Annotated in this window: 51 protein-coding genes, 1 tRNA gene and 1 rRNA gene (1 of these 53 running past the window's edge); 27 read left to right on the forward strand and 26 right to left on the reverse strand. The window is 43.6% G+C overall.

The window, feature by feature from the left end:
- Positions 1 to 499 precede the first annotated feature (499 nt).
- Together QXD64_04400 and QXD64_04405 are read left to right on the forward strand one after the other, a co-directional pair.
- Positions 500 to 1,564 carry an NAD(P)-dependent glycerol-1-phosphate dehydrogenase gene (locus tag QXD64_04400; GenBank protein ID MEM3396556.1) on the forward strand — a complete coding sequence of 355 codons (1,065 nt, stop codon included), beginning with the start codon at positions 500 to 502 and terminating at the stop codon, positions 1,562 to 1,564.
- 9 nt (positions 1,565 to 1,573) lie between these two features.
- Positions 1,574 to 2,002: a UPF0179 family protein gene (locus QXD64_04405; protein MEM3396557.1), complete on the forward strand. Its 429-nt coding sequence runs from the start codon at positions 1,574 to 1,576 to the stop codon at positions 2,000 to 2,002.
- Here the strand turns inward: QXD64_04405 and QXD64_04410 are convergent.
- Positions 1,986 to 2,711, reverse strand: a complete 726-nt coding sequence (locus tag QXD64_04410) for a hypothetical protein (GenBank protein MEM3396558.1) — start codon at positions 2,709 to 2,711, stop codon at positions 1,986 to 1,988. The two genes, QXD64_04405 and QXD64_04410, sit on opposite strands and share 17 nt — an antisense overlap.
- 7 nt (positions 2,712 to 2,718) lie before the next feature.
- Positions 2,719 to 3,588 (reverse strand): ATPase domain-containing protein, encoded by an 870-nt coding sequence (locus QXD64_04415; protein ID MEM3396559.1) that lies wholly within the window; start codon positions 3,586 to 3,588, stop codon positions 2,719 to 2,721.
- An 86-nt stretch (positions 3,589 to 3,674) separates the two neighbouring features.
- On the opposite strand from QXD64_04415, the gene QXD64_04420 reads away from it, so the two are divergent.
- Together QXD64_04420 and QXD64_04425 are read left to right on the forward strand one after the other, a co-directional pair.
- Complete coding sequence (locus QXD64_04420; protein MEM3396560.1) at positions 3,675 to 4,634, forward strand: hypothetical protein; 960 nt, start codon at positions 3,675 to 3,677, stop codon at positions 4,632 to 4,634.
- A gap of 51 nt (positions 4,635 to 4,685) precedes the next feature.
- Entirely contained in the window at positions 4,686 to 5,462 is a 777-nt protein-coding gene (locus tag QXD64_04425) for a sulfite exporter TauE/SafE family protein (GenBank protein MEM3396561.1), read from the forward strand.
- A 55-nt stretch (positions 5,463 to 5,517) separates the two neighbouring features.
- Here the strand turns inward: QXD64_04425 and QXD64_04430 are convergent, their stop codons facing one another.
- The 11 genes from QXD64_04430 to QXD64_04480 all read right to left on the reverse strand — a co-directional run bounded on the left by QXD64_04430 (position 5,518) and on the right by QXD64_04480 (position 14,654).
- Positions 5,518 to 6,372 (reverse strand): tetratricopeptide repeat protein, encoded by an 855-nt coding sequence (locus tag QXD64_04430; protein MEM3396562.1) that lies wholly within the window; start codon positions 6,370 to 6,372, stop codon positions 5,518 to 5,520.
- Between the two features lie 4 nt (positions 6,373 to 6,376).
- Entirely contained in the window at positions 6,377 to 7,225 is an 849-nt protein-coding gene (locus QXD64_04435) for an enoyl-CoA hydratase-related protein (GenBank protein MEM3396563.1), read from the reverse strand.
- Positions 7,158 to 8,279, reverse strand: a complete 1,122-nt coding sequence (locus tag QXD64_04440) for a CPBP family intramembrane glutamic endopeptidase (protein ID MEM3396564.1) — start codon at positions 8,277 to 8,279, stop codon at positions 7,158 to 7,160. Before QXD64_04440 ends, QXD64_04435 begins: the two co-directional genes overlap by 68 nt.
- Positions 8,276 to 9,166 (reverse strand): type II methionyl aminopeptidase, encoded by an 891-nt coding sequence (gene map, locus QXD64_04445; protein ID MEM3396565.1) that lies wholly within the window; start codon positions 9,164 to 9,166, stop codon positions 8,276 to 8,278. The genes QXD64_04440 and map overlap by 4 nt, the downstream gene beginning before the upstream one ends.
- Positions 9,163 to 9,798: an MBL fold metallo-hydrolase gene (locus tag QXD64_04450; GenBank protein MEM3396566.1), complete on the reverse strand. Its 636-nt coding sequence runs from the start codon at positions 9,796 to 9,798 to the stop codon at positions 9,163 to 9,165. The genes map and QXD64_04450 overlap by 4 nt, the downstream gene beginning before the upstream one ends.
- Complete coding sequence (locus QXD64_04455; GenBank protein MEM3396567.1) at positions 9,798 to 10,337, reverse strand: nitroreductase family protein; 540 nt, start codon at positions 10,335 to 10,337, stop codon at positions 9,798 to 9,800. Before QXD64_04455 ends, QXD64_04450 begins: the two co-directional genes overlap by 1 nt.
- Before the next feature lie 188 nt (positions 10,338 to 10,525).
- Positions 10,526 to 11,170: a phosphate signaling complex protein PhoU gene (phoU, locus tag QXD64_04460; GenBank protein ID MEM3396568.1), complete on the reverse strand. Its 645-nt coding sequence runs from the start codon at positions 11,168 to 11,170 to the stop codon at positions 10,526 to 10,528.
- A gap of 9 nt (positions 11,171 to 11,179) precedes the next feature.
- Positions 11,180 to 11,932, reverse strand: coding sequence for a phosphate ABC transporter ATP-binding protein PstB (gene pstB / locus QXD64_04465; protein MEM3396569.1), 753 nt, complete (start codon positions 11,930 to 11,932; stop codon positions 11,180 to 11,182).
- Positions 11,920 to 12,762, reverse strand: coding sequence for a phosphate ABC transporter permease PstA (pstA, locus tag QXD64_04470; GenBank protein ID MEM3396570.1), 843 nt, complete (start codon positions 12,760 to 12,762; stop codon positions 11,920 to 11,922). The genes pstB and pstA overlap by 13 nt, the downstream gene beginning before the upstream one ends.
- Positions 12,759 to 13,670, reverse strand: a complete 912-nt coding sequence (gene pstC / locus QXD64_04475; protein ID MEM3396571.1) for a phosphate ABC transporter permease subunit PstC — start codon at positions 13,668 to 13,670, stop codon at positions 12,759 to 12,761. Before pstC ends, pstA begins: the two co-directional genes overlap by 4 nt.
- A 15-nt stretch (positions 13,671 to 13,685) precedes the next feature.
- Positions 13,686 to 14,654 (reverse strand): phosphate ABC transporter substrate-binding protein, encoded by a 969-nt coding sequence (locus QXD64_04480; protein ID MEM3396572.1) that lies wholly within the window; start codon positions 14,652 to 14,654, stop codon positions 13,686 to 13,688.
- Positions 14,655 to 14,723: 69 nt separating this feature from the next.
- On the opposite strand from QXD64_04480, the gene QXD64_04485 reads away from it, so the two are divergent.
- On the forward strand, positions 14,724 to 15,839 hold the full coding sequence (locus QXD64_04485) for a PhoU domain-containing protein (GenBank protein MEM3396573.1): 1,116 nt from the start codon (positions 14,724 to 14,726) through the stop codon (positions 15,837 to 15,839).
- Positions 15,840 to 15,973: 134 nt separating this feature from the next.
- Positions 15,974 to 17,779 carry a PQQ-binding-like beta-propeller repeat protein gene (locus QXD64_04490; GenBank protein MEM3396574.1) on the forward strand — a complete coding sequence of 602 codons (1,806 nt, stop codon included), beginning with the start codon at positions 15,974 to 15,976 and terminating at the stop codon, positions 17,777 to 17,779.
- On the opposite strand, the gene QXD64_04495 is transcribed toward QXD64_04490, so the two are convergent.
- Genes QXD64_04495 through QXD64_04505 form a run of 3 tightly spaced genes read right to left on the reverse strand, consistent with a single transcriptional unit; the run spans position 17,780 to position 19,764 of the window.
- The gene (locus QXD64_04495; protein ID MEM3396575.1) at positions 17,780 to 18,427 is read right to left on the reverse strand and encodes a histidinol phosphate phosphatase domain-containing protein; all 648 of its coding nucleotides are present in this window, start codon (positions 18,425 to 18,427) and stop codon (positions 17,780 to 17,782) included. It abuts the gene before it with no gap.
- Between the two features lie 9 nt (positions 18,428 to 18,436).
- Positions 18,437 to 18,988 (reverse strand): KH domain-containing protein, encoded by a 552-nt coding sequence (locus QXD64_04500; protein MEM3396576.1) that lies wholly within the window; start codon positions 18,986 to 18,988, stop codon positions 18,437 to 18,439.
- On the reverse strand, positions 18,985 to 19,764 hold the full coding sequence (locus tag QXD64_04505) for a serine protein kinase RIO (GenBank protein MEM3396577.1): 780 nt from the start codon (positions 19,762 to 19,764) through the stop codon (positions 18,985 to 18,987). Before QXD64_04505 ends, QXD64_04500 begins: the two co-directional genes overlap by 4 nt.
- 131 nt (positions 19,765 to 19,895) lie before the next feature.
- On the opposite strand from QXD64_04505, the gene QXD64_04510 reads away from it, so the two are divergent.
- Positions 19,896 to 21,647 (forward strand): DUF835 domain-containing protein, encoded by a 1,752-nt coding sequence (locus QXD64_04510; GenBank protein MEM3396578.1) that lies wholly within the window; start codon positions 19,896 to 19,898, stop codon positions 21,645 to 21,647.
- Positions 21,648 to 21,657: 10 nt separating this feature from the next.
- Here QXD64_04510 and QXD64_04515 read toward each other — a convergent pair whose 3' ends face one another.
- Genes QXD64_04515 through QXD64_04525 form a run of 3 tightly spaced genes read right to left on the reverse strand, consistent with a single transcriptional unit; the run spans position 21,658 to position 24,780 of the window.
- Positions 21,658 to 22,857, reverse strand: coding sequence for a hypothetical protein (locus QXD64_04515; GenBank protein ID MEM3396579.1), 1,200 nt, complete (start codon positions 22,855 to 22,857; stop codon positions 21,658 to 21,660).
- Complete coding sequence (locus QXD64_04520; protein MEM3396580.1) at positions 22,850 to 23,503, reverse strand: hypothetical protein; 654 nt, start codon at positions 23,501 to 23,503, stop codon at positions 22,850 to 22,852. Before QXD64_04520 ends, QXD64_04515 begins: the two co-directional genes overlap by 8 nt.
- The gene (locus QXD64_04525) at positions 23,500 to 24,780 is read right to left on the reverse strand and encodes a hypothetical protein (GenBank protein MEM3396581.1); all 1,281 of its coding nucleotides are present in this window, start codon (positions 24,778 to 24,780) and stop codon (positions 23,500 to 23,502) included. Before QXD64_04525 ends, QXD64_04520 begins: the two co-directional genes overlap by 4 nt.
- Before the next feature lie 124 nt (positions 24,781 to 24,904).
- Here QXD64_04525 and QXD64_04530 point away from each other — a divergent pair, with 124 nt between their 5' ends.
- The 3 genes from QXD64_04530 (at position 24,905) to QXD64_04540 (ending at position 31,091) form a co-directional block, all read left to right on the forward strand.
- Positions 24,905 to 26,092: a sugar phosphate nucleotidyltransferase gene (locus QXD64_04530; protein MEM3396582.1), complete on the forward strand. Its 1,188-nt coding sequence runs from the start codon at positions 24,905 to 24,907 to the stop codon at positions 26,090 to 26,092.
- A 1-nt stretch (position 26,093) separates the two neighbouring features.
- Positions 26,094 to 27,884 carry a glutamine--fructose-6-phosphate transaminase (isomerizing) gene (glmS, locus tag QXD64_04535; protein ID MEM3396583.1) on the forward strand — a complete coding sequence of 597 codons (1,791 nt, stop codon included), beginning with the start codon at positions 26,094 to 26,096 and terminating at the stop codon, positions 27,882 to 27,884.
- 184 nt (positions 27,885 to 28,068) lie between these two features.
- Positions 28,069 to 31,091 (forward strand): 23S ribosomal RNA (locus tag QXD64_04540).
- Positions 31,092 to 31,175: 84 nt separating this feature from the next.
- Here QXD64_04540 and tgt read toward each other — a convergent pair.
- Positions 31,176 to 32,282 carry a tRNA guanosine(34) transglycosylase Tgt gene (gene tgt / locus QXD64_04545; GenBank protein MEM3396584.1) on the reverse strand — a complete coding sequence of 369 codons (1,107 nt, stop codon included), beginning with the start codon at positions 32,280 to 32,282 and terminating at the stop codon, positions 31,176 to 31,178.
- A gap of 75 nt (positions 32,283 to 32,357) precedes the next feature.
- Positions 32,358 to 37,199 carry a NosD domain-containing protein gene (locus QXD64_04550; protein ID MEM3396585.1) on the reverse strand — a complete coding sequence of 1,614 codons (4,842 nt, stop codon included), beginning with the start codon at positions 37,197 to 37,199 and terminating at the stop codon, positions 32,358 to 32,360.
- 351 nt (positions 37,200 to 37,550) lie between these two features.
- On the opposite strand from QXD64_04550, the gene QXD64_04555 reads away from it, so the two are divergent.
- Entirely contained in the window at positions 37,551 to 38,099 is a 549-nt protein-coding gene (locus tag QXD64_04555; protein MEM3396586.1) for a zinc-ribbon domain-containing protein, read from the forward strand.
- Positions 38,100 to 38,112: 13 nt separating this feature from the next.
- Here the strand turns inward: QXD64_04555 and proS are convergent, their stop codons facing one another.
- Positions 38,113 to 39,519 (reverse strand): proline--tRNA ligase, encoded by a 1,407-nt coding sequence (proS, locus tag QXD64_04560; protein MEM3396587.1) that lies wholly within the window; start codon positions 39,517 to 39,519, stop codon positions 38,113 to 38,115.
- Positions 39,520 to 39,760: 241 nt separating this feature from the next.
- On the opposite strand from proS, the gene QXD64_04565 reads away from it, so the two are divergent.
- From QXD64_04565 to QXD64_04610, 10 genes are all read left to right on the forward strand, one after another.
- Positions 39,761 to 40,882: a tryptophan--tRNA ligase gene (locus QXD64_04565; protein ID MEM3396588.1), complete on the forward strand. Its 1,122-nt coding sequence runs from the start codon at positions 39,761 to 39,763 to the stop codon at positions 40,880 to 40,882.
- A gap of 97 nt (positions 40,883 to 40,979) precedes the next feature.
- Positions 40,980 to 41,669, forward strand: a complete 690-nt coding sequence (locus QXD64_04570) for a hypothetical protein (GenBank protein MEM3396589.1) — start codon at positions 40,980 to 40,982, stop codon at positions 41,667 to 41,669.
- A gap of 12 nt (positions 41,670 to 41,681) precedes the next feature.
- Positions 41,682 to 42,404: a hypothetical protein gene (locus QXD64_04575; protein ID MEM3396590.1), complete on the forward strand. Its 723-nt coding sequence runs from the start codon at positions 41,682 to 41,684 to the stop codon at positions 42,402 to 42,404.
- 8 nt (positions 42,405 to 42,412) lie between these two features.
- On the forward strand, positions 42,413 to 43,786 hold the full coding sequence (locus QXD64_04580) for a FlaD/FlaE family flagellar protein (protein ID MEM3396591.1): 1,374 nt from the start codon (positions 42,413 to 42,415) through the stop codon (positions 43,784 to 43,786).
- Positions 43,776 to 44,195 (forward strand): hypothetical protein, encoded by a 420-nt coding sequence (locus QXD64_04585; protein MEM3396592.1) that lies wholly within the window; start codon positions 43,776 to 43,778, stop codon positions 44,193 to 44,195. Before QXD64_04580 ends, QXD64_04585 begins: the two co-directional genes overlap by 11 nt.
- Positions 44,196 to 44,209: 14 nt before the next feature.
- Positions 44,210 to 44,707 carry a hypothetical protein gene (locus tag QXD64_04590; GenBank protein ID MEM3396593.1) on the forward strand — a complete coding sequence of 166 codons (498 nt, stop codon included), beginning with the start codon at positions 44,210 to 44,212 and terminating at the stop codon, positions 44,705 to 44,707.
- Complete coding sequence (locus QXD64_04595; protein ID MEM3396594.1) at positions 44,704 to 45,402, forward strand: ATPase domain-containing protein; 699 nt, start codon at positions 44,704 to 44,706, stop codon at positions 45,400 to 45,402. Before QXD64_04590 ends, QXD64_04595 begins: the two co-directional genes overlap by 4 nt.
- A gap of 1 nt (position 45,403) precedes the next feature.
- Positions 45,404 to 47,065 carry a type II/IV secretion system ATPase subunit gene (locus tag QXD64_04600; protein MEM3396595.1) on the forward strand — a complete coding sequence of 554 codons (1,662 nt, stop codon included), beginning with the start codon at positions 45,404 to 45,406 and terminating at the stop codon, positions 47,063 to 47,065.
- A complete protein-coding gene (locus QXD64_04605; protein MEM3396596.1) occupies positions 47,062 to 48,729 on the forward strand; it encodes a type II secretion system F family protein in 1,668 nt (555 codons plus the stop codon). Before QXD64_04600 ends, QXD64_04605 begins: the two co-directional genes overlap by 4 nt.
- Before the next feature lie 52 nt (positions 48,730 to 48,781).
- The gene (locus tag QXD64_04610; protein MEM3396597.1) at positions 48,782 to 49,633 is read left to right on the forward strand and encodes a 3-hydroxybutyryl-CoA dehydrogenase; all 852 of its coding nucleotides are present in this window, start codon (positions 48,782 to 48,784) and stop codon (positions 49,631 to 49,633) included.
- On the opposite strand, the gene QXD64_04615 is transcribed toward QXD64_04610, so the two are convergent.
- Genes QXD64_04615 through QXD64_04630 form a run of 4 tightly spaced genes read right to left on the reverse strand, consistent with a single transcriptional unit; the run spans position 49,630 to position 52,196 of the window.
- Entirely contained in the window at positions 49,630 to 50,640 is a 1,011-nt protein-coding gene (locus QXD64_04615) for a hypothetical protein (GenBank protein MEM3396598.1), read from the reverse strand. The genes QXD64_04610 and QXD64_04615 overlap by 4 nt on opposite strands.
- Position 50,641: 1 nt before the next feature.
- Positions 50,642 to 51,469, reverse strand: a complete 828-nt coding sequence (locus QXD64_04620; protein MEM3396599.1) for a HesA/MoeB/ThiF family protein — start codon at positions 51,467 to 51,469, stop codon at positions 50,642 to 50,644.
- Complete coding sequence (locus QXD64_04625) at positions 51,466 to 51,954, reverse strand: hypothetical protein (GenBank protein ID MEM3396600.1); 489 nt, start codon at positions 51,952 to 51,954, stop codon at positions 51,466 to 51,468. The genes QXD64_04620 and QXD64_04625 overlap by 4 nt, the downstream gene beginning before the upstream one ends.
- Positions 51,951 to 52,196, reverse strand: a complete 246-nt coding sequence (locus QXD64_04630) for a hypothetical protein (protein MEM3396601.1) — start codon at positions 52,194 to 52,196, stop codon at positions 51,951 to 51,953. Before QXD64_04630 ends, QXD64_04625 begins: the two co-directional genes overlap by 4 nt.
- A 140-nt stretch (positions 52,197 to 52,336) precedes the next feature.
- On the opposite strand from QXD64_04630, the gene QXD64_04635 reads away from it, so the two are divergent.
- From QXD64_04635 to QXD64_04660, 6 genes are all read left to right on the forward strand, one after another.
- Positions 52,337 to 52,582, forward strand: a complete 246-nt coding sequence (locus tag QXD64_04635) for a PRC-barrel domain-containing protein (protein MEM3396602.1) — start codon at positions 52,337 to 52,339, stop codon at positions 52,580 to 52,582.
- A 23-nt stretch (positions 52,583 to 52,605) separates the two neighbouring features.
- Complete coding sequence (locus QXD64_04640; protein ID MEM3396603.1) at positions 52,606 to 53,328, forward strand: ATPase domain-containing protein; 723 nt, start codon at positions 52,606 to 52,608, stop codon at positions 53,326 to 53,328.
- A 24-nt stretch (positions 53,329 to 53,352) separates the two neighbouring features.
- A tRNA-Pro gene (locus QXD64_04645) sits at positions 53,353 to 53,427 on the forward strand.
- Positions 53,428 to 53,576: 149 nt separating this feature from the next.
- Positions 53,577 to 53,831, forward strand: a complete 255-nt coding sequence (purS, locus tag QXD64_04650) for a phosphoribosylformylglycinamidine synthase subunit PurS (GenBank protein MEM3396604.1) — start codon at positions 53,577 to 53,579, stop codon at positions 53,829 to 53,831.
- A 5-nt stretch (positions 53,832 to 53,836) separates the two neighbouring features.
- A complete protein-coding gene (gene purL / locus QXD64_04655) occupies positions 53,837 to 56,161 on the forward strand; it encodes a phosphoribosylformylglycinamidine synthase subunit PurL (protein MEM3396605.1) in 2,325 nt (774 codons plus the stop codon).
- 43 nt (positions 56,162 to 56,204) lie between these two features.
- Positions 56,205 to 57,671, forward strand: partial view of an ATPase domain-containing protein gene (locus tag QXD64_04660; GenBank protein MEM3396606.1) — the 5' portion only. It continues 51 nt past the right edge of the window; only the first 1,467 of its 1,518 coding nucleotides appear in the window; it begins with the start codon at positions 56,205 to 56,207; its stop codon lies beyond the right edge, outside the window.

A 57,671-nucleotide genomic window follows, 5' to 3' on the forward strand; every position in this document is an offset into this window, starting at 1 on the left:
TCATGAGATATCTATAAGATATCTTAAATATTTAACACTTTCTATGCCTCGGTGGAATTTTGAAAGACCCGTTTGAAAATTTATAAGAAAGATGTATCAGGAGCTTTGCATACTGGCATCAATTTTTAAATTTTAGCCAGCATCTTTCGGAGATACTGCTTTGTACCTTCTTATTTGTAGTTCCTGCACACAAAGCAGTACCATCTTTGATATTGAGGATACCACACAAGAGAGGGCTGTCCACAGTGTGGACAGTAATATGTATTTGAGGATGTGATATTCTCAAATGCGGCCGAGAGCTCATCCTTTTTCTGGATAAAAGGGTAAATCCTGCATTTTGGACAATACCACTGGTTTGTCTCACCCAACCATAAGAGAGGCGTTTTGCAATACTGACACAACGGAATCGGTGTACTCATGGTTGCTAATTACCGAAAGACCTAATATACTTTTCCATCTCATGAAAGCGAAAAGAATTTAACCTCTGAAGGGTTAAGAGATGATAATGGAGTTCACAAAGAATAAAGCGATGATATTTCCCAGAGCAGTGCTTGCAGGGCATGGGGTGCTCTCTGAAATCGGAAAATTGGCTAGAAATTTTGAGCTGGGACAGATAGGTCTAATAATTACTGGAAAGAAGTCAGAGAGCCTTGCAGGTAAGCCAGTCCTGGATTATCTCTCCGCAGAAAAATTTGATGTGCATCTAGCAATCGCAGGTGAAGCAACACGGGATAATGTTGACGAAATGAAGAAAGTGGCACTGGAAACTCGAGCAGCATTTCTTGTCGGTGTTGGCGGTGGAAGCAAGATAGATATTGCCAAGGTATGTTCTGCAGAACTTGGAGTACCATTTATTTCTGTCCCGACAATAGCATCCCATGATGGAATTGCTTCACCAAGAGCATCACTCAAAACCAATGGAATCTCAATTTCAGTAGATGCAAATGTGCCATTGGGGGTCGTAGCTGACAGTGCAGTGATTGTAAAATCTCCGTTTCGTTTTCTTGCATCGGGTTGCGCTGATGTAATTGCAAATCTCACTGCGATTCTTGACTGGAAACTTGCCTCTCGTCTCAGGAACGAGGAATTTAGCAGCACAGCAGCTACACTTGCGGAATTTACTGCCGAAACTATAATAGAAAATGCTAACCTGATCAAGCCCAACATAGAGGAGAGTGTTTGGCTTGCTATTAAACCAATGATCATCTCAGGCATTTCAATGAGTGTAGCTGGCAGTTCAAGACCTACAAGTGGGTCAGAGCACATGTTTTCCCATGCACTTGATGCAGTAACGCATGGGAAGGGTTTACATGGGGAGCAATGTGGTGTGGGTGCAATCATGATGATGTATCTCCATGGCGGAGATTGGCGTCGGATAAGGGATGCACTAAAAACCATTGGTGCACCTACAACTGCAGTAGAACTGGGTGTGAGCAAAGAGGAAATAATCACAGCTCTTGTGAATGCAAACAAGGTAAGACCAGACAGATACACAATTCTGGGTGATAAAGGTTTAGCCCCAGATGCTGCTGAAAAAGTTGCGAGGGTGACAGGAGTGATATGAGGTGAGAACATGAGCATAATTACGGCTGTCGGAAGCAACCAGGCAAAAGAGGGTTATGTTTTCGTTTATGCTGGGCCAGTGAACGAGTGCAGGGACTGCAGGTATAAGAACGCATGCATAAATCTTGAAAAGGGGAAGGCATACACTATTACCGCGGTGCGGAAAGATAAAACCCATGAGTGTAAAGTCCACGAACGCACAATTACAATTGTAGAGGTTGAGAAAGTGCCAATTGAGCGCTGCATTCCTAGTTCAAAGGCAATTGAAGGTAGTTTAGTGACACTTGAACAAAATCCATGCAAGGAATTGGACTGCGAACATTACAGAAAATGCAATCCTCTCCTCAATGAGCCAAATGAAAAATACAGAATTGTGAGCATTGTAGGGGACGCAGGATGCAGATTGAATAAAAACCTTAAAATCATTCAGGTTGAATAATCTCCTGGTAGGACCACAGTGGGTTAAGGCGAAGTTTGTAATCTATTTGAACTCGTTGGTTAATGGGCGAAGTTATAATAATTAACATACCTCCTTCCTTGAAATTCATTTCTTTGAGGGTTGCAGTGGCTCCTGGTTGCACTTCTGGCAAAATTGTATTTAGCTTCCGCACTATTGGCCTGCAAACCTTTCCCTCCCTTTCTGCATATTTCTTGTAAAGTTGGAAGAGCTTGTCAGTAAGATAATAATAATTCATCTTTTTGTCCTTGAGCACACGAACAAAGCCCTTATCCGTAAGGTTCTCAAGATGCTGGATATATACATACGCTTTGGATGGTTGTTCCATTGGTATGCTCTCAAGAATTCCCCTTTTGGAGATTCCATGAGCATTTGCGACCCTAGCCAGAATGGTGTGCATATCTGGATTTTGGAGCAGCGCAAGATCCTCTACATCTTCAGGGATTACAAAATCACTTCCGTAATACAAAATTTTTCCACCAATTCTTACACTTACTATCAATTTTTTTCCTTCTAGTTTTCTCAGGTACCAGCGTACTGTACTTTGTTTTGCTTCCAGTTTCTCTGCAATTTTAGTTGGATTCAAGCAGGGATAGTTAACCACAGTTTCCAAGACCGCGAGGGTCTCGATGTGTTTCTCACTTGTTATTTCATCGTATTTTTTTTGCAAACTCTTTCCAATACCACGCATGTTAACCCTACTCAAAATATTCTTTCAACCTTTCAATAAATACTCCAAGTTCTATTCCTTCAATATCCTTCATCGTGAGAGCGTCCAACAACTTTGCCAACTTCGCCTGTTTCTCCTTTGGAAGAACACCGAGTTCACGGATTATTTCCATTCTCGTAGATTCCGGGAGTTTTCCACTGAGAATGTTTTCTCCAGTATTGCGGAGAACCACCAGACCTATGTTTTTTATGAATCTGTAGTGGTGAGCGTTCTCGCTGTGTCTGGAAGAACGGTACTTGATCACCTTTAGTGTTCTGTAGGGTTTTACCTCTAGAGGTCTGTATCTTAGATGAATCACACAATCCGCCAAATACATGGGAAGTACTGTCTCAGCACCGGTAAGATTTCCAGCTGGTCCATGTTCCTCAAGCGTGCAAAGAACCGTGCCAATCTTTCTGGTTTCCTTCATCAGAAAGCTAAGAAGTTCTCGTTGTTCATAGAGGTCTTTGGTTGCCCAGATTACAGGGGTAAGTGGGTCAATTGCAATTCTTGCACCTGCACCACGCCATGTAGCTACAAAGTCGGGCAGTTCCTTTTTTATGAAATTTGTAAATTCTTTGCCTGTTGCATCAATAAATACAAGTTTTTCCTCATCAAGATAGTCAAGGATTTCGCCCCATCCCATCGCCACTGCTTCCTTAATTATCTGTTCTTTGTTTTCATCAAGGGTGATAAAAATTCCTTCAGTTCCCGTCTCCAATCCTTTTTTGATAAATTGCAGAGCAAATGTAGTTTTACCCGCACCCGCACACCCTATGACTGTAGTGGTAGAAAATTCGTTCAAGCCCCCGTCCAGAATCTCGTCGAGCCCTGGCACTCCGCTCTTTATTTTCCGCATGCGATGAGGTGATAACCTTTAGAATATATACCATTTTTGTTTGATTAACGCAAACCATATTATCCTCTTTTGCTTTTCCCATTTTCATGTTACAAAACCGAGTTTTATTCGGAATGGTGTTGCTGGCACTCGCTTTTGCATCCTTAGCTGGTGTTACTAATGGCGAAATAGAGTCGAAATCAATTGCTCCTACAGCAGTCAACGGAAACATAGAAGTGGGCATTTACCAGCTTTCAATTGGAAATTTTGATCTAGCAAAGGGAACTTTTGTGGCTGACTTCTATCTGGTTTTCAAATGGGAAAATGCCAGTATATCCCCTCTTTCATTTGAGTTCATCAATGGCAGGGCCGCATCCAAAGAGAAAATTTTTGAAAGCATTTCTAATGACTCCTGTGAGGTATGGTACAGAATCCAGGCGAACCTGTATATGTCCCCAGAATTTACAAATTATCCGTTTGATGCTCAGTATCTACCTATCATAATTGAAGATGCAAAAAACAACAACTCGATAATTTCCTACAGAGTAAGTGGTGATTTATCTGGATTTGATAACACTCTGAGTGTACCTGGCTGGAGGATAGAGGGTGCGGAAATCCATGTTGAAGACCACCAATATCCCTGGGGTGAGACCTACTCCAGAGTTGTTTTTGAGGTGAAGCTTGTGCGAGATGCTGGGGCAACCGCTGCTAAGCTCATGCTTCCCCCGATAATTTTCTGCATTGTCTCTGGGCTTTCGTTTTTCTTCAAAGCAGATAAGATTACTCACAGATTAGGACTTGGCACCAGCACACTGATTTCTGCAGTAATGTTCCACCTGAGCCAAACCACATCGCTGCCGCCGCTGCCCTCCCTTATCTTGATAGACAAAATTATGATTTCTGTATATGGCTTCCTAGCTTCTTCGCTTGTAGCCACAACTCTCATTTACATTGACGAAGAATTCTGGAAGCATGTGGACTACACCAAACAGGTGAACCGTTACGGAGCTGTCTTTACGATTGTGTTTCCGTTCGTGGTCTTTGCAGTACTCTACTATTTCGTTTAATCCTTTTAACTTTCCAGTATCTATATATACTTCTCTGCCTTCACACAAAACATGGAACTCCATCTCCTCGCGCTCTTGGTTCTCCTTCTCTTCCTGATTGCCTTCATTTATTCCAACATCGGGCTAGGTGGGGGCATGCTTTTTACACCCTTGCTCGTGGCTTTCGCATTCGCAGATAAGGACACAATTGTTTGCATCTCACTTTTTCTCGTATTCGCAACTTCAATTGCAGCTGCCTACAACCATTGGCGTGGCAAATTCGTGCAGTATCGCTATGCTTTCCTGATAGCCGCCTTTTCAATTCCTGGCTCAATCACAGGTGTTTTCATCGGTCTCCAGATTCACTATTCAATATTTTACCTTCTCTTTGCTATTCTCGCTTTTGCTGTGGGCGTTAAAATGCTGTATGATACAATGAAGAACAATACTTGCGTAGAAAAAAAAATTGAGAAAAAGGACTACATAATTGTCGCCTTGATTTCTTACTTTTCTGGCGTTGTTTCAGCGATTTTTGGTGTCGGAGGAGGTGTCTTCAATGTGCCAGTGCTTCTCTACCTCCTTTCCTGCAAAACCAAGGAGGCGAGCGGCACCTCCTCCTTCACAATCTGTCTCACGACCCTTGGAGGCATACTCACAAATGCTTTCCTGCTTCCTACATTTTCGACAGCAAGCTTTTCTGGCTTCTTACTAGCACCAATTGCCTTTCTAGGTGCATTTATTGGCTCTAGAATTGGAATAAAGAAATTTAAGGAAAAACCACTGAAAATAATTTTTATCAGCATGCTGTTCATTGCGGGAATCCAGATGGTGTGGGAGTTTTTAGGATGATTTTCCCTTCCCCTCTCCAAACCCCCTACTTTTTTTGCTTTTCCCCTGCCTTTTTCTATTTTTCCTTTCCACCCAATTTCTCCTCTTCGTCCTCGAGCCAGGAACCGCACTCTGCTGCGGTTTTGTAATCTTTAAGTGCACTTGCAAGTTCCATTGCACGCTTGTAATGCTTCGCAGCTCTGCTGTGTTCCCCAATGTGCGAATACGCATGGCCCAAATTGATGTGAGTAGGCAGAGTGCCAGCTACATCTCCAATCTTTTTCTGCAATTCAAATGCCCTGTTCAGATGCTCCAATGCCTTCTCATACTTCCTCTGCATCCCATAAATGATGCCCAGATTTCCATGACATACGATTTCGCTCTCAATCTCTGGAATCATTTTTCTGAGTTCGAGCGTTTTCTGGAATTCCTCAGCCGCCTTCTCCAGTTTCCTCTTTTCCAGGTATGCATTTCCCAGTTCCTCTCTCAGTTCCGCCTCGCATCGTTTATTCCCTTCAGCCACAAACATTGAAATGGCTTTGCAAAGATACTCAATCGCCCTGTCATACTTCCTCAGCTTTACATATCTTATTCCGAGCTCCCCGAGGTCGAAGGCAATCAGGTGCTCATCATCGAGCTTCCGGTGAATTTTCATTGCATACTCTACCAAATTCACGACCTTTTTGTGCTCGTCAGTTTTGGTAGCCACGCCAATATCAAGCATCAGTAGAAAACCCAGAAATCTCTCCTTTTCCTCCTGTTTCAAAAAACCCAGGGCAAGCTCAAATTCCCTGTCTGCCTCTTCCCACTTCCCCATTTCAACGAACCGCATCCCTCTCCCCAGATGTTTTGATTTCTCCTTATCTTTTTCTAATTCCCTCTCTATCTCTTTCACCGTTTTTCTAAACCCACGAACCTTTTTACCACGCAATTTCTCACTTCCTGAACTCCGGCTTCCTTTTTGCCAGAAATGCTTCAATTCCCTCCTTTGCTTCCCTGCCACTGAAAAGCAACGCAAAAGCCCTTGCCTCCATGTTCAACCCCTCTTGCAGGGGCAAATCCAGCGAGGCATTCATCAGATACTTTGCTGTTTTCAAAGCCACTCTGCCCAATCCCAGAAGTTTTCCAGCCAGTGCATCCACCTCTTTCTCAAGTTCCTCTGGTTTCACAACTCTATGCACAAGGCCCAGTTGTAATGCCTCAGCTGCATTTATCCGCTCGCCCAGCATTATCATCTGCTTCGCTTTAGCAATGCCAACAATCCTTGTCAGTTTCTGAGTTCCTCCGAAGCCAGGCACAAGTCCGAGCGTGATTTCAGGCAAACCAAGCAACGCATTTTCACTTGCAATTCTGAAATCGCAGCTCAATGCCAGCTCGAGCCCACCACCCAGTGCATACCCATTTATTGCTGCAATAACTGGAATTTCCATTTTCTCCAGCATCCCAAAGACCTTTTGGCCCTGCAGGGAATACTGCTCCGCCTCCACGGAACCAAACTCCTTCATCTCACTTATGTCCGCTCCAGCAACAAATGCCTTCCCTATTCCAGTTATCACAAGTACACCAACGCCCTCATCACAGCATGCCTCATAGAAGGCGCACTCAAGTTCTTTCAGCAGCTCACTGCTCAGTGCATTCAACTTCTCTGGCCTGTTTATCGCAACCAGACATTTTCCGTCTTTTTTCTCAACTTTCAGATACTTGTAATCCATTTTTTCACCCCATCTTCCGCTTTTCTCCACATCTAAGACATTCAAGAGTGTTACCGTCAATATACTTTGCATCAGTGGCACCACATCTCGGGCAGGTACCAACTGAAAACTGAAGCGAAACCAAGCCGCCTTCAACCTGTCTCCTGGTATCTTCTGATGCCCGAGGCGAAGAAACCAAGTTCATTTTCTCAAAGAACTTTTTAAGATACGCAAACAGGATAATTGGAGCCACAGCAATTGCAAACATCAGGATAACTACCTCTACGAATATGCCTGGCATGGCAAGGAGTTCTGCTGCGGGTGTAAGAATTTCCTTTACTGCGAGCATGTAGGTGATGTCCATGTAATCAAACGCAAAGTGCATCAGAATCGGTGCAAAAATTCCGCCTTTGAGATAAACATACCCGAATCCAAGGCCAGCGACGAAGGCGGGTAACACCTTGTAGATGTCCCAACCATAGAGAGCATGGGCAAGACCGAAAATCAGAGAGGAAATAAAAACAAGGATTCCAGAAATCCAGTCAAGCTTCTGTCCGCCAGTAAAAAATGCCTTGAAATTCACCTTCCTACTGACAATAAACTGGGCTGCAAACAGGGGTAGAGCGAGAAGCACAACCCTGACTGCGAATTCTTCGTAGATGGAGGCATTGGCAAGCAGCAGCATGTTTTCCCAGATTGGCTCAGTTTCAAATTCTGGTGTTTCAGGCGTTACATTTCCAGCAGAGAGCAGGAGATTGTAAACAATTGTGATGAACACAATTACGCAGAAAACTTCGCTGATTATGAGTAAGGGATTGTGCGAAGCAGTAAGCACATGTCTGCGTTCTCTTATCTCCTTCAAGCATCCGTTCCAGTTCAGCCATACGAGGAAAATTAAACCAAAGAAAAGAAGGAAAACCATGAAAAAGTAGTATGCAAGCACGAAATCGCCAGAGAGAGTGAAGAGGTGGATGTAATAGGGAACAAATAGACCAAAATCAAGTGAGGGATTGAGGAGAAGAATGTTTCTGGGCACAATGTAGAGTGAGTAGAGGAGTCCGAGATAGTTTGCGGAAATGAGCATCAGATAAAATCCAGCTACAAAAAGGAGCACTACGAATTTCATTGCTCTTGTGAGCATGCTCATTTGGTAATCACCTCACAACCAGTTTTACCGATAATCACAGTGTGCTCTGCTTGAGAGACTATGCCTTGCCTTGTATCTGACAAAATAGCGTATTCATAGAGAACTCCATACTTTATCAACTTGCTGAGCTTTTCCTGGGCATGCGCGTCCAGCTTCAAGCACCACCTGGGTGAGAAAGGCAGCGTAGCAAAATTCTGCTTGAGCATTGAATAAAATTCCTGAAGCTCTGGCTCCAGCTTTCGCTCCCTCACAATTCTCAGAATGTTACTTTTGCCATCAGAATCAACATAACCACTGCCTGTGCTTGCAAACGGCTCTATCGCCAGAACATCGTCTGCGACAATCACATCTGTATTGTTATCCAGAATGTTTGGAACGCTTTTACCTCCATGGAGCAGATACCTCTTGATTTCATGGCCTGTGAGATTTGAAACTGGCACAAAGCCAAGGGCCCTGATTGTTTCTTCTACTTTCCCGCCGATTTTTCTCACAGGCATAGCATGATTACATAGCCCGACTGCGTTCTCAAGGGCAATGTTTGCCGCATCCACAAGCATCCTGTAGCTCTCGCTTCCGCCTGCCTCAACAGTTATTGCAGTATCTGCAATGTAGCCATCCACATGCACACCCACATCCACCTTTACCAGGTTTCCGGAAACAATTTTTTTCTTATCATTGATTGCTGGCGAATAATGGGCTGCCTGATGGTCTGTGGCTAAATTTACAGGGAATGCTGGCTTCGCTCCTTTTTCCAGAATGTAATTCTCGATTTCCTCTGCAACCTCCAGATAGGTTTTTCCTTCCTTGATTAAATTCATACCTAGATTTCTCGCCTCACTTGCAATTTTTCCTGCCTTTCTGTATTTTGCCAGCTCTTCCTCATTCAAGAAAAAGCACCTCTCAGAAATTCGAGGGCGGAAGTTATGTGCTCATGCCCATCTGTCTCAGCATAGCCCTCATGTCCGGGGAAAAGCCCAGCCACATCAAGTTTTTCCAGGATTTCAATCGAGTGGAGGAGCGCCTGATAATCACCTGTGGGCAAATCCCATCTACCAGTTGAGCCATAGAGGAAAACTGTGTCACCGGAAAAAAGCCATTTTTGTGTTGGAAAGTAAATGGAAATGCTACCTTCCGTATGTCCGGGTGTAGAAATAACCTGCATCTCCTCCCAGTTAAATTCTTTCACATCTAGCACTGTAATTTCAGGCAGTGCCATTCCGAACGCGTACGCGCATGTGCTTCTCCCATCCCTGGAGTTTATTGCCTCTGCCTCAATTTTGCAGGAATAAACTTTTGTGTTGAAATGCCTTGCAATCGTTTCAGCCCCGCCAATGTGGTCCATGTGCCTGTGTGTCAGAATCAGTGCGTCAAGTTTTTTATTTCCAAGTAATGCTGCAATCCTCTCTATGATTGCCTCCAATTCTACTCCTAGCCCAGCATCAATTAAGACATTCCTATTTCCTTTCACCAAGTAGATGTTTGAACTATAGCCCTCTCCAAGGATTGGATAAACCTGCATCACCATCGCTCCTGATGGAGGTATTCTTCAATAGGTGCACGCTTTCGCATTTCTGGCTGTTCGGCAGGATAGCCAACAGGAATAATTATTACAGGTCTTGCATACTCTGGTATTTGCAGGATTTTTCTCACCGCTTCCTCGTCAAAAGCCCCTACCCAGCAAGTTCCAAGCCCATGCTCAAGGGCTGCAAGCATAATCAGCATTGCAGATGCGGCTGTGTCCTGATATGTGTAGAGCGTTGTCCCTCTGCTTCCATACCTTTTTATTTTCTTTTCATTCGTGCAAATGACAATATCCACTGGTGCTTCAGCTACAAAATCCTGATTAAGTGCTGCCTTTGCCAGTGCCTCTCTTGTTTTTTTATCTCTCACCACTATGAAGTCCCTTGCCTGCAGGTTGCCAGCAGAAGGTGCCATATTTCCAACTTCAAGAAGTTTCTTCACAACCTCATCAGCCACATCCTTCTCCTGATATTTTCTCACAGACCTTCGGTTTGCAATCGCATCCATCAATTCCATGGGTTCCTGCATTCTATCCATAAAAATAAACCTTTCTCAGAACCCTTTTCAGGGTGCTTCGCACCCCGAAAAGGTTTCATCCAAAATGGGGGTAGGTTCGGAGATGCTGAAAGCATCCCCTTAATGCGGGTTAGCGTAAGGGTGCCAACCCTCGGGGGTTACCGTAAGGGGCGTAGCCCCTCGTGGTACCGTAGGGTGCAACCCCGTAATCATACAATCATAATCTTTTCTCCTGTCTCCATGTACACAATTGATTTGCAGAGGTATGTGGTGTGGTCTCCAATTCTCTCAAGATAGCGGACGATCAGTACACTTGAGATTATACATTGTGTGGTTGCTGGCGTGTGAGCAGATAATCTGTCAAAGAAGTCAAAGTACATTTTATCCAATTCGTGTTCCCGAGTAGAAATGTTTTCTGCAAGGGTCGGTGAATAGTTCTTAAGTGCATCTATGCTCATTTTTACCATCGCTAGAGTTTTTTCTCCCATTTCTGTAATGTAATCAACAATCCATGGCTCGCAATGGCATAAGCCACCAGTACGCCTGTTCGTGAAGGAAATGTCTAATGCATATCTTCCAAATCTGGCAAAATCATATGCAATTTTCATCGAGGACTTGATTTTTCTCAGGTCTGATGCCACAGGTTGATACCTAGCAATTATCTCTACCACTTTCTCCTCTACAGCATCTTCCATGCTCATCAGCTTGTTTGAAATTTCTCTTACCTCACTATAGTTTTCTGTACAGGTTATGCATTCAGAAATTGCGAGCGATACCACTTTGTAGGCCAGTTCGCCCATCTCATACATCATGTTGGATAGTTCGTCCAAGCTTGCTTCAATCATTCTTGTCATTTCATCACCTCATCCAAATTCTCCTGTGATGTACCTTTCTGTCAGCTCGTGCTGGGGATTTTCGAAGACCTCTGTGGTTTTCCCATACTCCACAAGCTTACCCATGTAGAGAAAAGCCACATTATCCGAAACCCTTGCCGCCTGCTGTACATTGTGAGTGACAATGATCACCGTGTATTTTTTTGCGAGCTCCTGCATTAACTCCTCGATCTTTGCAGTTGCAATAGGGTCCAGCGCACTGCAGGGTTCATCCATCAGGATTACATCTGGCTTTACAGCAAGTGCCCTTGCAATGCAGAGTCGCTGCTGCTGTCCACCGGACAAACTGAATGCACTCTCGTGCAACCTATCCTTCACCTCATCATACAGGGCGGCTCCTTTTAAGCTCTCTTCCACAATTTTTGTCATGGTCTTTCCATCAGCCATCTTGTGAATCCGTAATCCAAAAGCCACATTCTCAAATATAGATTTCGGCAGTGGGTTCGGTCTCTGGAAAACCATGCCAATGCGTCTTCTCAACTCATATACATCTGTTTTTTCGTCATAGATATTTTTGCCATCAAGGTAAACTGCACCTTTTGTCTTGCAGCCCTCTATGATTTCGTTCATTCTGTTGAGACAGCGAAGTAATGTGCTTTTTCCGCATCCGGAAGGGCCCATTATCGCAGTTACTGCATTTTCCTGAATTTCCAAACTTATGTCCTTGAGGACATGATTGTTCTTGAACCAGAGATTCAGCCCTTCTATTTTCACCTGAGCCATGGTTGTTTCCTCCTGTAGTGAATTCTGAGAATGATTGCAGCTACTGCAAATACAATCACAATAATGAAAAGGACTAAAGCTACACCAAAAACCTTGTCGGGTGTTTCACCGAGCGCCACAATTTTGACATAGAGATTAAATGCTAGAGCCATAATAGGGTCGAGGGGTGTTTTTGGAAGTCCGCGTGTCACCATCACGCATGAAGTGAAAAGAATTGCAGCGGTTTCACCAGCCACTCTTGCAATACCTAGCAGGATACTTGTAATTATCCCTGGTGCAGCTGCAGGGAGGGTTATAGTATGGGATACCTGCCACTCAGAAGACCCAAGTGCAAGGGCCCCCTCCTTGAAACTGCTGGGAACCATTTTTATCGCTTCTTCAGACCCTCTTATCACTATGGGCAGCATCATCAGGGAAAGGGTGAGCCACCCGGCAGCAAGGGAGATTCCAAAACCAAGCTGTCTGCAGAAAAAGGCATACCCAAAAAGTCCAATGACAATCGAGGGAAGCCCAGCCAGGTTGTTGATGGCCTGGTCTATCAATCTAGTTATTCTATTCTTTGGAGCATACTCAACGAGATAAAGGGCAGCCAACACACCTATTGGGCCTGCAACGGCAGCAGAACCTAGAAGAAGATAGATTGTCCCTATGACCATTTCAAACATTCCGCCGTTCAGCACAGGGGTTGTGAGGGACGAGGATGAAAGTGTGCCTGCACCAGAAAGCAAAATTGCAGTTATCCAGAGAAAGGCAAGCAGGCAGATTGCAGTGCAAAGTCCGAAGATTGAAAATATTGTCAACTCCTTTGTCCGTTTCCCTCTGTGTCTCATTTTTTCGCTCCCTTTTTGCTTCCTTTATTTATGATAATATCCGCTAGTGTATTCACAATGAATGTGATGATGAAGAGGATTAAACCCAACCCGAACAATGCACTGTATTCCAAACTTCCAACAGAAGCCTCACCCATCTGCATTGCAATGGCACCAGTTAGAGTGTAAACTGGAGATAGAAAGTTCCATGGAGGCGAAGGAATAACCGCGGTGTTCCCAGCCACCATCAAAACAGCCACGGTCTCACCGATGGCTCTTCCAAACCCCAAAAGAATTCCAGCAATTACGCCTGACTTTGCGGTGGGCAACACCACATGTCTAATTGTTTGCCATTTAGTGGCTCCCAAAGCCAGTGCGGCTTCTTTGTAGTCCTTTGGGACTGCAGAAATTATCTCACTGGAAACTCCAACGATTGTGGGTATGGTCATTATTGCAAGAATGATTGCTGCAGTCAGCGCTACAGTGCCGCTCGGAATGGAAAATAATGACGCAATGAACGGTGCAACAACCAGAATTCCTATAAATCCGTAGATGATTGAGGGAATGGAGGCGAGAAGTTCTATCATTGATTTTAGAATGTCTTTGATTGAAAATGGCACAATCTCTGATATGAAAACAGATGTGCCAAGGGCAAGGGGAACTGCAATAGCCAGTGCACCGACAACAATCATCAAGGAACCGTAGATTAACGGCAATGCTCCATACAAATCAGAATTTGTCTCCCAGACGGGACCAACAACAAAACCCACACCGAACATCAAGAGTGCCTGGGCACCTTCTTTCAGGATAAACACAAGCATCAAAAATAAGAAAATTATTGAAATAAAACTGGAGAAAAAAAGAAGCCCTCTCACTGGCTCCCTTCGGATGGATTTAAAAAATTTCATCAGTTTAAATTTTAGTGCCATGGTATCACGACACGCTTAGTTTCCGTGGAGGTAGGGCAGCTTCAGATACCCATTTTTTTCCACGATTTGCTGTCCATCCTTTGAAAGGACAAAGTCAATGAAACGGTCTGCTAACGACCCGCTCTTTGGCTGCCCGTTTGTCACCAAGTAGAGGTACCTGGAAATTGGGAAGTCGCCCTTTGCAATTGATTCTTTTGTCGGAGTAACGTATGGCATTCCATCCGCCTTTGCTAAGGAAACTGCATGCATGTTGCTGGAGAGGAAACCGAAGCCAACATACCCGATTGAATACGGTGTTGTCTCCACCTTGGTTCTGACTGCAGGATTACTGGGCTGTACACTGGCACTGGATACTACAGTATAGTTCCAGGGATGCATTGTAAACTCTTCAAATGTGGCTCTTGTACCAGAACCGGGCTCTCTGACCACAACAATAATCTCCTTATGGGGAAGATAGGGCTTCACCTCATCCCAGTATTTATAGACCCCTCCAAAGATTTTACCGACTTCTTGCAATGTCAGGTTAAGGGGTGCACTTGAATTTCCAACTGCTGGATGTACTACCACACAAACTGCATCTAAGGCAATCTGGTGTAGCCAGAGATCCACACTCTTGTTTTTCGCCTTCTGGATTTCGTTACTCTTCGGGTCTCTGGAAGCCATGCCAATGTCAACAACTCCATCAATAATGTTGCTGTAGCCAACTCCAGTGCCACCACCCTGAACTGTTATTGTTACACCCGAGTATTTGTTCATCATGACCACTGCACTCTCGTTTGCAATCGGGAGAACCGTGGTAGAGCCAGAAATTTTTATGCTCTCAGTTCTCCATGCACTGTCCTCATTATTCCCTCCGCTTTGCTGTGGTGTCACACTGGCCATTCCGACAAAGTAGCCACCGAAAAACCCTATTGCCAACAACACAACAATCGTTGCTACCAGAGCGCCTGTTCCAATTCCTGCGTTTTCCTTCCGCTTTATCATGGTTTCACCTGTTTATGTATATGGTGGAAAAACCTATATACTTTGTCCGAATAGGGTATAGTGATAAATATGAACTATATAGATAATACGGAAAATATAGAGAAATCTAAGACAGGGGAGCAAACTCACGAAGAAGTGAGAAAAATTCAGTTTACTGGTAAGTCCACCTATGTGGTTTCCTTACCGAAAAAGTGGGTCAGTTTCTGGGGACTGAAAGCTGGGAGCCAGGTAACGATTTATCAGAAAGGAGACTCTCTGGTTCTGACACCTCGTGGCTCTGGACGCCCTCAAGAACGCTCAAATATCGCATTGATTAAAGTTTCCAGTGACGACGAAGCCGATGCTATTGGAAGAAAGATAATTGCCCTCTATCTGCTAGGATACAAATATATCTATATAAAAACGGATGAGAAAAGTATAGATACGCTCCAAAGAACGAGAATAAAAGACCTGATAAGAAAAAAACTGGTTGGTACAGAGATAATATCAGAAACAGAAGAAGAAATCAAAATACAGGTGTTGGTGAGATACCCAGACCTCTCAATCGAAAATGCATTGAAAAGAATGTGCCTCATCGCTAGTTTCATGCACGAAAAATCTATTCAAGCATTGAAGAACCAAGATAAGAAACTTGCAAGCGAGATAATAAATCTAGATGATGAAGTGGACAGATTTGGATTATATGTTGTTCGCCAGTTGAAAGCGGCTGTGGTAGATGAGCAGGTACTCCAGGAGATAGGGCTATCGAGCCGTCAGGATTGCCTTGGCTACAGAGTGATTGTGAAATTTGTAGAAAGAATTGCAGACCATGCGACTACAATTGCTAAATCTATAATAGAAACTGATATTAAGATTACCGATAAGGAATATACACACATTCTCGAGATGAGCAATCTTGCAAGAAAATCATTTGAGGATGCAATTAAAGCCCTTTTCACTAAGGATTGCACACTGGCGGAAGAGGTGATTTCAAATGAAAGAAACACTGTGATTATGGAAGGGCAAGCGATAAAAGAGCTCCAGTCAAGAAGAAAAATCTCAGAGATAGCCAACATGAGAATGATTTTAGAGAGCATAAGAAGGTGTGCGGAGTATGCTTGTGATATTGCAGAGGTTGTGATAAATCTAAATATCGAAAATGAACTAGCAGAGAAAAAGAATTTTCAACGAACCATTAATAGTTAGGAGAAGAACATTGACATTATTCAATTTTTCCAGTTTATTTGGGATACTGATTTCTCAGAAAAGTTTATCGGTAGAAAGTTAATCTCCTGAGAGAAATGAAACATGCATCTGTTGGCTTGCTAGCTCAATTTCTCATGATCTGGTTGTTCATATCTCCAGCTTTGGCTGTCTCTTTTCCGCAAACTCAGGAGGAGGCGACATTGTTTCCGACCACTACAAGTGGCTGGTGTATGTATATGGGAGACCCAAGAAGAACTGGCTTTGTGGATACCTACATTCCAGCAGAGGTAGAAGTAAGGTGGGAGAGATGCCAACCATCAATTTCAACCACTTCCGTAGTTTCCGATGGAATCTATGCCTATCTGACGCCTCAAACTAGCAATCTCACAGCGGTTTCTGTAGAAAGCAATACAACCTTGTGGGAGTATGCTGTGGGCACTGTGTTTGCTACGCCTCTGATTGTGGACAATTTTCTGATTGTGGGGAATGCAGAGGGAATTCTCTACTTTTTCGAGCGATACTCTGGCTATCTTCATAGGCAGGTGTTTATTGGACATGGGTGCTACCAGCACCTGCTCTACTGGAACAACACTATATTTGCAGCAGGTAAAAACTGGTTGACCGCGGTGGATGCCGACGGAACAATTCTTTGGTCGCAGTACTTTGAAAAAGAAATCACAGTGCCACCTCTTGCATATTTAAACTCTCTTTACATTCTAACTGAAAACAAGATTTGGTGTTTTAACCAGAATAAGACAATCTGGGAGAGAGAGTTTAATATGAATTTCACATCTGCAATGGTCGCCTCTGGCAATCTCATAGTAACAACCGAAAATGGAAAAATTCTGGCACTGAACGCTTTGGGAGGAGAAACAAAATGGGAGCAGGACATGGGTTGTGAGGCCTTTTCTCCTGCCTACTCTAATGGACTTCTTTTTACGGCGACCAGAAATGGCACTCTTTACACACTCTCTGCTCAGGATGGTTCTGACCTCTGGAATTTTTCCACTGCTTCTGAGTGTTTCCAGTCACCCGTGGTAAATCGCTACAACATTCTCTTCGCCTCTGGCAATACCCTTTACTGCTTGAAACAGAACACTGGTGAGGTAATCTGGTCGATTGGATTTGATGCAAATCTAATTAGTGAGCTTTCCCTCGTCTCCTCAAATATTTTCGTTGGAGATTCTCAAGGCAGAATTTACTGTATTTCTGCACCGAAGCCAGAACTCAAGGTTTCCGTCTATCCTTCTCAACCCACACTTTACGAACGTACCCAGGTGAGAATTACATTCTCTGTAGTTGCAGGAATAATGCCTGCGATGAATGCATCTGTAAATCTTTCGGTGCCTGCTGGGGCACTCTCCAATTACTCTGGTTTTACAGATGCTGATGGAATTTTTGCAGTGGTTTACACCGCACCTGCAGTGAAAAATAAAGAAAACATCACACTCAGTGCGATTTTTTCGTTTCCCGGGTACAGAAACACGACGAAGAACATTACGATTACGGTGCATCCCACCCCCTCTGTTGAATTAAACTTGAGTTTGGAGGAAATGCCTGTTTACGCTGGTAGCACAGTTAAAATCAAGATTACTGTGTTGCGGGATGGAAAACTGGTTCAGGGTGCAAGTGTATATGCATGGTGTGGGAATGAGGTGATTGCAACGGGCTACACTGATGCAAATGGGTCTTTTGAATTTACTTACAGAGTGCCTGAGGTGCGAGAAGAAACAACGATTAAGATTGAGGCGAGAGTTTATGGGACAGTCAGTGCCCCTTTCCTTGAGAAAAACGCAACTCTGAGCATTGTGGTTTTACCATTACAACATGGAGAGGAAGGCAGAGAGACCCAGATTTATGCATCACTTGCAGTTGCATCTGCTCTTCTTCTTTTATTTGCATTCTGGAATTTTTGGGAGTGGCGAAAAAGTAAACTCTGATCATTTCAGAAATCTTCTGGGATTTTGCTCAAGTGCAATGTATGCTTCCTCTCCAGTAAGACCTGCTCCGAGTGCTACACGGTATGCTTTTACCAGGGAAAGGAGGTCATCGAAATCATGGGCATCAGAATTAACCACGAATTCGGCTCCCGCCCGCTTTCCCACTTTAACCACATGCCCGTTTGTCAGGCAGTGTCCCTTCCGTGATGAGATTTCCAGAAGGATTCCATGCTCTTGGGCGTGTTTTGCGGTCCTGTATGTGATTAAGCCAGGATGGGCAATTATATCCACATCCTCGCAGACAGCAGCAATTTCGTTTGTGTTTTCAGGGACTGGTTCTGCAAGGGTTTCTCCATGCACAATCACCACCTTTGCACCTGCTTTTTTAGCCATGGCAGCAAGTTCAGGGATTGACTCAGGAGGCACATGGGTTAACTCAACACCTGGAATCGCTATTATTTTCCAGAATCTGTTAACAAGTTCACATTCCGCTTTTACCTTCTTCACAACTTCAACCACATTTGCACCGCAATGGTCTGTGATTGCAATTGCTTCATGCCCGAGCACCTCAGCCCTTCTTGCCAGTTCTGTGGGAATAAAGGCACCGTCACTCAGCACAGTGTGGGCATGAAGTTCAATTCTTCCCAAGTTTTCACCTCAAGGAGCAAAACCCATTTCGTATATTCTGAGTTCTTCTCTCTTTCTTTCAAGGAATCTATAGACAGTGCTGTGCTCGCTACCGTTGAGCAGCATTTCAATTGCTTCTTTTGCAATTCTGAAGTTCTCATACTGACCAATAATGCTCACAGTGTGCCCGTAGATTGAGACCTCAGTGCCAGTTAATTCCTCAATTATTCTCCTTGTTTTTCCATTTTTCCCTATCAAGCGTGCACGAATTCTAACCAGTGCTGCTTTGCTTTTCCCGGTGTACTCCTTTATGTCTATGCACTCAAAGTAAGTATCTTCTTCAAAAATTTTTCTGGCTCTTTCTGGGGAAAAGCCCCGACCCACTGCCACCACATAATCTCTCAATTTGATGCAAAGAAGTGGGTCATTCAGGGCGGTTGCATCAATTGTGGTCTCTCCCGTCTCAGAATCTACAAAAATCTTGACACCATATTTCTTTTCAATCTCCTTCTTCGCTCTTCCCTCTTCACCAATCAATGCACCGATGCGCTCTGTTGGAATTCGCACATAAAATACACTCATTTTTTCAGCACCTCCAGCATTTCGTTGAGCAATTGATTTTCCTCAAGTTCAACGCCAAGTTTTCCAAAGTATCTTGCAATGTTGAACACATCTCTCCTCAATAATTCAAAAAATCTAGGATGCTCCTTTGTCACTGCCTGGCCAACATCTATTATGTAAACTTTTTTTCTAAAATAGAGCATGTTGAATTCGCTCATGTCCCCATGCACAAGCCCTGACTTGAGAATGAGTTTGTACATTCTTACCACATCTTTGTAAGTTTTTTCTGGATTCTCCACTTCTACATCCTTTATCATGGGCGCAGGAGCACTGTTCGTGCCTATGTACTTCATCACTACAATGTTGTCCAGAAATTCCAGTGGTTCTGGCACTCTAACTCCAGCATCAAACATGATTCTTAAATTCCTGAATTCCTTCTGTGCCCATGTGAAGATGATTCTTTTCCTGTCCTTACCCACATACTTGAATCGTCTATCCCCTCTTATGTAGTCACAAATCCTGTTGAAATTGGCGTTGCCTACCCGATAAATTTTCACAGCTACATTTCCGTACTTTTTCCCGCTCGCCTTGAATACATTACCTTCCTTGCCTGTGGAAATTGGGTAGTCCAGAGTATCAAAATATCCATCGTTCATCAGCTTGTAGAGGGCGAGCATCAGGTCTCTTGTGAATACTTCATTCTCAATTTTTCTCCAATCACTGGTTTTGTCCCTAAGATTGAGTTTCGCAATTTCGTATTCCATTCGCTGGATTTTTTTCTCGTCCACGAGTGTCATCACACATCTTATTAGGGAATGGGATATTAAGGTTTTGGATTTGACCATTTTGTGTGTTCTGGTTCAGCACATTGAATCCTTTTTAATACAGTGTCCCAATCTTTATATCGGTTAATACATTCTAATTGATAATGGAAATAAATCCCTACGCTCTGCCTCCTGCAATCTCAATTGTGGTTCATCTGGTCTTTATTGCAGTTTTGTTGAAGAAGACAAAGGCAAAACAGATAATAAAAGCATTTCTTCCCTTCTTCTCCTTTGCACTTCTCTGGGCAATTTCTGAGTTCGTAGTTCGTTCATTTGTTGTAACGCCAGATAACTATATGGGGGCATGGAGTTATCCCTATGCTCTCTTTTTCGGAAAATTGACCTGCATTGCGGTCATCGGTATTTTCCTCACGGGTGTCTATCTCTCCTTCATATTTCCAATCAGAAAAATCACACAGAAGGAAGAGAAATTGCTCGTAGCATTCATGATTGTCTCAATGGCAATTATTTCGCCTGTGATTTTATTCACGGATGCAATGGTAGAAAAAATGGTATATTACTGGGCGGGCTACGGGAACGACTTTGGGCCTCTCCTCACCTACCTCCTTTTCCCACTGTTTGTTTTTGTCGGTGTTCTATTCTACAATTTCATTACATCTTACATTGATGCCCGAACCAAAATCGAAAGAGCCCAGATAAAATTAATTGCAATTGGCGCTGCAATCTTTGCAATCACAGCACTGCCTACAGGTGTTTTTAGTGAGTATTTGGAGAACAGTAATTTTCCGATTTATGGCGTTCCTTCTGGTACTTTCTACATTCTCTTTCTTGATGCGTTTGTGATGTATGCTGCAGTAAGATACAGATTGTTCACAGTAGAGGCAGTGGTGGAGGAAAAGCCGGAAGAGATTGCAGTGCCTGAAGCTGGTGTCGAAATTCAAGAGGGGGATGTTGTGCTTGTTAACTCTGTTGATGGTGAAAATGGATTTGAAATTTTTCGTGGAATTACCAATCGAATGCCAGGTTTTTGCATTACCACAAAACATCCAAATGAGGTGAGAAAGAGTTTTGGGTTTACAAAAATTCCCATTATCTGGCTCTCGGAGATCACCTCAAAGGAAAATGTGATCGAGCCGATAAATCTGGATTTTGAAATTGCCTACCATGTTTTCAGTTTTGTCAGAGAAGGCGAGAAAAGAGCAGTTTACATGGACGATGTGGACTATTTGATCACCATCAATGGATTTGAGGCGGTGCTGGCTTTTCTCAGCGCTGCAGCTGAGGAATCCAGAAAAAGAAACTCAGTTCTTATTTTCTCAACATCCATGACTGGCTTGAGTGCGGAGCAGCAGCATCTTCTCAAGAAAATTGCAACAACCGAAATCTGGCAGGAAAAAAAGGGGAAGAGGATGCCAAGGGAAGCGTTCGGTGTGAAAGAGGGCTCCGCAATCCTTGTAGAAGCACTGAGCGAGCAAAGGGAGGCCATAAAATCAAAAATATCTGGCTATCGGATTCTTGGCGTTAGTGCCCACTTTCCTACAAAATTTAAACGGGGCTTTCCAGTAGGGACAGAAATGGATTGTATATGGATTACTGAAACCACGCACTACGAAAAGGCAATTTCTGCAAAAAAGATGGAATTTGAAGTTCTCAGGGAAATTCTGAACTTTATGCGAGGCAACGCAGGAAAAGGACTTGTTTACATTGATGCAATCCCAGCATTTCTTATCACAAATGAATTCGTGTCTGTGCTTAAATTCGTGAAGGACATTGTGGATTTTGCCCATGAGCATGGATGCAAGGTGGTCTTTGAAATTCCACCAGATTTGTTCAAGCCCTCTGAAAAATTCCTTTTTGAGCAGAGAATGGATATAATCTACACCAACGCAATTTAATCTTTCATTCTCACCTTCTCAGATGTTTGTGGCAGAGCATGAAGGCATCGATTCCAGCTCTCACCTCGTCCCTCAAATTATTTCCATACACATTTCTTGTACCAATGAATAGGTTTCTTAGTGGGGTCTGGGGTAGCTTCTTGTAGTAAGGCAAAGGCACATCTACAACCATGTGCTCTATTGTCTCCACATTAGACCAGAAGTTAGGATAGGCCCTGGCCATCACAACCCTAAACTTTCTAATTACATTCTCCACATTTTTTGATTTCTCATCGTTTCCAATAAAATACCGCCAGTATGTGGTTGCTCTTCCACCTGCTTCGAAGCCCTCATTGGAAGGCGAGAAACCAAATAGAGGGGCTTCCTCAAACAGGAGAGGAGTGGCTGCTCCGAAAATTTTTTCCTTCAACACAATTTTCACATCTAGACATTTAGTACGCAATCCTGCATATTCCTTAAGTACGGGATGTTCTAGCTCTTTCAAGAGGCCTGCTATTTCATATGGGGCAGTACTAAGCACAAAAAATTTTGCCTCGACAGATTTTTCGTCTAGAAATGCGGCAATTGCTTTATCATTTTCAACACTTATTCTAGTGCATTCAGCATCGTAAACTATACCATCGCTCTCGTCATAGATTTCTGTTAGATCCATCATGAATTGCTCAATGTTAGGCCTAATTGAATAAACCTCTGGGTAGACCTTCCTCAATTTGAACAAAGATGCGAAAAATGTGATGGCATCGATACCACTCCAAGGGATGCCAGTCGCAAAGGTCCCAACTGAGAGCAAATAACTGGTAGTATAACTATCATAATTCAGGGCCTCCAACAGGTCTCTCGCCGTGCAAATTTCTACTTTTTCTGGATCAAGCTGATTCAGTTTGATAAGGTTAATTGCAATCTTAAATCTATATGGGAGAGGAAGGTAGCTATATAGCAGCATCTGGTGGAATGAGATGGGTAATCTGTAGCTTCTGTGGTCTCTGTATACAAACAGACCTTTTATTCTGCCAAGCCGAGCTGAGAATGAAAGCACATCGGCTAATTCGATCAGGGGTGTTGGTGAGCCAAGCCAGAGATTCCCGATCTCATGGAATCTTTTTTGTTCCCTTCTTACAAAACCCACATTTATTCCTTTTCTGGCCAAAAGTGCTGCAGTGATATGGGCAGAAAGAGTATTTCCTATCACAAGGACCTCATGCTCAATCATTCGCAACCTCCACAATGCGTAGCCCACCCATATCGATTTCCAGCATTTCTAGATTTGAATGCGTAATAGGTTCAACGGGTAGCACGGAGAAACCCCTTCTATCCTCACCAATTCCCCAGAATAAGCTTTGTTCCAGAAGTTCCTTTCTTTCCTCATGAAATTTTGATTTAGCCCTCCAGTTTGTAAGGATTTTGCTGAAAGAATGGAAGTCTTTAGAAAGTGCGTGCCTTATAAGGTCTATCTGATGTTTTTTAGGCATTTCTTTGTTTGCTGCACAGTCGTACAATTGTTTCTCTAGTTCAAACAAAACAAGACCATAACCCTTAGGCAAATCATTCCATACTGTCAGAATCTCGTCGTCTAGCATCCACACAATTCCTCCATAGAGAGCACAAGCACACTCAACACTCTCCGGGTTCACTTTTTTTCTAATCACTCCAAGGTCCTTTGTTGTATCAAGCAAACTTAGGTATTGGATACCCACAGATATGGTCTCGTCTGTATTATACAGTCCTTTTCTAATCTTAAATTCATCAAAATTATTTTTTTCAATAATCGCATAACTAGCAACTGTGATTCCACACTTTATCCTTCCAGACAAAACTCTGTAACACCCGGGGACAAAGAGTTTGGTAATATCCTTCATTCACGAATCCTCTTCCAGGATTCCTCGAACAACCTCCTGAACTCAGGGTCCAGTGCAATCCTCGGGTCAATTTTTTCATTATGCCATGGAGGCGGGAAATCTTCCCATTTCTCAATCCCATAGTTTTCTGTATATCTGAGAAAGATTTTTCCGTTTTCAGTGAGAGATTTGTCCTTTACAAGTTTTAATGCATCGTAAAATTCAGCTAGATTAGCGCATACATCCTTTCCTGCATCAATTTTTCTTAGGTTTTCTGCATCGTCCATGTTTAAAATTGTAAGGTAGAGATTCAATGGTTGAAGTTCAACTTTGAACTTGCACTCCTTTTTTCCTTCACTTATGCAAGCGGTTTCTTCAACACTTGCAGAGATTCCAAAACATTCTGAGAAAATTCTGTAGAAGAAGTGGCTTAGGACAAAGCATGACTTTGCGCCCCTAGGTGCAATGTATATGTCAGGCACAGTATTGTTTTTCACAGAGATAATAAACTTAAAAGGCGAGAAGTCCTCAATCTCAATCTCGCCTATGCCCATTTTCTTAATGTAATATCTGAGGAACTCAAAAAGTTCTGATTTAGTGGGTTTTTCAAAGAATTTGCGGAGTTCCTTTCTAGGTACACGTGTTGTTTTTATCAAATGCCGCATTTTCGCTTCCAAAACTATACTCATTCCAAACATCTTTGCCGCTTCAGGGAATGTAAACTGGGCTTTAGGTTCGCCTACTGCCATTACAGAGCTCTCCCGCTCTTTCAAAAACTTTATTCCTTTTGGTGTCAGATTACTTTCTGCATCAATATACCCTTTCTGCTGAAGGGTAGCAATTGCCTCTTTAAGTTCATTCCCGAAAGTCGCCAATAGAAACTCTTGGGTTTTCTTATTTCGCACATTCAGATATAGAAGAAGAACGAGCCCCCGCTCAACTTGAGTCAACGGTTGCTCTAGTTTTGTCTCCTTTCCAGTCATCACAATAAGGGCGCACCTTAATGCCGAAATTAGAAGTTCCGGTCCTCGAAGAAGTGCGTAGCCAAACTCTCCCTTCTTTGTAGAGTATCCAATTGCAATACAGCCCTTTCGGACACGTAGTTCTTGGGTCTCTGGAATTGCATGGATTTCGGTTATGCTTTCTATCGGGATGATTGCATGTTTTTGTTCAAATGAAAATATGAGTTCTTTGCTCGTGAGAGTGAAAGTAGTATCAATCCATCCAGTATCTACATATTCTGGGCTCTCACGATACGGAATCACTTCAAGGTTGAGTACTCCCAGTTTTTCTCGCATAATCTTTACCTCTCATATATGATAAGAGGTATAAGAATTCCAAGAATTTAAAAATTACCTCACAATTGAAAATTGCCAAAAAGATTAAATCCCATGGAGATAATGTAGGGAGAGCTGTGATTGAATGCAGGCAGTAATTCTCGCTGCTGGGTATGGAAAGAGGTTGTGGCCTTTCTCTGAAGAAATCCCAAAGCCGATGCTCCCCATTGCAAACAAGCCCCTGATGGAACATCTTATAGAGGCGCTCGTAGTAAATGGCATAAAGGACATTATAGTTGTGGTTGGGTATAAAAAAGAACGAATTTTAAGCTATTTTCAAGATGGAAAAAGGTGGAATGCAAGCATAAGATATGTGGTTCAAAACCAACAACTGGGCACTGCCCATGCCCTGTATCAGGCAAAGAATCTGATAAAAGAGGAATTCTTGCTTCTGCCAGGCGATAACATAGTCCTTCCAAACGCGATTGCTAGCATCCGTGATACGAAGGGAAATGCGGTATTGCTCACAGAATGCGACGAACCCTCTGAGTATGGAGTGGCTTATGTTTCAGGCAAAATTCTTAAAACAATCGTGGAAAAACCCGCAATGCCGGACTACAACATAATAAGCACCTCAATTTTCAAGTTAGACCCCAGTGTTTTTGATGAAATTGAGAGATGCCTTGCAGTCAGCAGGTACGAGTTGAGTGACCTCATTAGAGAATGTGCAGTCAAACGCGAAATCACTGCAGTTACCCTTTCTAGCATCTGGAAGGATGTGATGTATCCGTGGTCAATTGTGGATGTCAATGCAATGGCTGCAGCCCAGATAAGGGAGAGAATTGCCGGTACAGTGGACAGCACTGCAATAATCCGTGGAAAGGTGAACATAGGAGAGGATACAGTAATCTATCCTGGCACATGTATCAATGGCCCTGTTATAATCGGTTCTGGGTGTGAAATTGGACCTTCTGTGGTGATTCTGCCTTATACCTCCATTGGAAACAATGTCAGAATTGCACCATTTTCAATGATTGAAAACACAGTTGTGCTGGATAATTCTACAATAGGTCCGCATTCGACGCTGCAGTCGTGTGTAATTGGAGAAGGTACAACCATTGAGTCCGAACTCAAGGGCTTGCATGGTGATGCCACAGTTGAGGTGGAAGGAAAACTTGTAAAAATTAAGCACATTGGTGGAATCATTGGTGCCAGATGCAGTGTTCAACATGGTGTTTACATGAAGCCAGGGACACTTGTCGGCAATGACTGTAAGATACATGCAAACGCACAGATTTCTGGGCGAATCCCATCCAAGGCTGTGGTGATGTGAAATGTGTGGAATAATTGGTTATGTGGGAAGGAACAACTGCATGCCAATAATATTTGATATGCTTAAACGTCTGGAGTACAGAGGGTATGATTCCGCAGGCATCTCGGTAATCTCAGATTCCAATCTCTACCTGATGAAGGATAAGGGCACGGTCGATGCTCTAAGAAGTGTTGTGGAATTTGTGGATTGCAACATTGGGATTGGACATACAAGATGGGCCACCTGCGGTGCACCTTTGAAACACAATGCCCATCCATTTATGGATTGCAAAAAAGAGCTTGCTCTTGCTCATAACGGGATAATTGAAAATTACAAGGAATTAAGGGATTCTCTAATGCGTGAAGGTCATGTTTTCACATCCGAGACAGATTCTGAAGTGATTGTTCATCTGGTTGAAAAATACTATACTGGCAACAATTTGATTGATGCAGTGCGAACTGCACTCCAGCATCTTAAGGGAAGTTATGCAATCGTTGTGCTTGATAGAAAAAGCAAGAAAATAGTAGGTGCAAGACATGAAAGCCCACTAGTGCTGGGTATTGGAAAAAACGAAATTTTTCTCTCATCTGACATACCTGGCTTTCTTCAGCACACAAACAAAGTGGTGTATCTGAATGATAATGAGATTGTTGAAATTTCAGAGGAGGGTTATCGGGTTTTTGACTTCAATGGCAACACTCTTCAGAAAGAGGTAAATGAAGTTTCTTGGAGTATAGAGGATGCAGAAAAGGGTGGGTTTGAACATTACATGCTGAAGGAAATCTACGAGATTCCCAAGGCAGTCCAGGACACATTGAGAAGTCGAATTGATTCTAGAATCGCAGAGCTTGATTTTAATGAATTTGAAAGGATTTTGTTGATTGGGTGCGGTACATCCTATCATGCCGCCCTGTATGGGAAATACCTCTTTGAGAATTTATTGAAGGTACCAACTCAGGCAGAAATTTCCTCTGAAATTCGCAATTCTACTCTGGCAATGTCAGACACCCTCGCATTTTTCATCACCCAGAGTGGTGAGACCGCAGACACACTTGCTGCAGCAAGAAACTTAAGAAAGTTAGGGGCCACAACCTGCGCAATCACAAACGTGGTTGGTAGTTCAATCACTAGAGAGACAGATGCTGTATTCTACACCCATGCTGGCCCTGAGATAAGTGTTGCAGCCACAAAAACATTTGTTTCCCAAATCACTGCACTCTACATGCTTGCAGTCGACATTGGAGAGGTGCGGAGTGAAATTTCCACAAGTGCAAGAACAAACTTGAGAAATGCGCTGAGAGTTCTCCCCTCTGAGCTTCAGAAAGTTCTTGACAATGCCGAACCAATAAAAAATGTGAGTAAAGAGCTTGCAAAATATGAAAATGCCTTTTACATAGGGCGTGGATACAATTATCCGATTGCACTGGAGGGGGCTCTTAAACTCAAGGAAATTTCTTACATTCATGCTGAGGGCTATCCTGCTGGAGAGCTGAAGCACGGGCCACTCGCCCTCCTTTGTGAGAAGGTGCCAGTAGTTGCCATTGCCACCTATGACGAACTCTATTCTAAGATGATTGGAAACATAGCCGAAGTGAAGGCTAGAAACTCACCAGTCATACTCTTCTCCACAGAAAACCACGAAGAGGCAAAGGAACTTGCGGACTTTGTTGTTGAAATTCCAGACAATCACCAGATAATCACACCTGCACTTACAGTAACTGCCCTCCAGTTAATGGCATACTTTGTTGCGAGGGAGCGGAACTGCCCAATAGATAAGCCGAGAAATCTAGCAAAGAGCGTTACAGTGGAGTGAACTCTGCGTTGGCAAAATGCCAGATACGAAAAGTGAAACTTTAAATACAAGTTCTTATATAACTTATTCCTGCTCATTTATGATGCACCCTTGGATGAAAGTTCAAGGGGAAGATGGTGAAGACGAGAAATTCGTCTGTGATACCGCTCATAGGCATGTGGGACTGGACTGTTGGCAGATGTGTCGCTTGCTGCTGACTCCGCCACTTGGGGGATGGTCTGGCTTGTCCACCGAAGAAGGGCGTGCCAAGCTGCGATAAGCTGTGGGTAGGCGCATGGAGCCTTTGATCCACAGATGCCTGAATGGGACTTCCTGCCGCAAGGCGGTCAGTAATGACCGGGAACCCCCCGAAGTAAAGCATTTTAGTAGGGGGAGGAAAAGAAACCAATAGGGATTCCCTTAGTAAAGGCGATCGAAGAGGGAAAAGAGCAAACCGAATCCGCCCAGAAATGGAGCGGAGATGTGGAGTTTGGACCTCCGTACTTCTTCGCTTCCTGACCCGAAGTTCCCTGGAACGGGACGCCATAGAGGGTGATAGCCCTGTAGGGGAAGGGAAGAAAGAAGATTGGAGGTATCCAGAGTACCATGCGTTGGATATCGCGTGGGAATACGGGAGGCACAAACTTCCAACTCTAAATATGTGACAAGTCCGATAGTGGATATAGTAGTGTGAACGAACACTGAAAAGCACCCTTGACGGGGAGTGAAAAGTGCCTGAAACCAGGTGGCTATAAGCCGAGACGGCGGGAAAGCGTAATGCACCGTCGTCACGTCCGTGCTGAAAAACGGGCCAGGGAGTTCCGATCAGCGGCGAGGTTAAGCAGGTTAACTGCGTAGCCGGAGCGAAAGCAAAAGTCCGCAACCCGCAAGGGTGAGGGACTGGGTGTGTTCGCCCGGAGTCGCTGGTGGGAGACCCGAAGCCGGCAGATCTATCCCTGGGTAGGTTGAAGCCCTCCGAAAGGGGGGTGGAGGACCGAACCGGTGCTGACGTGCAAATCGTTCGGATGACCTGGGGATAGGGGTGAAAGGCCAATCTAGGCCGGGAATGGCTGGTTCCTCCCGAAACTACTCGCAGGTAGACCTCGCCAGAGAGCGTTCGTGATGTAGAGTGACTGATTAGGTGCTTAGGGCTCGAAAGGGCTCGGCATCTTATCAAACTCCGAAGTTGCGAACCTCGTAGAAGGCGGGAGTGAGGGCCACAGGGGTAAGCCCGTGGTGCAAAAGGGAATGCAACCCAGCCCTGAGTTAAGGTCCCTAAATGCTGGCTAAGTGTTATGAGAAAGGGCGTCTCATGACTAAAACAACTGGGAGGTTGGCTTAGAAGCAGCCATCCTTTAAAGAGTGCGTAACAGCTCACCAGTCGAGTCATGGGGCCTCGAAAATGAACGGGGCTAAAGCCAGCTACCGATACTCAGGAGCACCGAATAGGTGATCTAGTAGGGAGGTGTCGAGTGTGGGTAGAAGTAAGGGCGTGAGCTCTTATGGACCGCACTCGAATACGGATCCTGGGAGGAGTAGCAGCAAAGAGGGGTGAGAACCCCCTCCGCCGAAGGGGCAAGGGTTCCTCGACAATGTCCGTCAGTCGAGGGTTAGTCGGTCCTAAGGATGCGCTTAATCGCAGCATCCGAAAGGGAAGCAGGTTAATATTCCTGCACTGCAGTGTTAAAGCCCTATGCCTGACGCATCGCGGTAGTCCAAGCATCCTTGCCAGGATGTCTAAGCGTATTAAGGACGGGGAGTGCCGTAATGGCGAGAACCGTCCCAAAGCGTGATGGGGTTCCCGTAGGGGGACTTTGGATGATCCGTGGTGCCAGTGAAAAGGGTATAGGGGCAAACTGCAACCGTACCTAGAACTGACACAGGTGCCCCTGGGTGAGAAGCCCAAGGCGTGTCGGCGAGAATTCGAGCGAGGGAATTCGGCAAATTAGCCCCGTAACTTCGGGATAAGGGGTGCCAGCCTAGAGATAGGCTGGTCGCAGTGACAAGGGCGCTCCGACTGTTTAATAAAAACATAGATGGCCGCAAGACCGAAAAGGTTCTGTATGGCCGTTGAAGCCTGCCCAGTGCCGGTATCTGAACACCCGTTCCAACGGGACGAAGGACCGGTAAACGGCGGGGGTAACTATGACCCTCTTAACCCTTTTTCTGCTCGCTCCGCTTCGCTGAAAAAGCGTTGACGGAAAATGTGGAAAAAAGGGGGAGATAGGTAGCGTAATACCTTGTCGCTTAATTGGCGACTTGCATGAAGGCCCAACGAGAGCGCTACTGTCCCCGCTCGGAAGCCGGCGAAACTGACTTACTGGCGAACAGTCCAGTATCCTCCACCTGAAAGCGAAGACCCCGTGGAGCTTTACTGCAGCCTGTGGTTGTGATACGGTTCTGGATGTGTAGTGTAGGCGGGACCCGTTACAAAGGGCCTGTCGCTAGGCAGGTACCGAGGGGCCGATGAAACACCGCCCTTCTGGAATCGTACCACTAACTTCCTTCGGGGAGGACACCCATAGGTAGGCAGTTTGGGTGGGGCGCCACGCCCTCAAAAAGATAACAAGGGCCCCCAAAGGTCGGCTCAGGTAGGTCAGAAATCTACCGTAGAGTGCAAGGGCATAAGCCGGCTTGACGCTGTTGCGCCCAACGAGCAACAGCGATGCGAAAGCAGGGCCTAGCGAACTACTCAACCTCCTTTGTGGGGGTGAGTAATAAGAGAAAAGTTACCCCGGGGATAACTGAGTCGTCTCCAGCAAGAGTTCACACAACCCTTTTGCGACGCAAAAGCGTTGACGGAAAAGGGTGGAACATATCGACCTGGAGGCTTGCTACTTCGATGTCGGTTCTTCCTATCCTGGTGGTGAATGAGCTGCCAAGGGTGGGGTTGTTCGCCCATTAAAAGGGATCGTGAGCTGGGTTTACACCGTCGCGAGACAGGTGTGTTGCTTTTTGGTGGAGGTGCATTGGTGCCTGAGGAGAAGGTCCCTTTAGTACGAGAGGAACGAGGGATCGGCGCCTCTAGTTCATCGGTTGTCCGGCAGGGCATTGCCGAGCAGCCACGCGCCAAGGGATAAAGGCTGAAAGCATCTAAGCCTGAAGCCCACTTCAAAAAGAGGCACCTTTAAGAACACCCGTAAATGACGGGTTTGATAGAGCAGGGGTGTACGCAGGGAGCGCAAGCGACCTGCTCAGCCCGCCTGCCACTAACGTTCGCAGCATTTGCGAGCGATACATTTGCCAGTCAAACAGTCCCATGTGCCTTTAACTAATTACTCTTCTTTTGTTGCTTCTTTTTCGTTTTTAAATCTATGTGTTTTTCCTCAACCTTTCAATTCTCTCCCCATACCTTTCCATAAATTTTCCAGACATTATTGCGTCTCTAACCTGTGCCATGAATTTTTCCATGTAGAAGATGTTGTGGATGGATGCGAGCCGCATGCCTAAGCTGTCGTTCTCGCGCAGGTAATGGGTTACCTGGGAGCATGTGTAATTCTTGCATGTAAAGCATTCGCACCCTTCTTCAAGTGGGCCAAGAAAGTTGAGCGTCTCCATATTACCCACATTGTATTTGCCATTTTTGCTAAAAATAGTCCTGTGTCTTGCGTTTCTTGTTGGGAATGCACTGTCAAAAACATCTATTCCGTTTGCAACAGCTAATAGAATCTCGTCTTCGGAGCCAACCCCCATTAAATACCTTGGTTTTCCCTCATTGATGAAACGCACAGTTTTTTCAAGAATTTTGTGTGTCCATTCCTTTGGCTCACCAATGGAGAGCCCACCAATTCCATAACCATCAAAATCAAGTTTTGCAAGTGCCTTGCTACACTTTTCTCGAAGCTCGATATTGAAGCCGCCTTGAACAATGCCAAACAGAAGGGAGTTGCCATTAAATGCGTTTTTTGCAATTTCTGCCCATTCCACGGTGTGCCGCACTGCCTCTTCCACCTTTTTCTCAGATGCATTCCAGACAGGACAATGGTCAAGCACCATGTTCACATCAGAGCCAAGCTTTCTCTGGATTTCTATTGCAAGTTCTGGTGTGAATTCAATTTTCTTACCTGTATCTGGCGCTTTGAAAATCACGCCTTTGTCTGTAATTTTGTAACTAAAATTTCTCACAAGCTGGAAACCTCCGCTGTCTGTAAACACGGTTCTCTCCCAGCGGAGAAATTTGTGCAAACCCCCATGCCTTTCAATCACACTCAAGCCAGGACGCATGTAGAGGTGCAGGGCATTTGAAATTAAAGCTTCCACATTACACATTTTCAAGTCCTCAGTTGAAAGCGCTTTCACAAAACCTTTTGTGGCAACTGGCAGAAAACATGGGGTTTCCACCGCTCCGTGTGGAGTAATAAGTTTTCCAACTCTCGCATCTGAACCAGCGTCTTTCGTAATAATTGAAAAATGTTCCATGCAGAGGGTTAAGGATTCTTTGAATATAACGGTTATTCCAGGGTGTCTGTAAAAAGATTAAAAGAAATAGAAAAATCATTTATGTTTTCTTCTGTGCAACGTCCTAAACAATAAGATACACAGCGGAGCCAGTGTAAACACAGTCAGTTGAGAGAATTCTACCACGGGATACCAGTCGCTTGCCCCAGCACTGCCGTCAATGGGATAGGCATTCGGAGAGCCCCACCCTTGTCCATCCCAATTGCTCCAGTAGTTGCCTTCCTGGGCTGTGTTATCATACCAGTAATTGCCACCAACGCTATCATATGCCTGGCAACTGCCGGAAACACCCTTACCTGCACCGTTGTTACCTATGAAGTAGTTGTGGTGAATTGTGTTGCCTGTGGAACCTTCTATAATGTATATCCCATGATTTGTGTTGTTGCAAATCCAGTTATAGGTGATGATGTTGTTGTTGCTTGAGTATTCCATGTAGATGCCGTAGTTGTTGCCCGAGGCATTGTTGTTTGTGATGTTGTTGTTGCTTGAGTATTCCATGTAGATGCCGTAGTTGTTGCCCGAGGCATTGTTGTTTGTGATGTTGTTGTTGCTTGAGTAGCTCAAGTAAATGCCGCATTCGGAATTGCTAGAAGCATTGTTGTTTATGATGATGTTGTTGTTTGAGTAATCCAAGAAGATGCCGACGTTTGAGTTTCCATAGGCATTGTTGTTCGTGATGATGTTGTTGCTTGAATGTGATAAGGTTATACCGTTGAAATTGCCATATAATGTATTATTTGTTAGCGTGTTGTTGTCAGAGTTTTCTGTGCGGATGCCTGCCCATGTGTTGTTGGATACATTGTTGTGGTTAATATTATTGTAGTTTGCGAAATCCAAAAATATTCCATTGCCAATCTGTTCAGATATTGTATTGTTTGCAATCGAGTTGTTGTCTGAGATACTCAAGGAGATTCCCCACAAGTTTCCATACACATAGTTGCTCTCAATATAGTTGTAACTTGATGAGTATAGTTGTATACCATTTTCAGCGTTACTGGACACATTGTTGTTTACAAGTAGGGTGTGAGAGCATCCATCTAGATAAATCCCATAGTAGGAGTTGTTGCATGTGTTATTGTCCAGCACTCCGTTAATTACATTTAACAACGCAATACCGGAACCATAAGGTGCACTGCCTGAATTTGTCGCGCCGTAGACTTTACAGTCTTGAATCACGAAATATGCATCAGTATTCTCAATCCAGATGCAATAACTTCCACCATTGGCATCTATCTCCCAGCCCCCAATGATGTAGGGGTCTGTTGCTGTGCCAGAGCCTGCAATTACTCCATTTGCAGGTGTGAACTCAGCGTTGCTAGTTATATGAATTGGAAGATGGACATTTGATACTGGTAGAGGATACCAATCACTTGCACCAGCACCGCCGTTGATTGGATATGCACTGGGTGTGCCGTAGTCCTGTCCATCCCAATTGCTCCAATAGTTTCCCTCATTAACTGTGGTGTCGTACCAGTAATTTCCGCCAACATCATCGTAGGCTTGGCAATTTCCATTCACATTCTTCACAGCACCATTGTTCCGGATGAAGTAGTTATGGTGGATGTAGTTGCCTGTAGATACGGAAGTTATGTAGATTCCATAATTGGTGTTGCTGGTAATTTGATTTCCTGTTATAATGTTATTGTTCGCTTGAGATAGGTAGATGCCATAATTGTTGTTATTTGAGATTGTGTTATTTCTGATTGTAGAATTGCTGGATGCATACAGCATCATACCTACCACGGAGTTATAGGAAATTATGTTGCCTTCCATCGTATTGTTGTTGGAATAGCTCAGATAGATTCCCGAATATGTGTTGTTGGTGGCAGTGTTGTTTTTAATCATGTTATAATACGATGATGTGGATAGGTATATTCCAGAATAACAGTTTGAAACATTGTTACCTGAGGCAGAGTTGTTGTTGCTTGAATAATACAGATAGACTCCATATTGTGAGTTAGCCGATGCATTGTTATTTGCAATGGTGTTGTTGCTTGAGCTGGCAAAGTAAATCCCGTAGGTATTTCCTGTAGCATTGTTGTTCGCAATTATGTTGTAGTTTGAGTTGTGCAGGTAAACTCCATGCGTGTTGGCTGAGATATTGTTGTTTGTCACACTATTGTTGGTTGAGTAGTACATATGGATACCTTTGTCAGCGTTGTTTGTTATATTGTTGTTTGTTATGTTGGTGTTGTTACAGAACGAAAAGTAAACGCCATTGGTGTTGTTGATAACATCGTTCCTAGTGATTGTGTTTTGGTCCGAAGAGTAAATATACACTCCATACCAGTTATCAGAGATTTTGTTGTTTGTAATATTATTTCTATTGCTTGAAGCATCTAAATAGAGACCATAGTGGTCGTTTCTAGAAGCATCGTTGCCGATAATCAAGTTGTTTGTAGCTCCATTTAAGCCGAAACCATAGTCCATGTTTTCATAAGCTTTGTTCCCGGATAGTGTATTGTAATTGGCAGATTCTAGGTAAATTCCTGTTCCATAATTGTTCGAAGCATTGTTGTTTGTAATGTTATTGTATCTGGCCGAGCTGGCGAGATAAATACCGTACAAATCGTTGTTGGTTGCAGTGCAGCCAGTGACATTGTTGTAAGTTGAGTCCTGCAAAAGAAGACCATAGTATGTATTAGAAGATAAATTATTGTTGATGATTTGATTATATTTTGAATTACTGTATATGAATATGCCCATTCTTGATGTACAGTATGTATTATTTTCTACTGTACCATTATTCACATTTCTCAGTGCTAATCCAGCACCATAGGGCGCATTTGCACTGTCTGTGGCATTGGAAATACTACAATTTCTAATAGAAAAGTAGCAAGTGGTGCTTTCAATCCAAATTCCATAGGAACCGTCATTTCCGTCAATATTATAGTTGCCAATAAGGTATGGATTATTACGACTTCCATCACCAGGCCAGCCATACAGCGTTTTCATGAAGGAAAACTCTGAATTTCCATTTATGTGGAGAGGTGCAAGCACACGCTTTGAGAGCGGATAATTATCGCTTTCACCCCCACCGCCATCAATTGGATACGCACTTGAAGTGCCCCATCCAGTACCATCCCAGTTGCTCCAGTAGTTTCCTGCCCGTGATACGCTCTCATACCAGGAGTTTCCGCCTACACTATCGTAGGCCTGAGATTTACCAGAAACACCTCTGCTAGCACCATTGTTTCTGATGAAATTATTGTGATGAATTATATTGCCAGTGCAACTGCTAGTAATATTAATTCCATACTTTGCGTTATTGTAAAACAAGTTGTAAGAGAATATGTTATAGTTTGCACCATTTAGGTAAATCCCGTATTCATTGTTACCAGATACATTGTTGCTAGTTATGGTGTTGTTTGCTGAAAACGCTGACAATACGATGCCCGAAAGAGAGTTGCTAGTCACTATGTTGTTTATAATGGTATTGTTCTTTGAATACCTATCCAAGTAGATACCATTACCGTTTTCTGATACATTGTTGTTTCTTATCGTGTTGTAGCTTGAGTTATATAGGTAGATACCCTCCTGTGCGTTATCCCATACGCTATTATTTATGACCGTATTGTTGGTGGAATTTACCAGCGAGATACCAGTAGTGTATGTATTGCTGTGCACATTGTTATTTGTTATGATGTTATGGTTGCTACCTCCTGAGATACGAATGCCTTTCCGCGATTCATTGCATATATTATATTCTAATTTTCCATTTGTCACATTGTTCAGTGCGATTCCTGCACCTTCAGGTTCACTGAGATACGCTGTTGCATTGTAAACTGTACAATTTCGAACGATAAAATATGCCGTTGTATTTTCAATCCAGATCCCGTATGATCCTCCATTTGCATTTATTTCATAGTTCTCGATTATGTAGGGATTCGCCTGTGAGCCATCCCCACCTATCACCCCATGTGCAGCATCAAACTGACCATTCCCATTGATATGTATTGGTGCGTGCGGTGTGGCTTTGATTTCCGAACAAATCCTTTCAACTCTCACCTTTGTATGGGCACTTAAATACAGATTGAACTGAGAAACTTTTGCATTTTCATGCAGTAATGCATTCTCCAGCTTGCACTCTATATTCTGCCAGTCAATCATGTAGAAGTAAACTGCATACTTCTCTTTAATGCCGAGCTGGTTTTTACCTGCCATTGTTTCTAACTCTTTACCATTTGTTGCTGATGCTACAGTTTCACCGATATTCCAAGCCCATTCATGCTGCACTACTCCAGCAAAACTCAGCACCCTGCTTGCCTCAATCTTTCCGTTTTTGCCCAAAATTTCTAGTGCCCTGTCAGCGCCGACTGCAAAATTGTCGGAAGGTTTGAACCCAGTGGACGGGTTTGCGTCAATGTCAATAAACACATAAGCCAAATCCCTCCCGTTTGCATTAGGTATTGCAGTCTCTATATGATTTGATACATACACTGGAGTCCCTGATGAGGCCTCGACGAAGTATTTACCGTCACCAGCGAGCAAATTACCATAAACCTTGAAGTAAAATGCTACATTTTTACCAGTTTCTGCAGTTGCATATTCTGCGATGTCTATGTTATCTGGGACATCACCAGCATTTGGTTTTGTAGTCTTTGATATCCTTTGCCAGTCCTCAAAATTGCCATCTATTATTATTGCACTAGCACCGTTGCTCTGCCATGTCAGAAACGCAACAACGCTTAGCACAAGCATTGCAAGCACAAAAACAGCCAGAATTTTGCCATGGCTTCTGCTTTCTTTCAATTTTCTACTATTCCTGTAGCCATTTCCGTTGGTGAATCCATTCGTCAGCCCATTTGTAAAACCACGGGTGTTGTCTTTGCCATTTCCGAGCCCTAAACACTTTGTAGTTTTACCCTCCAATCTCATGGAAATCACAGGAAGAGAAGGGAATACGGGTATATAAAATTTTGCTGCGAAAATCTGTAAATTCATAATAAAATTTTCCTCATGAAATAATATTTCATATAGTTTTCATATAGTATATAATATTGAAAAAGTGCAAATTTCTATTTCTAATCTTTTTGACTATAGTGCGCAGCGCAAGTGGCAGGAGCTTTAATAATGGCATTGGTGTGGTTTGTAAGAATTTTTGTGCAGAACGACGAACTATGATGAACTTTTGCAATTCCTTTATCTTTGTCTTCTATTGGTTTAGAAAATATCTGGAAAATTGGGAAATTGCGATTATTATAAATACACCTTATATGATTACTCTCCATGCTTGAAAAGAGAGAGCAAAGAATTTTTTCCAATGCAGACATCTCTATGCTGTACTCTAAGTGTCTGGAATTCTGGCGTGTTCAGGGCTTTCATCTTGTTGAGATGGGAAACTATACATTTTCAGGTGAGCATTTTACATCCAAGTTAGGATTGAAAAGGAAGATTCAGGTGCAACTCATTAAAAATAGTGAAAATGTCCTAGTAGATGCCACATTTTGTGCAGAAATTACAGAGACGGGTGCAGTTGCAGGTGCAATAGGTGCAGTTCTACTTTTCCCAGTTGCTGTGGCCGTGGGGGCTGTGAGTTATTTTGAATACGAAAACGACGCAGATAATTTGATGCGCGCCTTCTGGCATTATTTATACCTTGTCACATCATCTCCAGGCAAGAACATCTTGCCCCCTGTGCTTCCTACACCTGAGCAGCAAATGGCATCTACAGTTTCAACCCCTCCATCCGCAACTCAGCAGATTTTCTGCAAACACTGCGGTGCAAAAATAGAGGCAGACAGCAAATTCTGCAGATATTGTGGCGGCAAGCAATAACACAACTATATAATTATATACTTCTGCCAGCATCTGCAATCATTTCTGTGTCCTTCTTGCAAACGATGCATTTCCCAAGTTTTGTAGGAACATTTAGCGGTACACCTAATATGGATACATCTAGTGCCTTTTCGATTTCCATTCCACAACTTTCATCGCCACACCAGTTAAATCGCAGGAGACCTTTCTTGTTTCTTCCCTCTTCTATGTTGTCGATCCAGTAGATATTTTCTTGTAGGGTTTTCTCCGCCTTAGCATAAAGGTCTTCTTGTACTCTCTCAAGTAATCCTTTTATTTCTTCTACAAAATTATCCTTAGGAATTGTTTTCTTTTCTCGTGTATCTCTCCTCACCACCGTAACGCAGCCCTCTACCTTCTCTTTCTCACCAACTTCTATCCTAAGTGGGACCCCTTTCAGCTCCCAGTCATAGTATTTATTTCCGGGGCGTAGGTCTCTGAGATCTAGATGGACTCTGACTCCTGCATCTGCTAGGAGTTTCTGAATTTCCATTGCATAACTTTCCACGAGTTCTCTTTTTTCTTTTTTTGGCACAGGTACAATTACCACTTGATAAGGCGCAATTTGTGGGGGTAGGATAAGCCCAGCATTATCTCCATGGACCCCCACCACTGCACCAACTAATCGTTCAGACAAGCCAAATGTGGTTTGATGAGCATGTTTATGGTTTCCATCCTTATCTTCATAAAGTATATTATATGCCTTAGCGAAATTTTCATGATATTGGTGGATTGTTCCGATCTGGAGTGCCTTTTCTCCAACTAAAAGGTCTGCACCTAAGCTGTAAACTGAGCCCGCAAATTTATCCCAGTCAGGACGTTTATGGAGGATGTAGGGAAGTGCAAGCGCTTTTCCAAGCTTCTCCATTATCTGGATATCTTCCTTTATTTGTCTCTCAGAGTCATTAGCGTCTGTATGGCATGTGTGGGCTTCAAAGAAATGGATTTCTCGGACGCGAATGAATGCTCTTGTCTGTTTGGTCTCGTATCTAAATACATTCACAATTTGATAAATTTTGAGAGGCAAATCTGCGTGACTCCTTACCCAAATTGAGAACATGCTATACATTGCGGTTTCACTTGTTGGTCTTAGCACGAGTTTTATGTCTAGAGGATTTTCTCCAGCATGTGTGACCCAGAAAACCTGAGATGAAAAACCCTTGATGTGCTCTGCCTCCTTCTGGAATTCGCTCTCAGGGATAAGAAGAGGAAAGCATACTTCGGCGTGGCCAGTTGCATCGAACTCTTCTCTGATTTTTCTGTCAATTAATTGCATAATTTTCCATCCGTAGGGTAGCCAGATATTCATACCTTTGACAGGGTATCTCTTGTCGCAGAGACCTGCCGCCTCTACTACCTCGTTATACCATTCGGATACATCTACTTCCTTTTTGTGCTCCATAGTTCCACTTTCGAGAGGAATAATATGGATTTTAAAAATGTTTGCCTTCGAAAAACAGCGGTGTTTTTACAGACATAAATATTGGTGCTAGTTAACCTAATTATGTGCTTTTTCTCTTCTGATTTTTTATGCCCCTTCAGAAACCAATGCAAAGTTTAGGTAGGAGATATGGAAAAAAGCGGTTTTATTTTTCCCTTCTACTGCAGAAAAATTTAACAACAACTGAACGTTTGAGGGAACCATGGAAGAAGATTTCAGAGTAACTCCCTGGGAAGTATCAGGCAGAGTCGATTACGATAGAATAATCCAGGAATTTGGCACTACTAAGATAGATGAAAGCCTTAAGGAAAGAATCAAGAAGAATTTCGGAGAACTTCACCAATATATACGAAGGGACATTTTTTTCTCCCATCGCGACCTTGACATTATTCTCTCAGATTTTGAAAATGGGAAAAATTTTTATCTCTACACTGGTAGAGGACCGTCTGGACATACACACCTTGGCCACATTCTTCCATGGATTTTTACAAAATATCTTCAAGAAAAGACGGGTAGCACTCTTCTTTTCCAACTGACTGACGATGAGAAATTCTATTTTAAGGAAGAACTTTCTCTTGAAGATACGAAGAAGATGGCCTACGAAAACATTCTTGACATCATAGCCCTGGGGTTTTCCCCAGAGAAGACAAAAATATTCCTTGATACAGAATACATCAAAACTCTCTATCCTGTGGCTGCGAAAGTCGCAAAGAAAATTACATTTTCTACAGCAAGAGCGGTCTTTGGGCTAGAAAATAGCAACAATTTGGGTGAGATTTTTTATACCTCCCTACAATCAGCTCCAGCATTCTTGCCAACTGAATTTGAAGGTAAGATTACCCATGTACTTATCCCTTGCGGAATAGACCAGGACCCTCACTTCCGTGTTTGTAGGGATGTAGCTCCTAAACTGGGTTATCCGAAACCTGCATTACTACACTGTAAGCTATTCCCTTCATTAATGGGTGCAGAAACCAAAATGTCTGCCTCTGTCCCAGAAACCTCAATTTTTACAACAGATGCCCCAAAGGTCGCTAAAAAGAAAATAATGAGTGCATTCACGGGTGGTGCTGTGTCAGTTGAAGAACAGCGGAAGCATGGAGGTAACCCAGAAGTTTGTTCCGTTTTTGCTTACTACCAATTCATGTTTGAGCCGTATGATGAAAAACTCACTGAGAGATACACCGCATGTCGAAATGGAAATGTGCTTTGTGGAGAGTGCAAACAGGTGCTTGCAGAGCGAGTGGTCGAATTTCTTAAGGCACATCAGGAAAGGAGAGAGCGGGCAAGAGAATTTGTGGAAAAGTTTATCGTGAGAGATTGAGCTCTCCAGCATCCTTTTTAGAGAGAATAACGAAAGAGAAGCAACCTATAAATACCTAAAAACTTATTTCCAATCACAAAAGTAAGGAGGCGTTAAATTGAAATGGAAGTTGAGAAGAAGCAGGAAAGGCAGCATGGGTATCGGTGCTTTGATAGTTTTCATAGCACTGGTAGTGGTGGCTGCGATTTCGGCAGTGGTGATAATCAACACAGCAATTACATTGAAGAACCAGGCAGAGAAGACAGGTGAGAGCATAAAGCTCACAATTCCAGAAGTGAAATCTGTGATAGGGGATAGAGATCCGACAAACTCAGGAACATTAAGTCCGACCGTTGATTTTCTATATCTTACAATGGTTGTTAATGGTGCCAAAACCCTGAACATGACCACAATGCGTCTGCACATAACTGCATCAAACAGCGCTAAGAGCGTTGACCTTGTACTCAACACAGCAGCTCTTCAAAGTGCTGCAGACCCTGAGAATCCAACAGAAGCAGAACTGAGAAATGCTGCAGATGCCACGCATTATGCTGCAAAGGAGATTGCATCCTATCTGGGGAGTGGATGGGACCCTGGCTTGGGTGCTTTTTATGTGAGCAAGAACACCACATTGAAACTCTACATTGACCTCAGAAACTCTCCGGAGGGCATTGGCATGCCATTACCAGTAAATACAGATGTAATTATCACATTTAATGCGGGAGATAGCAGTGCTTCCTACAAAGTGCAGTTTAACACTGGCTACTCCTACGGCAACTCTAAAATTATTGACTTTACCTACACATGAGGAGGTGAATAAATGCACAGATTTAGAGTAAGAAAAATAAAGAAGAGCAAGAATGGTGCAATTGGCATAGGGACGCTGATAGTATTTATCGCAATGATACTCGTGGCTGCAATAGCCGCTGCAGTGATAATCTCAGCAGTGTTCTCACTCCAGCAGCAAGCAGAAAATGCAGCTGCAGGTGCCCAGAACAAGGTGAGTAATGCATTGCAGGTGAGAATAATTGAAGGTGTTAGAACTGGCACACCCCTTAGCAACACAATTGATTATCTTCAGATTCAGGTCGCCCTTGCGCCTGGCAGCAATCCAATCAACATGGCGGATGTGATAATTAAAATTGTGACAGCTAATAAGGAAACGGAACTCTCACTTAACCAGTATGTTTTTCCTGGTCCCAACCCTGAAACCCAGTCATTGACAGATGCACTGGCTCTCCAGCTTGCAGATGGAACACACTATGCGGCTGAGGAAGTTCCAGGTGGACAGGACAACAGTGGCTGGGACCCCTACACCACACCCTCTCATCCTAATCCATCTTATTTCCTTGCCGAAGGGAATGTTCTGAAAATCTGGATTGACTTGAGAGCTTCACCTGAGGGAATCGGTTCTCCACTATCTCCATCCACTTACTGCAAGGTCTCCTTCATCATAACTACTGGTGGCTTCGATACATTTGAAACCTTCACAACACCGCCCTCCTATGATACTGCGCCGATAATAGATTTAACATACAGATGAGGTGGAAAATGTCTCCGCTCTTCAAGAAGAAGCAGAAGGAGGAAGGTTCCGCCCAACAAAAACAGGGTATAGAGCAAAGTCTCGAGAAGCCGACTGAGGGAATCTGTGCAAAGTGTGGCAGCACAAAGCTAAGCTTCTTTGATGATGGCACTGGTAAATGCAACAACTGCGGCAGGACTTTTAACTGGAAGGCTGCACTTGCCTCGCCTCCAGCACCACAGCAGTTAGAGCCTGTTCAACATCCACAATCAGCTTCGCAACAGCCATCTGCCCAGTTCATAGAATCACCCCAGAATGTTTCGCAACCACTATCACAGCCCACCCCTGTTGAAAACCCCCAGTTGAATGCACAGACAGTCGTAGAACCCCTACCTCCATCCCCACCGCCTGCAGAGACACAAAAGGACAACGACGGAGGTTCTGTGTCCACATTTCCCAACCCAGCACTTCCATTGCCTCCTTCACCTGAGATACCTCAGCAACCAGTTCAGCCAATAGTCACGCCATCAATCCAGACAGAAGGGGGATTCAGAAGAAGTGAGAGAATTGAGGAGGCACTGGTGGATTTGAAAAATCGTGTGGAAAGGATAAACGATGCCAATGAACGCTACAGACTTGAGATAAACGAGATAAAAGAAAGCATTGCTAGAATAGAGAGCAGGTTACACGAACTTACCGCACTTTATGATGCAATCTCAGCGCAGTTCAACCCGTTCATTGATGTTCAGATAAAACGGGAGACGGTCCAGAGTACAGAGACTACGCCAGAAAAGATTGGTGAGGAACTGAGTGATGCTGTGATTCTAGACAAGGTTGCCTGCCCAAAGTGTGGAGAACTTATTCCAGAGGATGCGAAGATCTGCCCCAAATGTGGGACAATTCTGGAGGTTTCTTCAACACAATCAATGCCCTCTAATGAGGCACCTCTGCAGGCACTTCCGCAAGTTCCAATGTTTCCACAACAGCCAATGTTTGTCCAGCAACTGCAAAGTTCTCCTCAAAGGTTCACCCCACTTCTTCAGAGTATTGGGACAGATTACAGGAGTTCTTTGCTTGCAATGAGATGGATTGAGTATCTGCTTGACAGAGTTGATTTGAACGAACTCCCACAGGTGCTTGATTATTATAGGAAAATTAACTGGATAAGTAACGAAGTTAAGGCCGACATTCTCTGGAAAATAAAGGGAATAAAAATTGAGAAAAAACCCTCAAAACCGGAAACAAAAGATGGCTGGCGGCTTTCAATAAATGACCACCTGAAAACCCTGATGTTCATTGAAATGCTCAGAGGCACCCAGCTGGATAAACAGAATCTGGAGGAATTGGAAAAGGAAATGGAGAAGTTGAAAAAAAGCAATTTGGAGGATTTTTATGGGTTATAGCGTGGCTGTTGCCTCAGCCATACTGTTTACTTCTCTTCTCCTTTCGTTTTCATTCATATATATGGGTGTCAATTTCTCAATAGATGCACTTGAGCATGGTTTCAATGAAGGGCTTTCAGTAAGAGATGCAAAACTTCACACCCTAATTTCTGTTTATGCCTCAAATCTGAGTATGCCCGAAAGTGAGATAGTGCTTTTCAATAGCGGTAGCACAGAGATTCGGGTGACAACCCTTAACATCATTGTCAACGGAATCCTTATCACTCAAAACCTTACGATGACTGTAGAAGGAAAAACTACCGAGTTTTGGTATCCTGGTGAATATCTGAAGGTTCAGATAAGCAACTTGACATACATCCCCGAGAAAGTAAAAATTGTATCTGGAAACGGAAGTTACGCTCTGATATAAGTGGTGAGAAAAAAATGCCCGCAAACGCAGCTTCGCACACAATATTTTTCATAGGTGCGCTTGTAGTGTCGAGCATTCTATCTGCTGTATTCATAGGTGTCTCTCTACAGCTCAAGGATGGGATTGAGGCGAGAAGCGATGCCTTAAACAAACAGTTGAGGACAAGCATAGAGATAATAAATGACCCAAGACAGATGCCCTATGATTCAAATAATTCTGAACTTGTTCTATACATAAAAAACACTGGCTCAACAACAATCTCTGTTGTAACATTAACAATTGAAATTAATGGAACTCTATATGGTTACACATCTGGCTCTGCATCTGGAACAACATTCAACGACACGCAGCTTATCTCACCTACAGGCATTCAAGAGTGGATACCTGAGTCCACACTGATGGTGAAGGTAAAACTGGTTAGCCCTCTCATTCCTGGGAGTTCATGTCTGGTTAAGGCGACTGTAGAGTATGGTGCCTCTTGCACATTCTCCTTCCGTGTGGTGGGCCCATGAATGGAAAGGTATTCTCAATTGAAATTCCAAGAGATGGACTTCACAGAAGGCTAGGAGGAGGTTTACCTGTGGGCACAATAACAGCGATAACTGGTAAACATGGGAGTGGAAAAAGTGCAATTGTTCAGCGGATCCTGTATGGACTACTTAAAAACAACTACAATGTCACATACATTTCCACAGAACTCACCACAAAGGGTTTGATAGACCAAATGGAATCACTTGACTATCAGATCCTTGAGTATCTCACATCTAAACATTTGCTTTTTATCCCTGTTTTTCCTTTGATTGGCAAGAGCATTCCAAGGAAGGATTTCTTAACAAGGTTGATGGCTGCAAAGAAATTATTTGAAAGTAATATTTGCATAATTGACACATTTTCTGCACTTGTAAAAGACCAGCTCACCCCAGAATCTGCCATTGATGTGATGGCATTTTTCAAGAAAATTGTGGCGGGAAGTAAGGCAGTAATCCTTACGATTGAGGATGGAGAGCTAACGAAGGAGGTTGAAAATGCAATTTTTTCCGCGGTGGACATTCTCATTGAAATTGAAAGGAGCTTTGGCGAGGGCGAAATCCAGAGGGTGATGACAATAACTAGATACACAAACGCTCAGGACTATGTTGGTAGTGTGATAGGTTTCAGGGTCGAGGCAAAACGAGGCATAATTGTTGATATAACTACGGTGGCTTAGTATGGCTACACTTGAAGAAGTTATTGCAAAAAATCCGCATCTTGGTAAATATCTAGAAAGTTTGGCAGCCAAGGGCTTCCCAAAACCTGTATTTCTTGAACGACTTGGTGAAGAGGTATCTCGATTGAAGAATCCGAACATAATTTATCCAGTAGGTGACCCAATATTCATACATCTCTATAGGCCAAACGGATATTATTATGTGGTAATTGAGCCCCCACTTCCACCAGAAACTGAAGCAAAATACAATCAGATTCTTGAACTCATGCTCAAGTATGCTACCAGATTCGAAGAAACACCTGAAAAGAAGGAAGAATTTGAACTTCTGATTGACAAACTGATTAACCGAATCACCTCTGTAGAGGAAAAGGAGAAGCGGAAATTTTTCAGAAAATTTGAATTTGAAAAAATTCCTGTTACACCCCAGGAACTGGAGGTGCTGAGATACCATATCAAGAAGAACATTCTTGAAAACGGAAAAATTGAACCTCTCATCAGAGACCCCTACATTGAAGACATTCACTGTGTTGGTACCACTGAAATCCACATCACCCACAAACTTTTCGGGATGCTTGCAACCAACCTCCAGTTTGCAAAAATCGGGGAAATTGATGAGTTTCTGCGTAACATGACTGAGCGAATTGGTCATCCTGTAAGTGATGCCCGTCCTGTTGTTGACGCTGCCCTGCCAGATGGTTCCAGGTTGAATGTGGTCTATAGTGAAGATGTGAGCATGCGGGGTCCAAGCTTCACAATCAGAAAATTTTCTGAAAAACCATACACACTTCCAAGGCTTGTAGCATGGAATACGCTGAGTGCAGAAATGGCTGGTTTTCTCTGGCTCTGTGTAGAAAATGGAATAAATGCGTTTGTGTGTGGTGAGACAGCATCTGGCAAGACCACAACATTGAATGCGCTCATTCCGTTCATAAACCACAAATACAAGGTGTATTCTGCAGAAGATACACCAGAAATCATTTCGCCTCACAAGGTCTGGCAGAGAATGCTCACACGAGAGAGTGTTCAGGAAAGTGCAAGGGTTGAGATGTATGACTTGCTCAGGGCAGCCCTGAGAAGCAGGCCGAACTTCATAATCGTGGGTGAGATAAGAGGAAAGGAGGGTTTTGTGGCCTTCCAGGCAATGCAGACAGGCCACTATGTGCTTTCTACCTTCCATGCACCCTCTGTGAAGCAATTAATCCAGAGATTCATAGGAGAGCCAATTAACATTCCTGAGCGATTTATGGACAACCTGAATCTTGTCGTTTTCCAGCAAAATGTTTACGAGGGGGGCAGAGTGATGCGCAGATGCATTTCCATAGACGAAATTCTAAAATACTCAAAGGAGAAGGGCGGTGTGTTAACCCGAAACATGTTCATGTGGGAGCCAGACAGGGACCAGTTCTTCTTCAACGGCATCAACAACTCCTACATTCTCGAGGAAAAGATTGCTCCGAGATTGAAATACAAGGATAAGGCAGCGATATACAGGGACCTGGAGGCAAGAGCGACAGCAATCCAGAAACTTGTAGAAGCAAAGGTGTTTGATTACGATGTACTTAACCGAATTCTGGATGAATACTTTGAGAGGAACATTGATAGTATAAGGAATCCTGCTGAATTTTTGCGGGAGTTTGACAGATTAATCAAGGCGGTCACATGATTGATAGAATAAGAAAAGCGTATCTCTGGATGGAAATTTCGCCAAAGGACTACATCCTCACAAGAATTCTCCCTGTGTTCATTTTCAGCACAGTTTTCATACTCTCAATTGTGATTCTGCAGCCAGCAATTCTTCAGGACATGCTCTACTATCTCCTTTTCGTGGCTGTCCCTCTATTTATCTGCATTTATGTGGTAATTCACCCCCTTGTTATCTACGAACGGCTGGGCAAATCTATAGATGAAGACATGCACCTTTTTGTGACGAGGCTTGGTGTACTCTCAGTTGCCTATGTCTCAAGAAAGGAAATGTTTGACATTCTCGGGGAGATGAAGGAATACAGGGCGCTGGCAAGAGAGGTGAAAAAAGTTTACGACTTAATGAGCAAGTGGAACATCGCACTCCAGAGGGCATGTAGATTGGTTGCAGAGATGACACCGAGTGTGCTTTTCTCGGATTTTCTCACAAGAATGGCTCATGCGATTGAGACGGGAGAGAGTGCTGAGAAGTTTGCAGAAAATGAGCAAAAAGCCACGATGGAAGAATTCGTGGTGAAATACAGGGCAAGTTTGGGTGCTGTGGAAATAATGAACGAGGTCTTCATTTCTTTTGCTGTAGTTGTTATTTTTATTTTCGTGTTTGTGTTTATTCTTCCCTTTCTAGTTGGTGAGAATGCAATTTATCTGCTTGCAGGTGCCGGGCTTCTCTTTGTGCTGGGAGAAATTTTTTTCCTCTACTTCTTTGCTACTGTTGTGCCTGGAGAGCACATCTGGCAGACATCTGGAACAGAGACAGAGAGAGAGCAGAAACTTAAAAGAGCATTACTTTACACAGCTCTAGCATCTGGTCTCCTCATACTTCCTTCTACCTTCCTTTACCTTTTCTTCGCAATCCCGCTATACATTCTCGTTCCGCTCATATTTTCACCGCTTGCGCTAACTGGATATCTTGCGGACAAGGAAGAAGAAATCATTATCAGAAGGGATGAGAATTTTCCTTCATTTATCCGCTCCCTTGGAAGTTCTGCAGGTGCAATGGGAAAGGAAACGACCTATGCCCTTAAAAAGCTCCGCCAGTATAGATTTGGCCCGCTCACAAAAAACATAGATGACCTTTACAAACGCCTTAACCTCAGAATTAACAAGAGTTTGGCATGGAAGCTTTTTGGAATAGAGAGCGGGAGCGATTTGATTTCAAAGTTTAATGCATTGTATGTTGAAGGCACGCACATTGGTGGGAATCCAAAACAAATCAGCCAGATTATCAGCGACAATTTTCTCACAATTGTGGGCTTGAGAAAACACAAGTACCAGGTGAGTGCTACTACCTCTGGAATTCTCTATGGGCTTACTGCAGGCATAACATTTCCGCTCTACATCTCGCTCTATCTCTCAAACTGGATTCAGCGACTGATGAATTCAGTGGCACCACCAGAGGAATACCCTTTTCTAAATATTCTGCACGGCACTGTGTTTGACACATTCTGGCTCACTGTAATCTGTCTTTTCGTGGTTTGCGTCCACTCCTTTCTCTCTGCGTACATGCTCAAAATTTTGAAGGGCAGTCATCCCTATGTCATGCTTAAACACTACTGCATAATGCTCTGGATTTCTGGCATCACAGCAGCAATTTCAATCTACATGATGCAGATGCTTTTGCCGTGAGAGGAGTAAAGAGTTTTTATATCCCGAAGTAATTCCCGTCATGGTGAAACGCATGGAGATAAAGAAAGTAGGTGTCGCTGGCGCTGGCACGATGGGCGCAGGGATTGCTCAGGTCTGTGCGATGCACGGCTACGAAGTGATTCTCAGGGACATTGAGGAAATGTTCATAAAAAATGGAAAAAATAACATTGAGAAAAGCTTGAACAAGTTTGCGGAGAAGGGCAAAATTACGCAGGAGGCAAAGACAGAGATTCTAGACCGAATAAAAACCACTGTTCACATGGAGGACCTCAAAGATTGCGACCTGGTAATTGAGGCAATTGTGGAAAACCCAGAACTGAAGAAGGCATTTTTTAAGGACCTGAATAAAATTGCGAAGCCAGAAACAATTTTCGCATCGAACACATCCTCAATTTCAATTACGGAGCTTGCAGCTGCTTCTGGCAGGGGGGACAGATTCATCGGAATGCACTTCATGAACCCAGTGCCCCTCATGAAACTCGTGGAAATAATTCGTGGTGTCCAGACAAGCGAGGAGACCACAAAGATAATTGTAGAGATGACGAAGAAATTAGATAAAATTCCTGTTGAGGTGAACGACTCCCCTGGTTTCGTATCCAATCGCGTTCTCATGCCGATGATAAATGAAGCCATTTTCTGCGTTTACGAGGGTGTTGGCACTCCAGAAGCAATAGATGCAGTGATGAAGCTAGGGATGAACCATCCAATGGGACCACTTGAACTTGCAGATTTAATTGGCCTTGATGTCTGTCTCAGCATTCTCGAAGTCCTTTACAACAACTTCAACGACCCGAAGTACAGGCCCTGTCCATTGTTGAGAAAGATGGTGAAGGCAGGATATCTAGGTAGAAAAACAGGCCGCGGGTTCTACAAGTACAGTTAAGCTCTTCTCCCCACTATTGGGCGGTGGGGAGGCACATACTTTATTTTTGGGAGTACCTCATTATCTAACACAACGATTTCCCCAAAATAGGCATCCACAATTTTTGAGCCACGCTTAATCTCCCTTCGCACCTTTTCTACATCCATCTTTGAAAACAACAGAAGACACTGGTCTGTAGCTTCCTCCTTCAGTAATTCTAACAACTCAAGAGCACTTGCATTCCTGTTTGTAAACACAACTGGTGTAATTGCAAATGTGAGAGAGTATTCGCTTACATTCTCACCCTCAAAAACAAATCTTATTCGATTTTCCTTGACACTGGCTTCACTTGGGTATGCCAGATTGATTTCGCATTTTTCGTATATTTCGTCAGGATACATTTCAATGTCCTTCAACTCCCGCATGAAAATTGTCTCCACGCGCTCAACTATTCTATTCCTCGCATCAATTACAGCTTCTCTCAGCGACACGGTCTCGTCAAACTTAATCTCAAATCGCATCTTAGTATAGAACTGTGTCAGTTTGTTTTTATAACTGTAGTTTTCCACAAGCTTCGGATGTATCTGGACTGAGCCCTTCGAAGAGTACAGAAAACAGCCAAGAGAGTAGCCGTCTGTAACCACCGAGAGATAGCTCTTTTTCATCGAGGCACGGGAGGAGAGCATGTGGTCATCGATCTCGCTGTGGAACATTGGCGTTGTTTCAGCACCCATTGTAGCTTCAAGGTAGTCGTCCCTGAATGGATGAGAATGATAAAGCCCCACAATCCCAACCTTCCTTGGGTAGCTCATTGCCAGGTTCATTTCCTCCACAGGACTTGCTTCGGCACCATACTTTGACTGCGAGATGTACTGGGTCGCGGGCACTGCATCAAGCACAAACACATCATCATTATCAAAGAATCCCACGAGCCAGCCCACCACCTCAAACCCATGTGCCTTTGCCTGCTCTAAGGCATGGTTCAGAATTTTTTCCTTCGCTGTATTCATCAACACAATTTCAGCCATTTCACATCAACTTTTCAAAGAGTTCATCAATATTTTCTAGTTCCTCTAACTTCTTTTTATCAATTTTTTCCTCGGATTTCTTACCACACACCCTGCATTTCGGATTTCTCTTCCAGTTCACCACATTCATTGTGCCATTTAATCCATCATAGATTATGTAGGGTACGGTTTTCCCAAATCCGAGAAGAATTTTTAATGCTTCCTGGCATTCAAGGGCCGCAATAATTCCCATTGTGGTTGGTAGTGAAACTGCATGGCAGGTGCCTGTTTCATGTCCCTCTGTTTTCATAGGATAGTCAGTTTTCTGGCTCACCACATGGCACCTGTAGCATGCGGTTTTGCCTGGAATTATTGTGTGCACAGAACCCCGAATTCCATCCAAACTCGTACCACCATCCACATATGTTTTTTTCAGTTCCACACACTTTGCATTTATGAACATGCGCACACCAAAACTATCCACACAGCCGAGCACAATATCTGACCTTTCAACTTCGGCAACAAATGCCTCATAACCATCCCTTGTAATGTCAAGGGGATAGGGTAAAATCTCCACATCTGGGTTTACATGATTAAGATACTCTTTCAGTGCCTCCACCTTCTTCATCCCTACCTGCTCCATCCTGTATATCATCCTGTTCAAATTTTCCAAACCAAGAGTGTCATAATCAAAGATTGCAATTTTGCCAGTGCCAAGTCTCGTCATGATATCTGCACAAACTGCACCCAATCCGCCAGCACCCACTATTAAAATTCTTTTCTCCCTCAACTTTTCCAATTTTGCATGCGGAAAAATTGCAAGGCGGGAGTAGCGTTCTGGTGTGGTCATAAATATCCCTGTCTTATCGCCATTGTGAGCACGCTTTGAACCCAGTAAGAAACCTCACGTTTCAGGTATAGGGCAATGCTGCAGTGCTCGTTCCACCAGAAATTCTGTTCCATGTGCATATCGCAGATGCGCAGCCCGAGAACCTCATCCTCAAGCTTCCTGTCAGTGTAGTCAATAAGCACAGGCACTCTTGCTGCAGGTGGTGTGTGGGGGTAGGTTTTTTTCAGCACAAGTTCAATATCAAACTGATAGTTTTGTGCTGTTATAGTACCTTCCCATCTGGTTGCATCATCATTAACTGGCTTAATTGAAAACCATCTCGGATTTTCGCCCACCTTTTCCCAATACTCAATATATTCTATAAGTTTCACCAGTGCATACTTCTCTTCCTTAACTCTGAGATTCCATTTTTTGTCGCCTGGGGAAGCAACTGTTGCACATTGCAGGAAGTGGAAGAGGTCTGGCTCTTTTGGAATGGCTCTCACCCTACAACTGATGGGTCTATTACATGAATCACCGTGTTTTTCTCAGCAACCTCACCGACAGTTCCACCAGTTATGGGCGTTCCTGCTGGGTATGTGGCGCTCAGGATTGTCGGGTCTTTGTTCTGCTGTTTGGCTGCAATCACAAGTGCTTCCTGAAAGAGCATGCTATCTGGCACTTTCACAGTGACCACGGGTTTGTCGGGTTCACTTATAAATATGAATCTAAGTGTTACCACCGCCATGCCTATCACCATCACAGATATGGAGGAGGGGTATTTATGAGTTGTGGGAGGGGGGACTGTAATGTAAGTATCTCCGTATGTTCAAATCGCCATCAAAATTTTTAAATACACTCTTGTAATCCCTCAAATCAGTGGTTAGCATGAAGAAATTCATAACTGAACTTAGGGGAAAGACTGTGATGACAAATGACGGCCAGATACTTGGAGTAGTGGACAACTTCGTTGTTGACTCTCTCAGTGGAGAAATAGAACACATGCTGGTAGTCCCGGCGGAAGAGCTGGACACACGGGGCTTCAAACTAGATAACCAGAATAGAATCATCCTGCCCTTCAAGTCCATGAGGGCAGTAAAGGATGTCATCGTGATGGATCTAGGTGGCCAGTAACTGCGTTTGAGTTCCGTGATTCTATGCAAAAGCCAGAAATTTCGCGAATTAAAACATTCATTGAAGGGTTTGATGAAAAGTTGAATGGCGGTATTCCCCAGAAAAATGTGGTCTTGATTGCTGGTGAACCAGGCACGCTGAAAAGCACGATTGCATTCTACATTCTTTATCACAATGCCCTCAATGAAAGCATACCTGGGGTTTACATTACCTTGGAGCAGGGAAGAGAGAGTATACTTTCCAACATGGAAGGACTTGGGCTGGAGTACGCAAAGGTAGAAAAGAAGTTAAGTGTTGTCGACTTGGCTATGATCAGAAAGCACATAGAGGGGATTGGAGAGCATACATGGATGGACATCTTCAAAATGTATGCTGACAATTTAAAAGCTACTACAGACTATCAACTTTTTGTGATTGATTCTTTGCCTGTGCTTGAAATGCTAGCTGAATTAAAAAATCCTCGGAATGAATTGTTTCATTTTTTTGAATGGCTCCGAGATCTGGATGTGACTGCCTTGGTAATTACCGAGATGCGCCCAAACTCTCTTGAATACTGCCATTTTGGAGAGGATTTTCTTGCAGATGGTATCCTGCATGTGAAGATGGAGCAGGTGGATGAAGTCACAGTCCAGAGAAGGATTCGCTGTGTCAAAATGAGAAATACGAATCACAGCACTAATTTCTACACTTTGATGCTCGAGAATGGCGTCCTCCAGGTAACTAGAGTGCTTTCTGAAAAGACCTGAGTGAGTGCCAGATGGGGGGTTCAAGGGTCTGTGGGGTAGTTTGGCCTATCCTCCGTGGTTCGGGACCACGGGACTGCGGTTCAAATCCGCACAGACCCATTTCTAGTGGCTCTCATCTCTCAGTTGATTATCTCTAGGAACATCCTGATAGAACAGGCAATTTTCGTGATTGTCTAGTTTTTCTAACTCATTTCTAAGATAGAAATCAAAGCACAAATTCCATATACCTGCAAATGTTTTTCCTAACCATGGAAAAATACACTGTTGAGATAAAGGTTGAATTGAAGAAGGGCATCACAGATCCAGAAGGAGAAAATACAAAGAAAGCACTTGCACTTCTTGGTTTCAATGCGATAGAAAGTGTCCGCTCACTTAGAATTTACGAACTCATGGTTGTTGCTGAAAACAAAGAAAAGGCGCTCGCAATTGCCGAAGAAAGCTGCAAGAAATTGTTGGCAAACCCCGTGATTCACAACTATAAAATTATGGTCAAAGAGCAGTGAGAAGGATGAAGACCAAAAAGCATGGAAATTTGGATAATTGTTTTGAAGTGGAGCTACCAGAAACTCCAGAGGGATTGAAGGAAGTGAGCGATGCTCTCAAGCTTGGCCTTAGCGCAGAAGAAATGCTGCACGTGAAGAATTATTTTAAAAAGCTAGGGAGGAATCCAACAGATGTAGAATTGAATGCAATAGGTCAGGCCTGGAGTGAACATTGCTGTTACAAGAGTTCAAAGGTTGTGCTGAAGAAATACATATTCCCACTGGAACACAAGGACATGCTTCTCAAAGGTGATGCAGGTGTTATGAGCTTTGATGAGGAGTATGCTTACGCGATAAGAATTGAGTCACACAATCATCCCTCAGCGGTTGAGCCATATGGTGGAGCTGCCACTGGTATAGGAGGAATTCTCAGAGATGTGCTGGCGATGGGAGCTCAACCGATCGCACTGATTGATCCATTGTTCTTTGGTCCATTGGACATCCCATATGAAAAACTTCCAAGTGGGGTGAAGCATCCAAAATATCTATTTACTGGTGTGGTCGCAGGAATAAGGGACTATGGAAACAGAGTCGGTATTCCCACAGTTGCAGGGTTCGTCCATTTTGACCCTAACTATACATCCAATTGCTTGGTAAATGTTGGTTGTGTTGGAATCGGAAAGAAGAAGTTCATAAAGAAGAATGCAGTTTCAAACCCAGGGGATAACTTTGTATTAGTTGGTGGACTTACGGGCAGAGATGGAATCCATGGTGTGAATTTTGCATCTGCAGTCCTCACAGAAAAAAGTGATGTGGAGGCAAGACCATCAGTCCAGCTCGGTAATCCGATAATGAAAGAACCACTAATTCATGCGGTTATGGAATGTGTGGAAGCAAATCTGGTAGAGGGTGTGAAAGATTTAGGAGGAGGTGGCCTTTCCTGTGTTTGTGGAGAGATGGCAATTGCTGGTGGCTGTGGGGCGGAAATTCATTTGGACCGGGTACCCCTGAAGGAAGAGAATATGGCCCCCTGGGAAATTTGGATTTCCGAGTCCCAGGAACGGATGATGCTCGCTGTGAAAGACGAGAATCTTTCTAAGGTGAAGGAAATTTTTGACCTCTACGATGTGCCATGCACACCTATTGGGAAGGCAGTCCCAGAAAAGAAAGTTAAGTTGTATTTCAAAGGGACTAAAGTGTTTGAACTTGACATCGATTTCTATACTGGTGGGCCCGAATATGTTAGACCTTTTGTGATTAGGAAAAGGGAGAAGACAAAAGAGAAGAATCTTCCCCCATCTCCCAAACCAGAGGAATTGGAGAAAATTTTCCTAACTATTCTTTCCGACCTGAATGTGTGTTCAAAGGAATGGGTGATTCGACTATATGACCACGAAGTTAGAGGCAGAACGATCATTAAACCGCTTACTGGAAGACCCTCTCATCAAACACACGCTGATGCTGTGGTATTGAAACCGCTAGAGGACTCTTATCGTGGGCTTGCAATTGCAGTTGGTTCAGCTCCATGGGTTTCCGCTTTGGACCCTTACATAGGAGGAGTGATAAGTGTTGATGAGGTTGCTAGGAATCTGGCAAGTGTGGGTGCAATACCCCATGCAATGACTAACTGCATGAATTTTGGCAACCCTGAGGTGCCAGAGGTTCTTGGTGACTTTTATGAGGTGTTGAGGGGCATCGGCGATGCCTGTCGTGCCTTCAAAATTGCCGTACCTTCTGGCAATGTGAGTTTTTACAATGAGAGTCCTGCTGGTAGAATTTTGCCTACACCAGTTGTTCTGGGCACTGGCATTGTGAAAGATGTGAGAATTTCTGCGAGTACAGATCTTGCCTCCAGTGATGGTTACATCTATTTAATTGGAGAAACTCAGGAGAATCTTGGTGGCTCTGTCTATTCTAGAATTTACGGAATAGAAGACAATCCACCTACATGCAACCTTGGAAATGCCTTCAAGTATGTTTCCGCTGTTGTCTCTGGGATTGAGAGAGGGATAATTCGAAGTTGCCATGACATCGGTGATGGTGGACTTGCAGTGGCAATAGCTGAGATGAGTATTGGAGGAAATGTGGGTGTTGACATCAACTTAGATGCAGTGAACATGCGGGAAGATGTATTCCTGTTCTCAGAGTCGCCAACCCGATGGATTGCAGAAGTGGATGAGGAAAATCACGAAGAATTTGAGCGGGCTTTTGCAGGGCTAAACATAATGAGAATCGGAAGGGTAGGCGGAAAAAATATTGACTTTTTCAAGGCGGGAAAAAAGGTGCTTGGTGTTGAAATCCAGACAGCAAAGAGGGTCTGGAGTGAAACCCTTTGGAAGATAATGGGCTAATGGCAAAGATTATATCTTCGGTTGAAATTTAAGTGGTGATACTATGATGCAGAAAGAAAAAATAAAGATAGGAGTTCCAGGACTAGACGAGATGCTCCATGGTGGGCTTATCCCTGCCAGACCATACATTGTCTCAGGACAGCTTGGGAGTGGAAAGACCACGCTTGCAATGCAATTTCTGCTTGAAGGTGTAAAAAACGGGGAAAATGTGTTATACATCACTACTGAGGAGCCCCCGAATGAACTTAAGAAAAATTTTGAAAGTTTTAACTGGGATATTTCAAGAATAAAGGTTTTTGATGCGATTCCAGATGTGATGACATATGAAATCACTCCAGTGAAAGACATAACTGCGTTGCGGGAGATTGTTTCATTTAAGGATGTACCATACACAATTCGGAAGACCCCAGAGCATGGAGCCCCAGAGATGACATTCAATGCATTGCAGAATGCTCTCAAACTTGCCCTGTCAACAAGCGATTATGACAGAATAGTGGTGGATTCACTTACCGCACTCAAATTTTTCTGTATACCCTCATACGACCATAACCTGGGTGTTCAGTCCTTCATTCGTTTTCTTTCCGAACTCAAGGTTACCGCACTGCTCACTGTGGAAATGCCTCTCGAGTATCAGTTTGAACCGGAACTTTTCCTCGCAAGGGGTGAAATTCGGCTGCTGAAGTGGAGAGACAAAGACGGGGAGTTAAAGAGAGGAGTACTGATTGAAAAATACAAGGGTTCCTCGCACGATGTGCACCTCCGCCCAATGGAGATTACACCAGATGGAATTGTGGTGTACTCAGAGCTGCATGTAGAAAAGAGCCCGCTTGAAGCATACCTTGAGGCAATGCCAGTAGAAGAGCTTGAAGAAGAGGAGGTAGAAGAGAATAGAATTCCAGTGTCATCAGAGACAATAGAAAAGAAGTCAGTTGCTGAAAATCTTAGGCCAGTGAATGAGCCCTGTAAAGTTGAGCCAGTACCTGCACCGCCTTCTCCAAATCTTCCCAAGGTGGTGCAATCGCCTGTGGAACCTCCCAAACAGGTTCCAGCCACACAAGTTCCTAGCCCTGTAGCCTCCGTTACAACTTCGACAGAAGAGAAAAGAGAGATTGTGGACAAAGCCCAGATAGAGGCACTAATCAAGGAGGTAAAAATTTTGAGGGATGATGCAAACGATGCAGATTTGATTGGGATAGATGTCACGGAAATTCGTGCAATGTTGGATAAAACCGACTCGCTACTATCTCAGGGAAAGGTAGGCGAAGTTAAGGAAACAATTATGGCTGCGAGAAAATTGCTGGATGAGAGAATAAACCTCTTCCACACTGGTAGAGAAGTTGAGAAGGTTTCTGAAGGAAGTGGCGGCGTTGCTCCTGCTCAGATTCTTACACAAGAAATTCCACAAAGTGCTGAGGTGAAAGCAGAGGAGAAAAAGGTAGAAAAACCAGCAAAAGAAAAGAAGCCAAGGAAAAAGAAAGAGAAAAAAGTGGAGGAGAAAGAGAAGTCCGCG

It is taken from the genome of Thermoplasmata archaeon (assembly GCA_038874435.1).
In the GTDB taxonomy this organism is placed as follows: Archaea; Thermoplasmatota; Thermoplasmata; order Lutacidiplasmatales; family SKW197; genus SKW197.

Coding starts and splice junctions, on each gene's coding strand:
- QXD64_04400 (MEM3396556.1), top strand. CDS start 500: ATGATAATGGAGTTCACAAAGAATAAAGCGATGATATTTCCCAGAGCA.
- QXD64_04405 (MEM3396557.1), top strand. CDS start 1,574: ATGAGCATAATTACGGCTGTCGGAAGCAACCAGGCAAAAGAGGGTTAT.
- QXD64_04410 (MEM3396558.1), bottom strand. CDS start 2,711: ATGCGTGGTATTGGAAAGAGTTTGCAAAAAAAATACGATGAAATAACA.
- QXD64_04415 (MEM3396559.1), bottom strand. CDS start 3,588: ATGCGGAAAATAAAGAGCGGAGTGCCAGGGCTCGACGAGATTCTGGAC.
- QXD64_04420 (MEM3396560.1), top strand. CDS start 3,675: ATGTTACAAAACCGAGTTTTATTCGGAATGGTGTTGCTGGCACTCGCT.
- QXD64_04425 (MEM3396561.1), top strand. CDS start 4,686: ATGGAACTCCATCTCCTCGCGCTCTTGGTTCTCCTTCTCTTCCTGATT.
- QXD64_04435 (MEM3396563.1), bottom strand. CDS start 7,225: ATGCAAAGTATATTGACGGTAACACTCTTGAATGTCTTAGATGTGGAG.
- QXD64_04440 (MEM3396564.1), bottom strand. CDS start 8,279: ATGAGCATGCTCACAAGAGCAATGAAATTCGTAGTGCTCCTTTTTGTA.
- QXD64_04450 (MEM3396566.1), bottom strand. CDS start 9,798: ATGCAGGTTTATCCAATCCTTGGAGAGGGCTATAGTTCAAACATCTAC.
- QXD64_04455 (MEM3396567.1), bottom strand. CDS start 10,337: ATGGATAGAATGCAGGAACCCATGGAATTGATGGATGCGATTGCAAAC.
- phoU (MEM3396568.1), bottom strand. CDS start 11,170: ATGACAAGAATGATTGAAGCAAGCTTGGACGAACTATCCAACATGATG.
- pstB (MEM3396569.1), bottom strand. CDS start 11,932: ATGGCTCAGGTGAAAATAGAAGGGCTGAATCTCTGGTTCAAGAACAAT.
- pstA (MEM3396570.1), bottom strand. CDS start 12,762: ATGAGACACAGAGGGAAACGGACAAAGGAGTTGACAATATTTTCAATC.
- pstC (MEM3396571.1), bottom strand. CDS start 13,670: ATGGCACTAAAATTTAAACTGATGAAATTTTTTAAATCCATCCGAAGG.
- QXD64_04480 (MEM3396572.1), bottom strand. CDS start 14,654: ATGATAAAGCGGAAGGAAAACGCAGGAATTGGAACAGGCGCTCTGGTA.
- QXD64_04485 (MEM3396573.1), top strand. CDS start 14,724: ATGAACTATATAGATAATACGGAAAATATAGAGAAATCTAAGACAGGG.
- QXD64_04490 (MEM3396574.1), top strand. CDS start 15,974: ATGATCTGGTTGTTCATATCTCCAGCTTTGGCTGTCTCTTTTCCGCAA.
- QXD64_04500 (MEM3396576.1), bottom strand. CDS start 18,988: ATGAGTGTATTTTATGTGCGAATTCCAACAGAGCGCATCGGTGCATTG.
- QXD64_04505 (MEM3396577.1), bottom strand. CDS start 19,764: ATGACACTCGTGGACGAGAAAAAAATCCAGCGAATGGAATACGAAATT.
- QXD64_04510 (MEM3396578.1), top strand. CDS start 19,896: ATGGAAATAAATCCCTACGCTCTGCCTCCTGCAATCTCAATTGTGGTT.
- QXD64_04515 (MEM3396579.1), bottom strand. CDS start 22,857: ATGATTGAGCATGAGGTCCTTGTGATAGGAAATACTCTTTCTGCCCAT.
- QXD64_04520 (MEM3396580.1), bottom strand. CDS start 23,503: ATGAAGGATATTACCAAACTCTTTGTCCCCGGGTGTTACAGAGTTTTG.
- QXD64_04525 (MEM3396581.1), bottom strand. CDS start 24,780: ATGCGAGAAAAACTGGGAGTACTCAACCTTGAAGTGATTCCGTATCGT.
- QXD64_04530 (MEM3396582.1), top strand. CDS start 24,905: ATGCAGGCAGTAATTCTCGCTGCTGGGTATGGAAAGAGGTTGTGGCCT.
- glmS (MEM3396583.1), top strand. CDS start 26,094: ATGTGTGGAATAATTGGTTATGTGGGAAGGAACAACTGCATGCCAATA.
- tgt (MEM3396584.1), bottom strand. CDS start 32,282: ATGGAACATTTTTCAATTATTACGAAAGACGCTGGTTCAGATGCGAGA.
- QXD64_04550 (MEM3396585.1), bottom strand. CDS start 37,199: ATGAGATTGGAGGGTAAAACTACAAAGTGTTTAGGGCTCGGAAATGGC.
- QXD64_04555 (MEM3396586.1), top strand. CDS start 37,551: ATGCTTGAAAAGAGAGAGCAAAGAATTTTTTCCAATGCAGACATCTCT.
- proS (MEM3396587.1), bottom strand. CDS start 39,519: ATGGAGCACAAAAAGGAAGTAGATGTATCCGAATGGTATAACGAGGTA.
- QXD64_04565 (MEM3396588.1), top strand. CDS start 39,761: ATGGAAGAAGATTTCAGAGTAACTCCCTGGGAAGTATCAGGCAGAGTC.
- QXD64_04575 (MEM3396590.1), top strand. CDS start 41,682: ATGCACAGATTTAGAGTAAGAAAAATAAAGAAGAGCAAGAATGGTGCA.
- QXD64_04580 (MEM3396591.1), top strand. CDS start 42,413: ATGTCTCCGCTCTTCAAGAAGAAGCAGAAGGAGGAAGGTTCCGCCCAA.
- QXD64_04585 (MEM3396592.1), top strand. CDS start 43,776: ATGGGTTATAGCGTGGCTGTTGCCTCAGCCATACTGTTTACTTCTCTT.
- QXD64_04590 (MEM3396593.1), top strand. CDS start 44,210: ATGCCCGCAAACGCAGCTTCGCACACAATATTTTTCATAGGTGCGCTT.
- QXD64_04595 (MEM3396594.1), top strand. CDS start 44,704: ATGAATGGAAAGGTATTCTCAATTGAAATTCCAAGAGATGGACTTCAC.
- QXD64_04600 (MEM3396595.1), top strand. CDS start 45,404: ATGGCTACACTTGAAGAAGTTATTGCAAAAAATCCGCATCTTGGTAAA.
- QXD64_04605 (MEM3396596.1), top strand. CDS start 47,062: ATGATTGATAGAATAAGAAAAGCGTATCTCTGGATGGAAATTTCGCCA.
- QXD64_04610 (MEM3396597.1), top strand. CDS start 48,782: ATGGAGATAAAGAAAGTAGGTGTCGCTGGCGCTGGCACGATGGGCGCA.
- QXD64_04615 (MEM3396598.1), bottom strand. CDS start 50,640: ATGGCTGAAATTGTGTTGATGAATACAGCGAAGGAAAAAATTCTGAAC.
- QXD64_04620 (MEM3396599.1), bottom strand. CDS start 51,469: ATGACCACACCAGAACGCTACTCCCGCCTTGCAATTTTTCCGCATGCA.
- QXD64_04630 (MEM3396601.1), bottom strand. CDS start 52,196: ATGGCGGTGGTAACACTTAGATTCATATTTATAAGTGAACCCGACAAA.
- QXD64_04635 (MEM3396602.1), top strand. CDS start 52,337: ATGAAGAAATTCATAACTGAACTTAGGGGAAAGACTGTGATGACAAAT.
- QXD64_04640 (MEM3396603.1), top strand. CDS start 52,606: ATGCAAAAGCCAGAAATTTCGCGAATTAAAACATTCATTGAAGGGTTT.
- purS (MEM3396604.1), top strand. CDS start 53,577: ATGGAAAAATACACTGTTGAGATAAAGGTTGAATTGAAGAAGGGCATC.
- purL (MEM3396605.1), top strand. CDS start 53,837: ATGAAGACCAAAAAGCATGGAAATTTGGATAATTGTTTTGAAGTGGAG.